This is a genomic window from Haloterrigena alkaliphila (genome assembly GCF_017352155.2).
Taxonomy (GTDB): Archaea; Halobacteriota; Halobacteria; order Halobacteriales; family Natrialbaceae; genus Haloterrigena; species Haloterrigena alkaliphila.
Genome location: NZ_CP071462.1, coordinates 3,140,881 through 3,197,030, shown reverse-complemented (window position 1 = coordinate 3,197,030; position 56,150 = coordinate 3,140,881). Strand labels below are relative to the sequence as shown.

General features: G+C 66.5%; 54 protein-coding genes and 4 pseudogenes (2 of these 58 only partly in view). 28 read left to right on the top strand and 30 right to left on the bottom strand.

All coding sequences use genetic code 11. The features are described from left to right. The 5 genes from J0X25_RS34445 to J0X25_RS34425 form a co-directional block, all read left to right on the top strand. Positions 1-1,139: the 3' portion of a 4Fe-4S ferredoxin N-terminal domain-containing protein gene (locus tag J0X25_RS34445; RefSeq protein ID WP_207288397.1), read on the top strand. It extends 682 nt beyond the left edge of the window; the window shows 1,139 of its 1,821 coding nt (coding positions 683-1,821); its start codon lies off the left edge, out of view; the stop codon is at positions 1,137-1,139. Continuing rightward, on the top strand, positions 1,136-2,494 hold the full coding sequence (nrfD, locus tag J0X25_RS34440; protein WP_207288396.1) for an NrfD/PsrC family molybdoenzyme membrane anchor subunit: 1,359 nt from the start codon (positions 1,136-1,138) through the stop codon (positions 2,492-2,494). The genes J0X25_RS34445 and nrfD overlap by 4 nt, the downstream gene beginning before the upstream one ends. Next, complete coding sequence (locus J0X25_RS34435) at positions 2,494-2,805, top strand: hypothetical protein (protein ID WP_207288395.1); 312 nt, start codon at positions 2,494-2,496, stop codon at positions 2,803-2,805. The genes nrfD and J0X25_RS34435 overlap by 1 nt, the downstream gene beginning before the upstream one ends. Positions 2,806-3,016: 211 nt before the next feature. Then, positions 3,017-3,316, top strand: a complete 300-nt coding sequence (locus tag J0X25_RS34430; protein ID WP_207288394.1) for a hypothetical protein — start codon at positions 3,017-3,019, stop codon at positions 3,314-3,316. Between the two features lie 117 nt (positions 3,317-3,433). Beyond that, entirely contained in the window at positions 3,434-4,525 is a 1,092-nt protein-coding gene (locus J0X25_RS34425; RefSeq protein WP_207288393.1) for an Mrp/NBP35 family ATP-binding protein, read from the top strand. A gap of 29 nt (positions 4,526-4,554) precedes the next feature. On the opposite strand, the gene J0X25_RS34420 is transcribed toward J0X25_RS34425, so the two are convergent. The 5 genes from J0X25_RS34420 to J0X25_RS34400 all read right to left on the bottom strand — a co-directional run bounded on the left by J0X25_RS34420 (position 4,555) and on the right by J0X25_RS34400 (position 8,325). Next, a complete protein-coding gene (locus J0X25_RS34420; protein WP_207288392.1) occupies positions 4,555-4,806 on the bottom strand; it encodes an amphi-Trp domain-containing protein in 252 nt (83 codons plus the stop codon). Positions 4,807-4,945: 139 nt separating this feature from the next. Then, on the bottom strand, positions 4,946-6,136 hold the full coding sequence (locus J0X25_RS34415; protein ID WP_207288391.1) for an asparagine synthase C-terminal domain-containing protein: 1,191 nt from the start codon (positions 6,134-6,136) through the stop codon (positions 4,946-4,948). Continuing rightward, entirely contained in the window at positions 6,133-6,819 is a 687-nt protein-coding gene (locus J0X25_RS34410) for a PHP domain-containing protein (RefSeq protein ID WP_207288390.1), read from the bottom strand. The genes J0X25_RS34415 and J0X25_RS34410 overlap by 4 nt, the downstream gene beginning before the upstream one ends. Before the next feature lie 574 nt (positions 6,820-7,393). Next, entirely contained in the window at positions 7,394-7,840 is a 447-nt protein-coding gene (locus J0X25_RS34405) for a UPF0179 family protein (protein WP_207288389.1), read from the bottom strand. Between the two features lie 32 nt (positions 7,841-7,872). Next, positions 7,873-8,325: a DUF5820 family protein gene (locus tag J0X25_RS34400; protein ID WP_207288388.1), complete on the bottom strand. Its 453-nt coding sequence runs from the start codon at positions 8,323-8,325 to the stop codon at positions 7,873-7,875. 637 nt (positions 8,326-8,962) lie between these two features. On the opposite strand from J0X25_RS34400, the gene J0X25_RS34395 reads away from it, so the two are divergent. The 6 genes and pseudogenes from J0X25_RS34395 to J0X25_RS34370 all read left to right on the top strand — a co-directional run bounded on the left by J0X25_RS34395 (position 8,963) and on the right by J0X25_RS34370 (position 18,003). After that, positions 8,963-11,035: a PrkA family serine protein kinase gene (locus J0X25_RS34395; protein WP_207288387.1), complete on the top strand. Its 2,073-nt coding sequence runs from the start codon at positions 8,963-8,965 to the stop codon at positions 11,033-11,035. Between the two features lies 1 nt (position 11,036). Then, positions 11,037-13,325, top strand: a complete 2,289-nt coding sequence (locus tag J0X25_RS34390; protein ID WP_207288386.1) for a PrkA family serine protein kinase — start codon at positions 11,037-11,039, stop codon at positions 13,323-13,325. Next, entirely contained in the window at positions 13,316-14,644 is a 1,329-nt protein-coding gene (locus J0X25_RS34385) for a YeaH/YhbH family protein (protein ID WP_207288385.1), read from the top strand. Before J0X25_RS34390 ends, J0X25_RS34385 begins: the two co-directional genes overlap by 10 nt. A 14-nt stretch (positions 14,645-14,658) precedes the next feature. After that, entirely contained in the window at positions 14,659-16,686 is a 2,028-nt protein-coding gene (locus tag J0X25_RS34380) for a SpoVR family protein (RefSeq protein ID WP_207288384.1), read from the top strand. Positions 16,687-16,761: 75 nt separating this feature from the next. Further along, positions 16,762-17,442 carry a HEAT repeat domain-containing protein gene (locus tag J0X25_RS34375; protein WP_207288383.1) on the top strand — a complete coding sequence of 227 codons (681 nt, stop codon included), beginning with the start codon at positions 16,762-16,764 and terminating at the stop codon, positions 17,440-17,442. Between the two features lie 69 nt (positions 17,443-17,511). Next, positions 17,512-18,003: pseudogene (locus J0X25_RS34370) on the top strand (secondary thiamine-phosphate synthase enzyme YjbQ). 8 nt (positions 18,004-18,011) lie between these two features. On the opposite strand, the pseudogene J0X25_RS34365 reads toward J0X25_RS34370, so the two are convergent. Continuing rightward, a pseudogene (locus J0X25_RS34365) lies at positions 18,012-18,671 on the bottom strand (glycerophosphodiester phosphodiesterase). A 267-nt stretch (positions 18,672-18,938) separates the two neighbouring features. Between J0X25_RS34365 and J0X25_RS34360 the strand changes: the two are divergent. After that, complete coding sequence (locus J0X25_RS34360; protein ID WP_207288382.1) at positions 18,939-19,385, top strand: response regulator; 447 nt, start codon at positions 18,939-18,941, stop codon at positions 19,383-19,385. Positions 19,386-19,464: 79 nt separating this feature from the next. Then, entirely contained in the window at positions 19,465-20,187 is a 723-nt protein-coding gene (locus tag J0X25_RS34355) for an SDR family oxidoreductase (protein WP_207288381.1), read from the top strand. A gap of 44 nt (positions 20,188-20,231) precedes the next feature. On the opposite strand, the gene J0X25_RS34350 is transcribed toward J0X25_RS34355, so the two are convergent. Continuing rightward, a complete protein-coding gene (locus J0X25_RS34350) occupies positions 20,232-21,584 on the bottom strand; it encodes a sodium-dependent transporter (RefSeq protein WP_207288380.1) in 1,353 nt (450 codons plus the stop codon). Positions 21,585-21,861: 277 nt separating this feature from the next. Between J0X25_RS34350 and J0X25_RS34345 the strand changes: the two genes are divergently transcribed. From J0X25_RS34345 to J0X25_RS34315, 7 genes are all read left to right on the top strand, one after another. Then, a complete protein-coding gene (locus J0X25_RS34345) occupies positions 21,862-23,406 on the top strand; it encodes an acyl-CoA carboxylase subunit beta (RefSeq protein WP_207290927.1) in 1,545 nt (514 codons plus the stop codon). A 3-nt stretch (positions 23,407-23,409) separates the two neighbouring features. After that, positions 23,410-23,787 carry a DUF8022 family protein gene (locus J0X25_RS34340; protein ID WP_284145158.1) on the top strand — a complete coding sequence of 126 codons (378 nt, stop codon included), beginning with the start codon at positions 23,410-23,412 and terminating at the stop codon, positions 23,785-23,787. 117 nt (positions 23,788-23,904) lie between these two features. Continuing rightward, positions 23,905-24,093, top strand: a complete 189-nt coding sequence (locus J0X25_RS34335; protein WP_207288379.1) for a DUF7525 family protein — start codon at positions 23,905-23,907, stop codon at positions 24,091-24,093. Positions 24,094-24,182: 89 nt separating this feature from the next. Beyond that, the gene (locus tag J0X25_RS34330; protein WP_207288378.1) at positions 24,183-24,407 is read left to right on the top strand and encodes a DUF7123 family protein; all 225 of its coding nucleotides are present in this window, start codon (positions 24,183-24,185) and stop codon (positions 24,405-24,407) included. A 78-nt stretch (positions 24,408-24,485) separates the two neighbouring features. After that, positions 24,486-24,932 (top strand): SRPBCC family protein, encoded by a 447-nt coding sequence (locus J0X25_RS34325; protein WP_207288377.1) that lies wholly within the window; start codon positions 24,486-24,488, stop codon positions 24,930-24,932. Further along, positions 24,929-25,762, top strand: coding sequence for a nitrilase-related carbon-nitrogen hydrolase (locus J0X25_RS34320; protein ID WP_207288376.1), 834 nt, complete (start codon positions 24,929-24,931; stop codon positions 25,760-25,762). Before J0X25_RS34325 ends, J0X25_RS34320 begins: the two co-directional genes overlap by 4 nt. 334 nt (positions 25,763-26,096) lie before the next feature. Further along, on the top strand, positions 26,097-27,929 hold the full coding sequence (locus J0X25_RS34315) for an acetyl-CoA carboxylase biotin carboxylase subunit (protein WP_207288375.1): 1,833 nt from the start codon (positions 26,097-26,099) through the stop codon (positions 27,927-27,929). A 377-nt stretch (positions 27,930-28,306) separates the two neighbouring features. Here the strand turns inward: J0X25_RS34315 and J0X25_RS34310 are convergent, their stop codons facing one another. From J0X25_RS34310 to J0X25_RS34300, 3 genes are all read right to left on the bottom strand, one after another. Further along, on the bottom strand, positions 28,307-29,443 hold the full coding sequence (locus J0X25_RS34310; protein ID WP_207288374.1) for a TIGR04053 family radical SAM/SPASM domain-containing protein: 1,137 nt from the start codon (positions 29,441-29,443) through the stop codon (positions 28,307-28,309). 216 nt (positions 29,444-29,659) lie between these two features. Next, positions 29,660-29,968, bottom strand: coding sequence for a CGCGG family putative rSAM-modified RiPP protein (locus J0X25_RS34305; protein WP_207288373.1), 309 nt, complete (start codon positions 29,966-29,968; stop codon positions 29,660-29,662). 172 nt (positions 29,969-30,140) lie between these two features. Then, the gene (locus tag J0X25_RS34300) at positions 30,141-30,560 is read right to left on the bottom strand and encodes a MoaD/ThiS family protein (protein WP_207288372.1); all 420 of its coding nucleotides are present in this window, start codon (positions 30,558-30,560) and stop codon (positions 30,141-30,143) included. A gap of 88 nt (positions 30,561-30,648) precedes the next feature. Between J0X25_RS34300 and J0X25_RS34295 the strand changes: the two genes are divergently transcribed. After that, positions 30,649-32,028, top strand: coding sequence for a hypothetical protein (locus J0X25_RS34295; protein ID WP_207288371.1), 1,380 nt, complete (start codon positions 30,649-30,651; stop codon positions 32,026-32,028). 31 nt (positions 32,029-32,059) lie between these two features. Here the strand turns inward: J0X25_RS34295 and J0X25_RS34290 are convergent, their stop codons facing one another. After that, positions 32,060-32,659 (bottom strand): DUF8159 domain-containing protein, encoded by a 600-nt coding sequence (locus J0X25_RS34290; RefSeq protein WP_207288370.1) that lies wholly within the window; start codon positions 32,657-32,659, stop codon positions 32,060-32,062. 100 nt (positions 32,660-32,759) lie between these two features. Here J0X25_RS34290 and J0X25_RS34285 point away from each other — a divergent pair, with 100 nt between their 5' ends. Continuing rightward, entirely contained in the window at positions 32,760-34,031 is a 1,272-nt protein-coding gene (locus tag J0X25_RS34285) for a cation:proton antiporter (RefSeq protein ID WP_207288369.1), read from the top strand. Positions 34,032-34,060: 29 nt separating this feature from the next. On the opposite strand, the gene J0X25_RS40025 is transcribed toward J0X25_RS34285, so the two are convergent. The 3 genes from J0X25_RS40025 to J0X25_RS34275 all read right to left on the bottom strand — a co-directional run bounded on the left by J0X25_RS40025 (position 34,061) and on the right by J0X25_RS34275 (position 35,765). Beyond that, the gene (locus J0X25_RS40025) at positions 34,061-34,210 is read right to left on the bottom strand and encodes a hypothetical protein (protein ID WP_425600920.1); all 150 of its coding nucleotides are present in this window, start codon (positions 34,208-34,210) and stop codon (positions 34,061-34,063) included. A gap of 86 nt (positions 34,211-34,296) precedes the next feature. Next, positions 34,297-35,181 (bottom strand): hypothetical protein, encoded by an 885-nt coding sequence (locus J0X25_RS34280; protein WP_425600919.1) that lies wholly within the window; start codon positions 35,179-35,181, stop codon positions 34,297-34,299. An 11-nt stretch (positions 35,182-35,192) separates the two neighbouring features. Beyond that, complete coding sequence (locus J0X25_RS34275; protein WP_207288368.1) at positions 35,193-35,765, bottom strand: DUF7998 family protein; 573 nt, start codon at positions 35,763-35,765, stop codon at positions 35,193-35,195. A 371-nt stretch (positions 35,766-36,136) separates the two neighbouring features. Between J0X25_RS34275 and ddfA the strand changes: the two genes are divergently transcribed. Further along, on the top strand, positions 36,137-36,430 hold the full coding sequence (ddfA, locus tag J0X25_RS34270; RefSeq protein WP_207288367.1) for a DdfA family disk-determining factor: 294 nt from the start codon (positions 36,137-36,139) through the stop codon (positions 36,428-36,430). Between the two features lie 51 nt (positions 36,431-36,481). On the opposite strand, the gene J0X25_RS34265 is transcribed toward ddfA, so the two are convergent. From J0X25_RS34265 to J0X25_RS34250, 4 genes are all read right to left on the bottom strand, one after another. After that, positions 36,482-36,886, bottom strand: coding sequence for an acyl-CoA thioesterase (locus J0X25_RS34265; RefSeq protein ID WP_225896678.1), 405 nt, complete (start codon positions 36,884-36,886; stop codon positions 36,482-36,484). A 60-nt stretch (positions 36,887-36,946) separates the two neighbouring features. Continuing rightward, complete coding sequence (locus J0X25_RS34260; protein ID WP_207288366.1) at positions 36,947-37,699, bottom strand: ribonuclease H-like domain-containing protein; 753 nt, start codon at positions 37,697-37,699, stop codon at positions 36,947-36,949. A 101-nt stretch (positions 37,700-37,800) separates the two neighbouring features. Beyond that, the gene (locus J0X25_RS34255; protein WP_225896677.1) at positions 37,801-39,516 is read right to left on the bottom strand and encodes a putative sodium/potassium/calcium exchanger; all 1,716 of its coding nucleotides are present in this window, start codon (positions 39,514-39,516) and stop codon (positions 37,801-37,803) included. A 281-nt stretch (positions 39,517-39,797) separates the two neighbouring features. Continuing rightward, positions 39,798-40,475, bottom strand: coding sequence for a DUF7504 family protein (locus J0X25_RS34250; RefSeq protein ID WP_207288364.1), 678 nt, complete (start codon positions 40,473-40,475; stop codon positions 39,798-39,800). A gap of 125 nt (positions 40,476-40,600) precedes the next feature. Between J0X25_RS34250 and J0X25_RS34245 the strand changes: the two genes are divergently transcribed. Further along, the gene (locus J0X25_RS34245) at positions 40,601-41,398 is read left to right on the top strand and encodes a DUF7547 family protein (protein ID WP_207288363.1); all 798 of its coding nucleotides are present in this window, start codon (positions 40,601-40,603) and stop codon (positions 41,396-41,398) included. On the opposite strand, the gene J0X25_RS34240 is transcribed toward J0X25_RS34245, so the two are convergent. The 4 genes from J0X25_RS34240 to hflX all read right to left on the bottom strand — a co-directional run bounded on the left by J0X25_RS34240 (position 41,395) and on the right by hflX (position 45,250). Next, entirely contained in the window at positions 41,395-41,754 is a 360-nt protein-coding gene (locus J0X25_RS34240; protein WP_207288362.1) for a PhlB family protein, read from the bottom strand. The two genes, J0X25_RS34245 and J0X25_RS34240, sit on opposite strands and share 4 nt — an antisense overlap. Continuing rightward, positions 41,751-42,911 (bottom strand): thiolase family protein, encoded by a 1,161-nt coding sequence (locus J0X25_RS34235; RefSeq protein WP_207288361.1) that lies wholly within the window; start codon positions 42,909-42,911, stop codon positions 41,751-41,753. Before J0X25_RS34235 ends, J0X25_RS34240 begins: the two co-directional genes overlap by 4 nt. A 92-nt stretch (positions 42,912-43,003) precedes the next feature. Beyond that, on the bottom strand, positions 43,004-43,852 hold the full coding sequence (locus tag J0X25_RS34230; RefSeq protein WP_207288360.1) for a class I SAM-dependent methyltransferase: 849 nt from the start codon (positions 43,850-43,852) through the stop codon (positions 43,004-43,006). 96 nt (positions 43,853-43,948) lie between these two features. Next, the gene (gene hflX, locus J0X25_RS34225; RefSeq protein WP_207288359.1) at positions 43,949-45,250 is read right to left on the bottom strand and encodes a GTPase HflX; all 1,302 of its coding nucleotides are present in this window, start codon (positions 45,248-45,250) and stop codon (positions 43,949-43,951) included. A gap of 509 nt (positions 45,251-45,759) precedes the next feature. On the opposite strand from hflX, the gene J0X25_RS34220 reads away from it, so the two are divergent. Further along, positions 45,760-46,071 carry an FUN14 domain-containing protein gene (locus J0X25_RS34220; RefSeq protein WP_207288358.1) on the top strand — a complete coding sequence of 104 codons (312 nt, stop codon included), beginning with the start codon at positions 45,760-45,762 and terminating at the stop codon, positions 46,069-46,071. A 27-nt stretch (positions 46,072-46,098) separates the two neighbouring features. On the opposite strand, the gene J0X25_RS34215 is transcribed toward J0X25_RS34220, so the two are convergent. The 8 genes and pseudogenes from J0X25_RS34215 to J0X25_RS34180 form a co-directional block, all read right to left on the bottom strand. Next, positions 46,099-46,824: a ribosome assembly factor SBDS gene (locus J0X25_RS34215; RefSeq protein WP_207288357.1), complete on the bottom strand. Its 726-nt coding sequence runs from the start codon at positions 46,822-46,824 to the stop codon at positions 46,099-46,101. A 147-nt stretch (positions 46,825-46,971) separates the two neighbouring features. After that, entirely contained in the window at positions 46,972-47,736 is a 765-nt protein-coding gene (gene psmA / locus J0X25_RS34210) for an archaeal proteasome endopeptidase complex subunit alpha (RefSeq protein ID WP_207288356.1), read from the bottom strand. 4 nt (positions 47,737-47,740) lie between these two features. Further along, positions 47,741-47,896 (bottom strand): annotated as a pseudogene (locus J0X25_RS34205) (Rpp14/Pop5 family protein); the annotation flags it as partial. A gap of 117 nt (positions 47,897-48,013) precedes the next feature. Continuing rightward, positions 48,014-48,343: pseudogene (locus tag J0X25_RS34200) on the bottom strand (Rpp14/Pop5 family protein); the annotation flags it as partial. A gap of 7 nt (positions 48,344-48,350) precedes the next feature. Further along, on the bottom strand, positions 48,351-49,094 hold the full coding sequence (locus tag J0X25_RS34195) for a class I SAM-dependent methyltransferase (RefSeq protein ID WP_207288354.1): 744 nt from the start codon (positions 49,092-49,094) through the stop codon (positions 48,351-48,353). Continuing rightward, positions 49,078-49,782, bottom strand: coding sequence for an RNase P subunit p30 family protein (locus J0X25_RS34190; protein WP_207288353.1), 705 nt, complete (start codon positions 49,780-49,782; stop codon positions 49,078-49,080). Before J0X25_RS34190 ends, J0X25_RS34195 begins: the two co-directional genes overlap by 17 nt. A gap of 300 nt (positions 49,783-50,082) precedes the next feature. Beyond that, on the bottom strand, positions 50,083-50,901 hold the full coding sequence (tbsP, locus tag J0X25_RS34185) for a transcriptional regulator TbsP (RefSeq protein WP_207288352.1): 819 nt from the start codon (positions 50,899-50,901) through the stop codon (positions 50,083-50,085). A 404-nt stretch (positions 50,902-51,305) separates the two neighbouring features. Then, positions 51,306-53,417 (bottom strand): hypothetical protein, encoded by a 2,112-nt coding sequence (locus J0X25_RS34180; RefSeq protein WP_207288351.1) that lies wholly within the window; start codon positions 53,415-53,417, stop codon positions 51,306-51,308. 207 nt (positions 53,418-53,624) lie between these two features. Between J0X25_RS34180 and glyA the strand changes: the two genes are divergently transcribed. The 3 genes from glyA to J0X25_RS34170 all read left to right on the top strand — a co-directional run. Continuing rightward, positions 53,625-54,872 carry a serine hydroxymethyltransferase gene (glyA, locus tag J0X25_RS34175; RefSeq protein WP_207288350.1) on the top strand — a complete coding sequence of 416 codons (1,248 nt, stop codon included), beginning with the start codon at positions 53,625-53,627 and terminating at the stop codon, positions 54,870-54,872. Between the two features lie 217 nt (positions 54,873-55,089). Continuing rightward, positions 55,090-55,218, top strand: coding sequence for a hypothetical protein (locus J0X25_RS39845; protein ID WP_284145157.1), 129 nt, complete (start codon positions 55,090-55,092; stop codon positions 55,216-55,218). Positions 55,219-55,339: 121 nt separating this feature from the next. Next, positions 55,340-56,150, top strand: partial view of a hypothetical protein gene (locus J0X25_RS34170; protein WP_207288349.1) — the 5' portion only. It continues 137 nt past the right edge of the window; 811 of the gene's 948 nt are visible here — the first part of the coding sequence; its start codon is at positions 55,340-55,342; its stop codon lies beyond the right edge, outside the window.

Here is a 56,150-nt window from a genome sequence, read left to right as displayed (position 1 = left end):
GTCTCGTCCTGACCGACTACGACGTCTGCATCGGCTGTCGCTACTGTCAGGTCGCCTGTCCGTACGGCGTCAACTACTTCCAGTGGGACGAACCGGACACGGACTTCAGCGAACTCGACGAGAGCCACACCTTCGCCGACTACGACCACGGCGAGCGGTGGGTCGACAGCCGCGCCCCGCGAGGCACCATGAGCAAGTGTACGATGTGTCCCTCGCGACAGGACGGCCACCGCGGCGAGGACAAGGTCGGCACGACCGCCTGCGAGGAGGCCTGTCCGCCGAACGCGATCAACTTCGGCGACATGAACGATCCCGAGAGCCGCCCGCAGCAGTACCTCACCAACGTCGTCTCCACTCGCGCCCAGAACCAGGTCGACGGGCGGAGCCCCAACCGCGATGAGGTCCGCCAGTCCTACGAGTTCGTCCAGGGCGACCGCGACCTCCTCGACGTCGGCTACATCGATTCCGACTGGGACAAAGACGAGATCGAGGCCGTCCGCTACCTCCGCGGGGAGGTCGAGACGACGGACCTGCAGTACCTGATCGACTACGAAGAGGACTTCGAGGACGAAGCGGCGGCCGAAGAAGCCGCCGCCGAGGAAGTCAGATCGATCGTCACGGAAATCGTCGAAGACGAGTTCTCCGACGACGACCGCTCCGACGAGGAAATTCAGGCGATCGTCGACGCCGTGCTCGGCGAAAGCGACGGCAGCAACGTCAGCGAAGACGACCAGCAGCGCGCCGAGAGCGCGCTCGACGCCGTCGTCACGGAGTCCGAGCAGGCCGTCCAGAACACCGTCGACCGCTACGAATCCCGCGAGATCACGCCGGCCGAAGTCGAGGAATCGCTGTTGATCCTCGAGGGCGAGGAAGAGGAGCCGTGGGTGACCGAAGAAGGGATCACCAACGAGGAGTCCGCCCAGCAGGTCCTCGAGGCCTACGCCGGCGGCGACGCGTCGACGTTCAAGCTGCTCGAGGACGTCGGCACCCACCCGAACGTCACGTACATCGGCAACGAGCCCGGTCCGGAGGCCGAACAGGTCGAGGGCCCCGTCGCCTACGAAGACGTCGGTCTGGTTGACAAGCGACAGGACGTCCTCGACGAGAGGACCGTCGGTGATGCGGGGATCTCACTATGAGCACGAAACTGCCCACGGAGGAGGACATCCTCCGACCGATCAACACGTTCACGAAGAAGTACATCATCCTATACGGCGTCTCCGCCCTGGCCCTCGTGGCCTTCCTCGTGGCCTGGGCCTACCAGCTCCAGCAGGGACTGATCGTCACCGGCCTCGGCGACTGGGGCTCCGGTGGCGGCTCCACCTGGGGACTGTACATCGGCGCGTTCATCTGGTGGGTCGGGATCGCTCACGGCGGGATCATCCTCTCGGCCGCAGTGCGCCTGCTGGGGATGGACCGCTACATGCCGGTCGCCCGACTCGCAGAGATGCTGACGATCGCCGGCCTCTCCGCGGCGGGCTTCTACATTCTGGTCCACATGGGCCGACCAGACCGAATGGTCACGAGCGTCATCGGTCACTACCACATTACGGTGAACAACTCGCCGCTGGTGTGGGACGTGACCGTCATCACGGCCTACTTCGTGATGACCGCGACCTACCTCGGCCTGACGCTGCGCTACGACGTCAGCCGACTGCGCGACGACATGCCGTCTCACTTCAGTCCGCTCTACGATCTGCTGACGATCGGCTACACGGAGAAGGAAGACGAGATCGTCGAGCGGATGGTCTGGTGGCTGGCCGCGGCGGTCATCATCATGGCCCCGCTCCTGCTCCACGGTGGCGTCATCCCGTGGCTGTTCTCGCTGCTGCCGGCGATGCCCGCCTGGACCGGTGCGATTCAGGGGCCGCAGTTCCTCTCGATCGCGCTCACCTCGGCGATCAGCGGCGTGATCCTCATCGCGGCTGCCTTCCGGCGCGCCTACGACTGGGATCACATCTTCACGGACGACATCTTCCGTGGACTGCTCCTGTGGCTCGGGTTCTTCTGCCTGCTGTTCCTGTGGTTCCAGCTCCAGCAGCTCATCAACGGGCTGTTCCTCGGCCCGCTCGACCAGGCCCACGCGGTGGAGGGCAAGGTCGGCCACCCGGTCTATCAGGTCTCGATGCTGATGGTCCTCGGGACGCTTATCTACATCTTCCTGCAGGGCATCCGTCCGGCGCTGTTCAGCCGCGCCCGCGCCATGGTCGCCGGCGTCGTCGTCCTCACCGCGACCTTCCTCGAGAAGTTGCTGTTCGTCGTGGAAGGGTTCCTGCACCCGACGTTCGACATCTACGCGGCCACGCCCGGGGAGTACTTCCCGAGCGTGATCGAGTGGCTCTCGCTCGCGGGAACGATCGGCATGGTCGTGCTGATCTTCCTCAACATCTCGAAGGTCGTACCCGTCGTCGAACTCCACGCCCTCCAACACATGCGCGGCGAGCACGAACACAAAGAAGATGAACACACCACGGAACCGGAGGTGAACGCGTAATGTCGCTCGCAACCCTGCCGATGCAACTCCTCTACCACGGCTACAGCGGTACCGAGGGCTTCACCGGCTTCGTCAACGAGGGGACCTGGATCATCTTCGCGGTCATCCTGGTCCCGATCTACGTCATGCTCATCTCGTGGTTCACCGGGACGCCCCGCGACACGAAGACCGGACTGCTCGGCGTCTCCTACCTCGTCGGGCTGACCACGATGATGTGGGTCGGGATGTTCGTTTTGACCGTCCTGATCGGCATCGTCTTCTACGGCGGCGCGCCGGAGCCGTTCACCAACCCCGGCCCGCCGGGATACTAGATCGCATCGCCGTCGAATCACCGGTTTATTTTTTGCGCGTTCCGTCCTCGAGCGACGGGCTCTCGGTCGGGTCGGATGATCGCGCGCGACGCTCGTCGACGCCGAACGGCAGACGGCCCGCGCGTGCAACTATGGTCCACGGTACCGCGTCACAAACGAACCATGCACAGGCAGGGGAAACCACGACCCTCTCCGACGGAAAACGTCCCGTATGATCTCCGACACGCTGGCGACGGTCCTCTACCACGGCTACGAGGGGACGCAGGGGTGGACCGGATTCCCCAACGAGGGGACCTGGATCATCTTCGCGGTCATTCTGGTCCCGATCTACGTGATGCTCGTCGCCTGGTTCGTCGGCACGCCCCGCAACACGACGACGGGCCTGCTCGGCGTCACCTATCTCGTCGGCATCGCGACGACCATGTGGGTCTCGATGCTCGTGCTGACTATCATCATCGGACTCGTCTTCTACGGCGGAATCCCCGAACCGTTCGGAGATCCCGGACTGTGACGACGGCGGAGAGTCCCGGATCGTCCCGATAGCGGGGGTTCCCGCCCGTGGTTCGACTGCAGAACCATCACACGTATCCCGTCCGACTGCCTAGGCCCAGTAACGTCCACACCGATTATGAGTATTACAGAACACGAACTCGAGATCAAACTCGAGGAGATCGAGGACCCGGACATCGGCGAGGACATCGTCTCGCTGGGACTGGTCAACGACGTTCGCATCGAGGACGGAACCGCCCGCATCGAACTGGCCCTGAACGCGCCGTACGCCCCCTCCGAGATGGAACTCGGCAATCGGATTCGCGAGGTCGTCGGCGAGGCCGGTCTCGAGGCGGACCTGCGAGCACACGTCGGCGAGGAACACGGCTTCGACGACGAGGTGCTCCCGCGAGTGCGCAACGTCATCGCCGTCTCCTCGGGGAAAGGCGGCGTCGGCAAGACGACCGTCGCCGCGAACATCGCGGCGGGACTCGAGAAGCGCGGGGCCATGGTCGGCCTGCTCGACGCCGACATTCACGGGCCGAACATCCCGCGCATCCTGCCGGTCGAGACCGAACCCGGCGTGACGCCCAACGAGGAGATCGTTCCGCCCCGCTCGGACGGCGTCCGGGTCATCAGTATGGGGATCATGATGGAGGAGGAAGACGATCCCGCCATTCTCCGGGGCCCGATGGTCAACAAGTTCATGCTGAAGTTCCTCGAGGGCGTCGAGTGGGGTCGGCTCGACTACCTCATCGTCGACCTCCCGCCGGGAACCGGCGACGCGACGCTGAACCTGCTGCAGTCGATGCCCGTCACGGGCGCCGTCGTCGTCACGACGCCCCAGGAGATGGCGCTGGACGACACCCGCAAGGGGATCCAGATGTTCAACAAGCACGACACGCCCGTGCTGGGCGTCGTCGAGAACATGAGTTCGTTCGTCTGTCCCTCCTGTGGCGACGAACACGGGCTGTTCGGCACCGGGGGCGCACAGACCATCGTCGACAAGTACGACGTCCCGCTGCTCGGCCGGATCCCGATCCACCCGGACTTCGGCGCGGAGGGCAGCGAGGGCGCGCTGGTCAAGGACGACTCGAGTCAGGTCCAGGAGACGGTCGAGGACCTCGTCGCGGAGGTCTCGGACCGCATCGGCGAGACGAACCGCCGGACGGTCGCCGAGAACGTCGACGGCGGCCCGGAGAACACGCTCCCGACCGAAACCGAAGACTAGCGCCGCCGGTCCGCGTCGGTACCGACTGCTTAGGTCGGTTCGTCGCTGACTTCCCAGTCGAGGGTCACCGTGATCTGCTGGCGTTCGCCGCCGAGCATCGGCGAGCGCTCCTGGACCTCGATTCCGTACTCTAATTCCGGCGCCGGCGTGAGCGTCAACACCTTGTTGCCGACCGTCACTTCGGCCTCTCCCTCGCTTCGAAGCTGGTGAGCGAGTTCCTGTATCAGGTCGGCCGCCTGTTCCCGTGACACCTCTTCCTCGTTGGCGGTCTTCTCTGCCATGGCCAAATAACCACCGAACGGACACTAATACGTTGGCCGCGAATCGGCAGGCAGGCCCACGGTATCGACCGCTCGAGCGAGGACCTCTCGAGACTCGTGGACGAGCACCTGCGCTCTCGAGGGTGGGTGGGCGCTGAGGTCACGCCCGCGGCGGATCCGGTTCGTCCGGAGACAGCGACCGGACGTACTTCGTCACGTGGTCGTCCAGTCGCCGTTTGTAGCCGTCCTGTCGGGCGAGGCGATCGAGTTCGCGGGCGACGAGGCTGCCGTACTGGACGGCCTTCTTCTCGCGGGTGACGATCTCGTCGGGGAGGTAGTCGGCGGCGACCCGCCGCAGCGCCCGCTTGCGCTCGTTTTCGTCGGCGAGCAGGTCGCCGGGCAGTCCGAGCGCCGCGTCGACGACGGCGTCGTGGAGCAGGGGGGCGACCGGCTCGAGACCGGTCGCCTCGATCGCGTGGACGTCCCGGGGAAGCTGGTCGGCCAGGGACGAAATCTGCTCGCGGACCGCCCCGCGGGTCGTCTCGGCGTCGACGCGGTGGTCGAGGCGGACGACCTTCTCGTAGCCGCCGAACAGTTCGTCGGCGCCCTGACCGACCGCCAGCGCGTCGAAGCCGTCGGCGGCGACGCGCTCGCCGACCAGGTACAGCGGCAGGGCGATCTGGACGTCCATCGCGTTCGTCCGGCCGGTCGCCTCGGCGACCCGGGGGACCGCTCGCTCGAGGTCCGCGGGCTCGAGCTCGACGACCGTGAGGTCGCGACCCATCGCCTCGGCGGCCGTCCGAGCGGCCTCGACGTCGTGGCTGTCGGGGAAGCCGACGACGTACAGCGGCGCGTCGAGCAGTTCGGCGACCAGCGCCGAGTCGACGCCGCCGGAGAAGGCGACGGCGACCTCCCGATCGGGGGCGAGCGCGTCGGCCGTTGCGGTCTCGACGGCGGCCGAGACGGCCTCGAGCGCGGCGTCGCGGTCGGACTCGGGTTCGGGGTCGGGGAGGGGCCAGCGGCGTTCCGGCTTTCCGGCGAGATCCGTCGGATCGAATACGGAGCCGGCCGGCAGGAGTTCGGGGGACTCGAGGGACGCGGGTTCGAACGCCCACTCGCGGCCCTCCTCGGGGTTGGTGGCGGCGGTGGCGTTGGTGGCGGCGTCGGCGTCGTCGGTAGCATTGTCGGCATCGCCGTCGGTCGCCGTCTCGAGGTACAGCGGCTGCCGGCCGAACGCGTCGCGGACGAGCAGGCCGTCCAGTGCCCCCGCAAATCCGGTCGTGCCGGGGAGCGGATCGCCCGTCTCGAGAGCCTCGCGGACGGTCTCGGGGGTGGCGCCGCGCAGCGTCATCGGAACAAGCCGAGCATGGAGTTCCTGACTCGGCGGGTGACGCCGCCGGCGGCCTGCCGGAAGCTGATCCGCCACGGCGTCCGCTTGCCCTCGACGGAGGTCCGGCCCTCGCGGATCGCCTCGAGGATGGCGTCGGCCGATCGCTCGTCGGCGTCGACGCGGGTGACCGCCTGGCCGACCATTTCGCTGATGTGGGCGTCGCTGCCGGCGGTCATCGGCAGGTCGCGGGCGCGGGCGAAGCGCTCGGCCTGTCGGTTGGCGCGGCCGGTCAGCAGCCGAGAGTTGTAGACCTCGATCGCGTCGCCACGGGCGAGTTGGTCGCGGGTGATGCGGGCCATCACGCCGTGGCGCGACTCCTGGAACGGGTGGGGGATCACGGCGAGGCCGCCCTGGTCCCAGATGGTCTCGAGGGTCGATTCGAAGGAGAGCCCGGGCGGCACGGCTTCCTCGAGGCCGAAGCCCAGCACGTGGCCGGCCTTGCTCGAGATTTCCATGGCCGGAATCCCGATCAGGCCGTAATCGGCGGCGAGTTCGGCGGCCTCGAGACTGGCGTCGATCTCGTCGTGGTCGGTCACGGCGATCGCGTCCAACCCGACGGCGTCGGCCTGTTCGAGGATGAGTTCGATCGGGTCGCGGCCGTCGTAGGACAGCGACGAGTGAGCGTGGAGTTCAACCGACAGCACGGGTATGTCTCACGCTTGGAGTGGCGCTATCAAAAACACCTCGGTCCGAGCGAAGCGAGGTGCGAACGGAGTGAGCACCTCGAGATGCGAACGGTGAACGAAGTGAACCGTGAGCGATCGCGAGGACAGTGGACGATAGCGCGCGTAGGGTGAGTAGCCTCCGGTAGCCAACCGGTTGGAGAAGGAATGGCAGTTCCTCGTCGTCAGAAGCGACAGCACCCTTCTTTCGTTTCGTCCGCTCAAGTGGACCCGTCGATACACAGCAGTACGCTCACGAATTGAAGGGCTACTCGACGATGATGGGCGTGAAAACGAGCGTTCTGCGACCGTGGCAACGGTGAGTTCCACGTCCTCCCCAGCCGATTCGCTCTCTCGTTACACTCGTTCACTCATCCACTGTCAGAGCAAGCTCTGACAAGCCTTCGCTCGTATAACTCGCGAAGACCTCGCGCAGCTTCGACCTGCGCCTCACTTTCGTTCGGCACAGGTCGGCGCGCGCCACCGCACGACGAACGGCTGGGAAGGGAACCGGCGCTTCGAGAGACACGAGAAAATCAGCGATACCAGCGCGTAATCAGTCGTCGGTGTCCAGTTCGACGAGCTCGAGCGAGCGATCGAGGTGACAGACCTCGTGGGGCGGCTCGCCGACGATTTCGCGGATGCGATACTCCGCGTCGAGGTCGGCGCCGTCGGGGTCGCAGTACTCGTGGCTCGGACACTCGACGTAGGGGCAGGGGCCGGCGAGGCTCGCCTTGCTGCCGGCGAAGGCGCCCTTGGACGGGATGTTCGCGCGGACGGCGGCCGGTTCGACCTCGACGGCGCGGACGCCGCCGTCGTGCATGGCGCACTCGAGCGTCTGGGCGTTCTCCCGGACGGACGTGATGCGGTACTTCGTGTCGGGCTCGAGATTGAGACACTGACTCCGGTAGGGACAGCCGGCGCAGGCGTCGGCCTCGCCCTGGTAGACGAACTCGGTCCCCGGATCGGCGAGCCGGGTGCCGACGAGCGTGACGGTAGACATACCGGTGCGTAGTCGCCGGCCCCGGTTAAGGCTCACGCGTGGCGATCGGACGACGCCGTCTCGTCCCGACCGGTCAGTTCGTCCAGTCGCTCGAAGTACGTCTCGCGAGGGACCTGGTAGAGCCCCCGGTAGTCGATCTCGCCGTCGTCGAACGCCCGCGCGAGGGCGGCGACCCGCTCGAGCGCCTCCACCCGCGTCGCGAACCGTTCGGTATCGGCCGAGACGTCCGGCTCGAGGTAGAGGGAGACGTACCAGTCGTCGTCATCGGTCCGATTGCCGGGATTAGTGCCGGGACGACGCGTCCGTTTGCCGTGCGTTAGGTAGAGGGTGGGCAGACAGGCCGCCGAGAACGCGTCGGCGTCGAAGACGTCCGGCCGGTAAGCGAGGACGAGTCGTCCGTCCTCGCCCCGGTTCCAGACGGTCCAGTCGTCGGGGAGCGCCGGAAGCGCCGGGTCTGGATCGCCGTCGGCCGCCGGGTCGGTCATGGGCGCCGATAGGGACGGGGCTCGTAAAGCCTCGTCGTCACCGCTCGAGTCGGCCCCGGAACGCCATCCGTCGCGTCGCCGGGTCGACACGTCACGATGTCGCTCGAGCGCGCATGCGGCGCGCGCGACCGTCGCAGGCCAATGCTGGCCGGTGATTTATGCCCGGAATCGGTCAAGATGCGGTATGGCATCGAGTATCAGTCTACGATGATGGTAGTATTCGCCTGTAATAAAGTTCTGATAAATACCTTTTGGGGCCAAGGCTAAGTAGCTGGATTACTCACTCATTAAATACTATCGGTATCCGTTCGCCGGACCGATCCACTCCGCGTCCGTCCCCGGCGCACCGTTGCCCGAGTCCCCGACGAGACCGTCGCGCAACGGCGAGTGGTACGAGATCACACATGGCACGACAGATCGCCGCCCGCCGCAGTTCGGCACGTTCCGAGAGCACTCGCTCGCGGAGCGGTTCGGACGCCGGGACGCGGTGGCTGTCGGGTGACGCGGTTCGACGGATTCCGACGGTTCGGCCACGACGCCACGGCTGGTCGAACGACGTCCGCTCCACAGACGGTCCGTGTACCCAACGGACGATGCAGACGGGGGAGACCGCACCTGGCCAACTGGCAATGATACCATGACCGGTGACATCGAGACACTCGAGACGCTCAGCACGGATTACAAGGAATCGATGCCCGCAGACCTGCGGGAGACCAAGTCCTTCGACTGGTACTTAGAAGAGTGCTACGAGGACCCGAAGATCACCCGCAACGCCCACCAGCGGGTCGCGGACATGTTCGACTACTACGGGACGACCTACGACGAGACCGAAGGGGTTGTCGAGTACCTCCTCGCGAGCGAGGATCCGCTGAACGACGGCGAGAACACCTTCTACGGACGGGTGATCCACCAGTCGATCCACGAGTTCGTGAACAAGGTGAAGTCGGGCGCCCGCCGCCTCGGCCCCGAGCGGCGCATCAAGCTGCTGCTCGGCCCCGTCGGCTCCGGGAAGTCCCACTTCGACAAGCAGGTCCGCAAGTACTTCGAGGACTACACGCTCCGCGAGGAGGGCCGGATGTACACGTTCCGGTGGACCAACCTCTGTGACGTCGTCCAGGATCAGGACCCGGCCGACGACAGCGTCCGGTCCCCGATGAACCAGGACCCGCTCGTGCTCCTGCCCGTCGAGCAGCGCCAGCGCGTGATCGACGACCTAAACGAGAACCTCGACGCGCCCTACACCATTCAGAACGAGCAGGCGCTGGACCCCGAGAGCGAGTTCTACATGGACAAACTGCTCGCTCACTACGACGACGACCTCCAGCAGGTCCTGGAGAACCACGTCGAGATCATCCGGCTGGTCGCCGACGAGAACAAGCGCCAGGCCCTGGAGACGTTCGAGCCCAAGGACAAGAAGAACCAGGACGAGACCGAACTGACCGGCGACGTCAACTACTCGAAGATCGCGATCTACGGCGAGTCCGACCCGCGCGCGTTCGACTACTCGGGGGCGTTCTGTAACGCCAACCGCGGCGTCTTCTCCGGCGAGGAGCTCCTGAAACTCCAGCGAGAGTTCCTCTACGACTTCCTCCACGCGACCCAGGAGCAGACGATCAAGCCCAAGAACAACCCGCGGATCGACATCGACCAGGTGATCGTCGGCCGGACGAACATGCCCGAGTACAAGGACAAGAAGGGCGACGAGAAGATGGAGGCGTTCAACGACCGCACCAAGCGGATCGACTTCCCCTACGTCCTCTCCTACGAGGACGAGGCCAGCATCTACGAGAAGATGCTGACCAACGCCGACGTCCCCGACATCAACGTCGAGCCCCACACGCTCGAGATGGCGGGGCTGTTCGGCGTCCTGACGCGCATCGAAGAGCCCGACACCGAGACCGTCGACCTCCTCTCGAAGGCAAAAGCGTACAACGGCGAGATCGACGAGGGCGACGACATCGACACGAAGAAGCTCCGCGAAGAGGCCGCCGAGAAGGCCGAGATCGGCGAGGGCATGGTCGGGGTCTCGCCGCGCTTCATCGGCGACGAGATCGCCGAGGCGATCATGGACTCCAAGCACCGCCAGCGCGGGTTCCTCTCGCCGCTGACGGTGTTCAACTTCTTCGAGGAGAACCTGGAGCACCACGGCTCTATCCCGGAGGAGAACTTCGAGAAGTACTACCGCTACCTCGAGACGGTCCGCGAGGAGTACAAGGAGCGAGCCATCGAGGACGTCCGCCACGCGCTGGCCTACGACATCGACGAGATACAGCGCCAGGGCGAGAAGTACATGGACCACGTGATGGCCTACATCGACGACGACACCATCGAAGACGACCTCACGGGCCGCGAACAGGAGCCCGACGAGACGTTCCTGCGGAGCGTCGAGGAGAAACTCGACATCCCCGAGGACCGCAAGGAGGACTTCCGTCAGGAGGTCTCCAACTGGGTCTCCCGGCGCGCACGCGAGGGCGAAGCGTTCAACCCGCAGGACAACGAGCGCCTGCGCCGCGCCTTAGAGCGCAAACTCTGGGAGGACAAGAAGCACAACATCAACTTCTCCGCGCTGGTCAGCGCCAACGAGTTCGACGACGACGAGCGGTCGGCGTGGATCGACGCGCTGATGGAACAGGGCTACTCCGAGGCGGGCGCCAAGGAAGTGCTCGAGTTCGCCGGTGCGGAGGTCGCCAAGGCAGAGATGGACGACTAACATGACCGGCAACGACTACGTCACCGAGGCCGACCGCACGCTGGAGGAGACCTACGAGGAGCCGATGGGCCTCGCGGCGTACGTCGATCGGATCTTCGAGAACCCGACGATCGCGTCCCACGCCTCGAAGTACCTGCTCGAGGCGATCGAGGCCGCGGGCACCCGCACCGTAGTCGAGGAGGGCGAGGAGAAGGAGCGCTACCGGTTCTTCGACGACCCGCACAACGACGGCGAACACGCGATTCTGGGCAACACCGAGGTGCTCAACGGGTTCGTCGACGACCTCCGGTCGATCGCCGCGGGCCGGGCGAAAGACGAGAAGATCATCTGGTTCGAGGGGCCGACCGCGACGGGCAAGTCGGAACTCAAGCGCTGTCTGGTCAACGGGCTGCGCGAGTACTCCAAGACGCCCGAGGGCCGCCGGTACACGGTCGAGTGGAACGTCACGACGGCCGACTCCGGCGACCGCGGGCTGAGCTACGGCAGCGGCGACCCGACGGCGACGGACGATCAACACTGGTACGAGAGCCCCGTGCAGGCCCACCCGCTGTCGGTCTTCCCGCAGGAGGTTCGCGACGAGCTACTCGCGGACCTGAACGCCGAACTCGACGATCACGTCCCCGTGCAGGTCGACGCGGAACTCGATCCGTTCTCCCGCGAGGCCTACGAGTACCTCGAGGAGCGATACCGTCGGGAGGGCGAGGAGGAACTGTTCTCGGCGATCACCAACGGCGACCACCTCCGGGTGAAGAACTACGTCGTCGACGTCGGCCAGGGCGTCGGCGTCCTCCACTCGGAGGACGACGGGCCGCCGAAGGAGCGACTCGTCGGCTCCTGGATGCACGGCATGCTCCAGGAACTGGACTCGCGGGGGCGCAAGAACCCGCAGGCCTTCAGCTACGACGGCGTCCTCTCGCAGGGCAACGGCGTCCTCACCATCGTCGAGGACGCGGCCCAGCACGCCGACCTGCTCCAGAAACTGCTGAACGTCCCCGACGAGCAGTCCGTCAAGCTGGACAAGGGGATCGGGATGGACGTCGACACCCAGATGCTGATCATCTCGAACCCCGACCTCGAGGCCCAGCTCAACCAGCACTCGGATCGCAACGGCATGGACCCCCTGAAAGCGCTCAAGCGACGGCTCGACAAGCACCAGTTCGGCTACCTGACGAACCTCTCGCTCGAGTGCGAGCTGATCCGACGCGAACTGACCAACGAGACGGCCGTCTGGGAGGCCGAGAGCTACGACGAACTCGAGGACCGGATCCGCGAGGCGGTGACGGTGCTGGTCAAGGATCAGGACGGGGAGACCCGCGAGCGGGAGTTCGCCCCCCACGCCATCGAGGCGGCCGGACTGTACGCGGTCGTCACGCGACTCGACGAGGAGAACCTGCCAAACGGGCTCGACCTCGTCGACAAGGCCCTGATCTACGACCAGGGCTACCTGCAGGAGGGCGACAGTCGCCGCGAGAAGGAGGAGTTCGACTTCGACGGCGAGGCTCACGACGGCGAACACGGCGTGCCGGTCACCTACACGCGGGACACGCTCGCGGAACTCCTCCAGACCGACCGGGACCGCCACCACCCCGACCTGCCGGTCGAGAACGTCGTCATGCCCCGGGACGTGCTGAACGCGATGGCCGAGGGGATGGCCGAGGCGCCCGTCTTCTCGACGGGCGAACGCTCGGAGTTCGAGAACCGGATCGTGCCCGTGAAGAACTACCTCTTCGACCGCCAGGAGAGCGACGTCATCGAGGCGATCATGCACGACAAGCGCGTCGACGAGGAGACCGTCGCCGAGTACGTCGAACACGTCTACGCGTGGGAGACCGAGGAGCCGCTGTACAACGACCGCGGCGAGCGCGTCGAACCGGATCCGCTGAAGATGAAGCTGTTCGAGATCGAACACCTCGGCCGCTTCTCCGAGGCCGAGTACGAGGACAACCTCCCCCGCGAGAGCGTCCGCAACTTCCGCCGCGAGAAGGTGATTACCTCGCTGAACCGCCACGCCTGGGAGCACCGCGACGAGGACTTCTCGGTCGAGGACGTCGACCTCACCGCGATTCCGGTGATCAAGACCGTCCTCGAGAGCCACGACTGGGACGACGTCCAGCGGACCTTCGAGGACTTCGACCCGCGCCAGTGGGACGACCCGCCGAGCGGCACGGAGACGGCGGCGGTCAAGGAAGACACGATCGATACCATGGTCGATCTCTTCGGCTACTCGGCGGCGTCGGCCGAACTGACCAGCCGACACGTCATGGGACAGGTGAGCTACAGATGGGACTGAGAGACGACCTCGAACGATTCCGAGAAGTGGGCGAACAACGCCGCGAGGATTTGGCCGACTTCATCCAGTACGGCGATCTGAGCGGCGGCGGGAACGGCGACATCCAGATCCCGGTCAAGATCGTCTCGCTCCCGGAGTTCGAGTACGATCAGCGGGACAAGGGCGGCGTCGGCCAGGGGGAGGACGGCACGCCCCAGCCCGGCCAGCCGGTCGGCCAGCCCCAGCCCCAACCGGGTGACGACGACGGCGACGACGGCGAACCCGGCGAGGAGGGCGGCGACCACGAGTACTACGAGATGGACCCCGACGAGTTCGCCGAGGAACTCGACGAGGAACTCGGACTCGACCTCGATCCGAAGGGGAAGAAGGTCGTCGAGGAGAAGGAGGGACCCTTCACCGACCTCACCCGAACCGGCCCCAACAGCACGCTCGACTTCGAGCGGATGTTCAAGGAGGGGCTCAAGCGCAAGCTGGCGATGGACTTCGACGAGGAGTTCCTCCGCGAGTTGTGCAAGGTCGAGGGGATCACGCCCCGCGAGGTCTTCGAGTGGGCCCGCGGCGAGAGCCTGCCGGTCTCGATGGCCTGGATTCAGGAGGCCTACGGCGACGTTCCCGACGACGAGCGCGGGACGTGGGCCTCCATCGAGGAGGTCGAGGAAAACGTCGAGCGCGAGAGCGTCCAGCAGAAGATCCGCCGGGAGGGGATCGACCACGTCCCCTTCCGCCGGGAGGACGAGCGCTATCGCCATCCCGAGATCATCGAGGAGAAGGAGAAGAACGTCGTGGTCGTCAACATCCGCGACGTCTCCGGCTCGATGCGCGAGAAGAAGCGCGAACTCGTCGAGCGCACGTTCACCCCGCTGGACTGGTACCTGCAGGGCAAGTACGACAACGCCGAGTTCGTCTACATCGCCCACGACGCCGACGCCTGGGCGGTCGAGCGCGACGAGTTCTTCGGCATCCGCAGCGGCGGCGGGACGAAGATCTCGAGCGCCTACGACCTCGCGAACGAACTGCTCGAGGAGTACCCCTGGAGCGACTGGAATCGCTACGTCTTCGCGGCGGGCGACTCCGAGAACTCGAGCAACGACACGGAAGAGCGCGTCATCCCCATGATGGAGGAGATCGACGCCAACCTCCACGCCTACGTGGAGACCCAGCCCAGCGGCAACGCGATCAACGCCACCCACGCCGAGGAACTCGAGCGCCACTTCGGCACCGATTCCGACGACGTGGCGGTGGCCTACGTCAACAGCAAAGAGGACGTGACCGACGCGATCTACGAGATCCTCTCGACGGAGGGCGACGAGGATGAGTAACCTCGGTGGTTTTCATGAGTAAACGAAACTCCAACGCGGACCGATTCCGCAAACAGGCGATCGCCGGCGACCTCGAGGAACCGGTTTCGGAGGCCAGAAACCTGGCCGAGAAACTCGGCCTCGAGCCCTACCCGGTGAAGTACTGGATCATCGACTACGACGAGATGAACGAACTCATCGCCTACGGCGGGTTTCAGAGCCGATACCCCCACTGGCGGTGGGGGATGCAGTACGACCGCCAGCAGAAGCAGGGCCAGTACGGCGGCGGGAAGGCCTTCGAGATCGTCAACAACGACAATCCGGCCCACGCCTTCCTCCAGGAGTCGAACACGATCGCCGACCAGAAGGCGGTCATCACCCACGTCGAGGCCCACTCGGACTTCTTCGCGAACAACGAGTGGTTCGGCCTGTTCACCGGCGGGCGCGCCGACGAGGAACAGGTCAACGCCGCCGCGATGCTCGAGCGCCACGCGCGGGCGATCGACGAGTACATGTCCGATCCCGAGATCGACCGCGCGGCGGTCGAGAAGTGGATCGACCACTGCCTGAGCCTCGAGGACAACATCGACCAGCACCGGGTGTTCGAGCGCCGTCTCGACGTCGACGGCCCGCGCGACGACCTCGACGACGACATCGCCGAAAAGCTGGACGAACTCGGCCTCTCCGACGAAGTGAAAGGGGAGGTCTTCGACGAGGAGTGGCTCGAGAAACTCGAGGCCGAGGGCGAGGCCGTCACCTTCCCCGAGGAGCCCCAGAAGGACCTGCTCGCGTTCGTCCGCGAACACGGCAAGCAGTACGACGACGAGGCCGGCCGCGCGGTCGAGATGGCGGAGTGGCAACGCGACGTCCTCGACATGATGCGCGCGGAGGCGTACTACTTCGCCGCCCAGAAGATGACGAAGGTGATGAACGAGGGGTGGGCCGCCTACTGGGAGTCGGCGATGATGACCGACGAGGGGTTCGCCGGCGACGACGAGTTCCTCAACTACGCCGACCACATGGCGAAGGTGCTCGCCTCCGGAGGGCTCAACCCCTACAGCCTCGGCATGGAGCTCTGGGAGTACGTCGAGAACCGGACCAACCGCCGCGAGGTCCTCGAGCAACTGCTGCGCGTCGAGGGAATCTCCTGGCGCAACCTGATGGACGTCGTCGACTTCGAGTCGGTGCTCGAGACGCTCGCGCCGCCGGACCCGATCGCGACGATCACGCCTGAGACGCTCGAGGCGCTCGAGGAGGTGCCCGAGGAGTACGTCGACCGCGAGGCGCTCGAAGCCGCCCGCGAGGGCGAAATCGACGTCGAGAAATATCCGTGGAAAGTGCTGACCACCGAGGGGCTGGCGCGCCGGCACTACTCGCTGGTCAAGCGCCAGCACCGCGGGTTCCTGACCCGGGTGAGTCAGAACGACCTCGAGCAGATCGGTCGCTACCTCTTCGACGACGCGCGCTACGAGAGCGTCGAGGAGGCGCTGGTGGACGTCGACTTCACGGCGGGCTGGGATCGGATGTACGACATCCGCGAGAGCCACAACGACGTGACCTTCCTCGACGAGTTCCTCACCCAGGAGTTCATCACCGAGAACAACTACTTCACCTACGAACACTCGCAGGCGACCGGACAGTTCCACGTCGCCAGCGACGCCGCCGAGGACGTCAAGAAGAAGTTGCTGTTGCAGTTCACCAACTTCGGGAAACCGACGATCGCGGTCTACGACGGCAACTACAACAACGCCAACGAACTCCTGCTGGGCCACCAGTACAACGGCGTCATGCTCGACCTCGGGCAAGCCCGGGAGACGCTCAAGCGGATCTTCGAACTCTGGGGCCGGCCGGTGAACCTGCTGACGATCGTCAAGGAGATCGACGACCACGACATCGAGGTCGCGAAGCGGCGCAACCGCGAGCCGGAACCCGAGGAGCGCGGAAAGCTGATCCGGTACGACGGCGACCAGGTAACCGTCGAGGACGTCCCCTGGGAGGAGGTCGACCACCTCGCGGCCGACGACGTCGACTACGACACGAAACCCGACGAGTGGCTCGCCTGATACCGTTTTTCACTTCCGTTCCGCTTGCCTCCCCACTCGCAACGCTTTTGGTCGATCGCGCGTGCTCGTGATACTATGAATAGGGAAGGGGGCGACGCGGTCGGACAGCAACGCCCGGACGCTGCGTTCGACCTGCCGTCCGTCCTCGCACGACTCGACACGCGCGAGCCGGCCGAACAGCGGGCCGCCGTGGCAGCGATTCACGACGCCCTGACTGACCGCCCCGAGGCCTGTCTGCCGGCCGTTCCGAAACTGCGGGACCTCCTCGCACAGCCCGAGATCGACTTCCGCGAGAGGGTCGGCTACTGTCTGGCCGAACTCGCGACCGTCTCGCCGTCCGACGTCGCGCCGTCGACCGACGGGATCGTCTCCGTTATCGTCGACGACCCGGCGGCACCGGCGACGGACGAACTGCTCCGCTGTCTCGAGACGATCGCCGCCGAGCGACCGAGCGCGGTCGCCGACCACGTCGGTGCGATCGCGACCGTACTCGACAGCCGGCCGAGCCACGACCGGCGTGGCGTTCGCGTGCTCCGTGACATCGCGACGGACCGACCGGAGGCGATCGAACCGGCGGCGTCGGTACTCGTCGCGGCGCTCGAGTCCGACGATCCGGCGATTCGGGCCGACGCCTGCACCGCGCTCGGCCACGCGCGTCTCGAGGCGGCCGCCGATCGACTAGAGGGGCTGGCCCACCGAGATCCGGAGCCGACCGTCCGCGAACGGGCCGACTGGGCGCTCGGGCGCCTGCAGTGAGCGAGCGCACGGGGTCCCGCTGTCCTCGTGACCGTAACGTAGTGGTAGCTGGTCGGCGTCTGGTCGGGTATGAGCCAGTCGGCGTTCACGATCGAGACGGACGCCCGGCTGACGACCGTCGACGTAACCGACCGAATCGCCGCTGCGGTTCCCGACGACCTCGAGTCGGGGACGGCGACGGCGTCCTGCTGAGCCTGCGAAGCAGGGCTCGTCGAGCCGTTCTCGACGGTGTTCGTCGAACACACGACGGCCGGTCTGATCGTCCAGGAGAACGAATCCCGGTTGCGCGGCGATCTCGAGTCGTTCCTGCGCGATCTTGTCCCCGACGAGGGCCACGTCCACGACCAGTTAGATGACAATGCGGACTCGCACCTCCGGGCGACGCTGCTCGGGCCGGACGTGACGGTTCCCGTCGCCGACGGCGAACTCGCGCTCGGGACGTGGCAGTCGGTGTTTTGCGGTTACACCGCAAAGCGCGTTGAGCTTCGCTCAACGCTGCTGTTCGTCGAGTGCGACGGCCCGCGCACGCGGACGGTGAGCGTCACGACCGTCGGCGAGTGAGGAACGGCTCAGATCCGGATCGGCCGATCGGCCGAGACCGCGTCGACGCCTCGCAACTCGAGGAGCTCCGCCGTCGCGCGTCGCTCGAGCGGCTACGCGTGGACCTCGAGGCCGACGGATTTCGCCCGAGGGACCAGCCGCGTCGTCAGGCAGCGCGCGTAGTTCCCGCCGACGACGTCGCAGCCGAGTTCGACGGCGGTCGTCACCGGCGTCTCGAGGTGGCGGCTGATCAGCAGCCCCGTCGGCTGATCGGGGTCGAGCTCACGGATCGCTCGCAGTTCGGACACCAGAAAAGAAGTCGTGACCACACGGTTCGGAACGCCCGCGAGCGCGTCGAGGACGTCCGCCGCGATTCCGCGGGTTTTCAGTTCGAGGTTCACCTCGACCGTCGGCGGGAGCGCCTCGAGTGCTGCCTCGAGCGTCGGGATCCGTTCGCCGGAGTCGAGGACGGTGTAGCGCTGGAGTTCCGCGAGCATCCTGTCGGCGACGGCACCCGTACCGCCGGTCACCCGGTCGAGCGTCTCGTCGTGGACGGCGACGAGTTCGCCCGACCCGCAGCGCCGGACGTCGAACTCGACGGCGTCGGCGACCGCCGCGGCCGATCGGATCGCCGCGATCGTGTTCTCGGGGGCCGTAGCGGCGAATCCGCGGTGGGCGATCAGGCGCATTCGACGATACCGAGGGCCTCGACCGGCTTGAGTGGACCGCACGCGGGCACCGTCGGCCGCTCCATCGAGACGTTCGCGGAACAGTATCGAATTCCGGACCCTCCAATGTCCCGCCGCAGGCGGCCGGTTTTCGCTCGGCGATGTCCGCCACTCCCAAATATTTTAGTAAGTATCGTTATGCGGTTCGCTTAGCTATACGTTATCGATCACAGTTTCGAATGCATTCCAGAGATGGCCGGTCGGTCGACGGCTGGTGGTGACCGATTCGTGACCGAACGCGCCGAGGGTCCGGTGGAGATACTCCTGGTCGAAGACAACCCGGGTGACGTGCGACTCACCCAGGAGGCGTTCAAGGAACTCCCGACCGAGACGCGGATCAGCGTCGCCACCGACGGCGACGAGGCGCTGGAGGCGCTCTCGGAGCGCCGAGAGCGCGGCGAGCGCCTGCCGGATCTCGTCCTCCTCGATCTGAACCTGCCGCGGTTAAGCGGCCTCGAGTTCCTCGAGGCGATCAAGGAGCGACCGGCGCTCGCACGGACCCCCGTGCTCATCCTCACGAGTTCGGAGGCCACCGAGGACGTCCTCGAGAGCTACGAACTCGCCGCCAACGCCTACCTCACCAAGCCGACCGACCCCGACGAGTACGCGGCGATGGTCGAATCGGTCGCGGACTTCTGGTTCCAGCGAGTCGCCTTGCCCCCGATGCCGTCGTGACGGCACCGATCGCGCCCGATTCGAACCGTTCTCCGGGAAACACCTAGCTATTACTGTCAGGACAGCCACACGGTAGCGTATGTCACCGACGACCGAGTACGCGGTCGACTTCGACGGTACCGTCGCCGTGATCACCGGCGCCAGCGGGGCGCTCGGCAGCGCCGCCGTCGAGCGATTCAGGGACGCGGGCGCGACGGTCTGTGCCGTCGACGTCGTCGCGCCGGACGACGAGGACAGTCTGCTCGAACCCGACTCCGAGACTCACTTCTACGAGGCCGATCTGACCGACGAGGGCGACGTGGAGCGGCTGGTTTCGGCTATCGTCGACGATCACGGGCGGCTCGACCACCTGCTGAATATCGCCGGGACGTGGCGCGGCGGCGATCCGATCCAAGAGACCGACCTTGAGGAGTTCGAGATGCTCGTCGACGTCAACCTCAGGACGGCGTTTCTGGCCTCGAAACACGCGTTACCCCACTTGCAGGAGAGCGAGGGCTCGATCGTGAGCGTGAGCGCGCGCTCGTCGCTCGAGGGCGGCGAGGGCGACGGCCCCTACCGGATCGCGAAGGCCGGCATTCGGCTACTGACCGAGACGGTGGCCGAGGAGAACCTGGGAACCGTGCGGGCCAACTGCGTGATGCCGAGCGTGATCGACACGCCGATGAACCGCGAGCTGATGCCCGACGCGGATCACGAGACGTGGGTCGATCCGGCCGAGATCGCCGACGTGATGGCCGTCCTCTGTAGCGACGCCACGGCGGTGACCAGCGGCGCGGCCGTGCCAGTCTACGGCGAGGCCTGACAGTTACTCGTCGAACGTCGAAAAATAGGAACGGCGTTCGAATCCTAGAGGTTCGCGTTCAGCCAGTCGGCGAAGCCGCCGGTCAGGAATCCGAAGTAGTCCCACGCGTTCAGCGCGACCAGAACGATCAGTGCGAGGACGACCGGAATCCGGATGAACCAGAGCCACGCGACGCCCAGCGATCCGACGTCCTTGATCCCCTTGCTGACCTCCTCGATCGCGAGATCCGGGATGATCCACCCGACGAAGATCGACAGCAGTAGGCCACCGAGCATGAGCAAGATGCTGTTCGCGAAGCCGTCGTAGAGATCGATGAAGATGAGGTCGAGGGCGGCCGGAACCCCGACGACGAACATGGCGACGCCCAGCGCGACCGTCGCGGGAACGCGGCCGACGCCGCGCTCATCGATCATGTAGGAGACGACGACTTCCATGATACTGATCGCGCTCGAGAGCGCTGCGATGGCGACGGTACCGAAGAAGATCGCGCCGAGGATACCGCCGAGCGGTAGTTCGGCGAACGCCGCGGCGAGACTCACGAAGATCAGCGCCGGACCGGACGCACCGGGCTCGATCCCCGCAGCGAACAGGATCGGGAACGCGATGAGCCCGGCGAGGAAGGCGATGAAGGTGTCGAGACCGGCGATGATGCCTGCGTCCTCCGCGAGGTTCCGATCCTCACCGAGGTAGGAGGCGTACGTGATCATCACGCCCATCCCGAGCGACAGCGTGAAGAACGCCTGTGCGGCGGCCGCCGGAAGGATCGTCGTCCACTGAGACGTAATCGTACTGAGTTCCGGCGAGAGGTAGTACGCGTAGGCGTCACCGGCGCCCTCGAGCGTGAACGCGTAGACGGCGAGTCCGATCGAGATGGCGATGATGGCCGGAACCATCACCTTGACCGAGAGTTCGATCCCCCGCTCGATGCCGAGGGCGACGATCGCGATGACCGCCGCCATGAAGATCGCGTGCAGGAGGACGGCGTCGAGACCGGTCGCGACCTCGCCGAACTGTGCGGGCGCGCCGTCGGCGGTGTATTGACCCTGCAATCCAAGGAGAACGTAGCGGAGCGTCCAGCCTGCGACGACGCTGTAGTAGGAGAGGATGACGAAGCCGGCGGTGACGAAGACCCAGCCGATTTTCGTCCACGCGCCGCTGCCGAGTCGTTTCAGTGCACCCACGGGATTCCGTTCCGTGTTTCGACCGACGACGAACTCGACGAGAATGACCGGGAAACCGATCATGACGATCAACAGGAGATAGATGAAGAGGAACGCCGCTCCCCCTTGCTCCCCAACTTGATACGGAAACCGCCAGATGTTTCCTAATCCGACTGCGCTCCCGACTGCAGCCAGAATGAAGCCTGCTCTCGTTGCCCATGTTTCGCGTTGTACCATGCCGATTGGATTGATAGAGCCACCACATATAACTTTTCGTGATTTCTCTAGATGATGCCTGTGGCCCGAGACCGGTCGAGACTCCCGTTTTAGATCGAATATGATGTGGATAAATCACTCAGGTGATATTACGGTTGGAAACTCCGTCGACGGCGGTTGACCGAGGACGCGTATCTCTTTCGACCGGTGATAAACCGTGAAGGAATTACGGAATCCTTTTCCTGTTGGTCATCACAGAACGTCGTATGATACCGACAGGGGTGTTCCCAGCATGACGATGGAGGATCGCATCGACGAACTGCAGGAACTCCGCACGGAAGCCGAGAAGGGCGGCGGCGAGGAGCGCATCGAGAAGCAACACGACAAGGGGAAGATGACCGCCCGCGAGCGGATCGACTACTTCCTCGACGAGGGAACCTTCACGGAGTTCGATCAGCTTCGAACCCACCAGACGAGCCAGTTCGGGATGGAGGAGAAGAAGATCCCTGGCGACGGCGTCGTCACGGGGTACGGCGAGGTCAACGGGCGGACCACCTTCGTCTTCGCCCACGATTTCACCGTCTTCGGCGGTTCGCTCGGCGAGGTCTTCGCCGAGAAGATCTGCAAGGTCATGGATATGGCGATGGAGGTGGGGGCCCCGGTCGTCGGACTCAACGACTCCGCGGGCGCCCGCATTCAGGAGGGGGTCAAGAGCCTCGCCGGCTTCACCGAAATTTTCCGCCGGAATCAGGAGGCCAGCGGCGTGATCCCCCAGATCTCCTCGATCATGGGTCCCTGCGCCGGCGGCGCGGTCTACTCGCCGTCGATCACGGACTTCATCTTCATGGTCAAGGACACGAGCCACATGTACATCACCGGCCCCGGCGTCACCAAGACCGTCACCGGTGAGGAGGTCACTCACGAGGAACTCGGCGGCGCGATGACCCACGCTGGCAAGACCGGCGTCGCCCAGTTCGCCTGCGAGAGCGAAGAACAGGCCCTCGACGACATCAAACGCCTGCTCTCGTACCTCCCGCAGAACAACGTGGAGGACCCGCCGCGCGTCGAGCCCTGGGACGACCCCGACCGGCGCGACGAGGAACTCAAGTCGATCGTGCCGCCGAGTCCGCAGAAGCCCTACGACATGACCGACGTCATCGACAGCGTCGTCGACGAGGGCTCGTTCTTCGAGGTGGCGGACAACTTCGCCAAGGAGATCGTCGTCGGGTTCGGCCGTCTCGACGGCCGCTCGGTCGGCCTCGTCGCCAACCAGCCGCGGGTCAACGCCGGCACGCTCACCGTCGACTCCTCGATGAAGGGGTCCCGATTCATCCGGTTCTGTGACTCCTTCAACATCCCCATCGTCACGTTCGTCGACGTTCCCGGCTACATGCCCGGAACCGATCAGGAACACCGCGGCATCATCCGCCACGGCGCGAAACTCCTCTACGCGTACTCGGAGGCGACCGTTCCCCTGCTCACCGTCATCACTCGGAAGGCCTACGGCGGAGCCTACTGCGTCATGGCCTCGAAGAACCTCGGCGCCGACGTCAACTACGCGTGGCCGACCGCCGAGATCGCCGTCATGGGCCCGCAGGGCGCGGTCAACATCCTCTACCGCGAGGAACTCGCGGAGGCCGACGACCCCGACGAACTCCGCGACGAACTCATCGAGGAGTACCGCGAGGAGTTCGCCAACCCGTACACTGCAACGGACAAGGGCTTCCTCGACGACGTCATCGTTCCGACGGAGACGCGCCCGCGGCTGATCGACGACCTCGAGATGCTCCAGACGAAACGCGAGCAAAACCCCGACAAGAAACACGGCAACATCCCGCTGTAAGCGATGACCACCCACCAACAGTCGAACGTCGAACTCGACGGTGCTCGCGAGGACCCCGTCGGCGCCGAACCGGGGGACGCGAGCGACGGCGAGGCGGGAGCGGCGCTCGAGGCCGGGTTGCCGGCGGACGTCGAACTCGAGTTACCCGACGACGCGACCGAGGACGAAGCCGCGGCGATCGCGGCAGCTATCGGCGCGCACCTCCACGATCAGGCGCTCGCGGCGGCAGCGGCCGCCGCGGCCGGGGAGGAGGAGACGTGGGACGAGAAGCGCTGGTCGTTCGCGGGCCGGATCCGCGCCCAGCAACACCGGACCGTCCGCGTCCCCCGATCGGCACCGATCAACCCGTGGTCGGCCGCAGGGCGAACGGATCGGTTCTGACGACGGCCGGTACGTCATGTCCCGATACGGTCTCGTTTTCGGCTGAATCGCTTCGATACGGCGTGTCCGCTCGCCTGAATGAATGCGCTTAAGAGACCCCACACACAACCCCCGGACATGACCACGGAAACCGAGTCGACGACGGATATGGGTGTTGGACTGGCGCTCGCGCTCGGCGCGGTCGCGACGATCGGCGCGCTGGCGATGTTCGTCGGCGCGCCGGAGATAACGGCCGCCTGGGGCTTCGCCGCGGCGATGCTGTTTGCGTCGCTGGCGGTCGTCGGGATCCACCTCTACTGGCATTGACTCCTTCGAGACCGTCGTCGCGCCCGCGATCGGCCCGGGGCGGCGGTTAAAAGTTAAGAGCGACGCGACCCAACGATCACCTACGGACGATGACCGACTACTCCGACGAAGAGCAGCGAATTCTCTCGTACCTCCGTGAGAGCGCCGCCCGCGGCGAGCAGTACTTCCGATCGAAGAACATCGCGGACGCGATCGGACTGTCGTCGAAACAGGTCGGTGCTCGACTGCCCCATCTGGCGGAAAAATCGGACGACGTCGACATCGAGAAGTGGGGCCGCGCCCGCTCGACCACCTGGAAAGTCACCCTGAGTTGAGGCCCGCTTTCGGTCGGCGGAAAGCCGGTCCCGGGCCGGTCCACGGTCTTTTTATTACAGACTCTCGGAAGTAGGGGTATGACCGTACGCGTCGACAGGTCGTTCGAACTGTCGGCACCCGCAGAACGCGTCTGGGAGTTCATCGCCGATCCGGAGAACCGCGCCCGGGCGATCAGCGTCGTCGAAGAGTACACCGTCGACGACCCGGAGGGCCGGCACGTGACCTGGCACGTCTCGCTCCCGATCCCGCTCGTGCGCCGTACTATCGCGGTGAAAACGGAAGACGTTACGCGTAGGGCGCCGGAGTACGTCAAGTTCGTCGGAAAATCGAAGGTGCTGGACGTCACCGGGGAACACGAGATCGTCGAGACCGAGGACGGGACCCGCCTCGAGAACCACTTCGTCGTCGACGGCAAACTGCCGGGCGTCGAGAAGTTCTTCAAACGCAACCTCGATGGCGAACTCGAGAACCTTCGGCGCGCCCTCGAGCGCGATCTCCGCTCGACCCAATCGGAGGAGCGATGAGCGCGACGACGGACGACACGCTTCGCGTCGCACTCGCCCAAATCGAGGTCGAATCCGGCGAGGTCGACGCGAACGTCGAACGAGCGCTCGAGGCCGTCTCGCGGGCCGCCGCGCGCGGTGCGGCGCTGGTCGCGCTGCCGGAACTGTTCAACGTGGGCTACTTCGCGTTCGACAGCTACGGCCGACTGGCCGAACCGTTCGAGGGGGAGACGTTCACCCGGCTCCGGGAGGCGGCGGCGGATCACGGTATCGCCGTCCTCGCGGGGACCATCGTCGAGGATCTGGGGGCCACCGAGAGCGTCGAGACGCCGGCCGAGGAGGGGCTGGCCAACACCGCCGCGCTGTTCGACGCGAACGGCGAGTTGCAACTGTTCTATCGGAAACACCACCTCTTCGGCTACCAGTCCGCCGAGTCGGAACTGCTCGTCCCCGGCGAGCGGATCGAGACGGCTACCGTCGCCGGCGTCACCGTCGGGACGACGACCTGCTACGACCTTCGCTTCCCCGAACTGTACCGGCGGCTGATCGACGCGGGCGCGGAGTTGCTCCTCGTCCCGAGCGCGTGGCCCTACCCGCGCATCGAACACTGGAAGACCATTTCTCGCGCCCGCGCTATCGAAAACCAGTGTTTCGTCGCGACGATCAACGGTTCCGGCCACTTCCCGGCGGAGGACGCGACGCTCCTGGGACGGTCGACCGTCTACGATCCGTGGGGGACGACGCTGGCCTCGAGCGGCGACGAGCCGACGCTGGTCGTCGCGGACCTCGATCTCGGCGCGGTCGGCCGCGTTCGCGAGGAGTTCCCGGCGCTGCGGGATCGCCGACTCTGAGGGTCGGCAACCGCTGACTTTTTACCCCGTCACATCTTTCGTTGGGATGCCGGTTTACGACGCTTTTCACGTCACGACCGGCAACTGCGCGTCGCTCCGGCCCGTCGCACCGCTCGTTTCCCGGGAACGAGCACCTCGCGCCCACGTCCTCGTCTCCACCTTTCGTCCACGTCCCTTTCGGAATCGAACGTACGTCCCCCGAAGCGTCGGCTGTCGGCTTCACGCGTTCCGTCTGTCGCCTCCCCGTACTCCGTCCCCGGGCTCCGTACTCTCGTCAGGAGGCGACCCGTTGCGAAAAAGTAAGGTAGTGGGTTCTCGTCTGTGTTAATCAGGAATGTTCAGGAAGGTTCTCGTGGCGAACCGAGGAGAGATCGCCGTTCGAGTAATGCGCGCGTGCGAGGAGTTGAACATCGGAACCGTCGCCATCTATTCGGAGGCCGACAAGGATTCGGGACACGTCCGCTACGCCGACGAGGCGTACAACGTGGGGCCCGCCCGCGCGGCGGACTCCTACCTCGATCACGAGGCCGTCATCGAGGCCGCCCGCAAGGCCGACGCCGACGCCATCCACCCCGGCTACGGCTTCCTCGCGGAGAACGCGGAGTTCGCGGGCAAGGTCGAGGACGCCGACGGGATCACGTGGATCGGCCCCTCGGCCCAGGCCATGGAATCGCTCGGCGAGAAGACCAAAGCCCGGAAGATCATGAGCGAAGCCGACGTGCCGATCGTCCCCGGGACCACCGACCCCGTCACCGACCCCGAGGAGGTCAAGGAGTTCGGCGAGGAACACGGCTACCCGATCGCCATCAAGGCCGAGGGTGGCGGCGGCGGCCGCGGGATGAAGGTCGTCCGCTCGGAAGACGAGGTCGAGGACCAACTCGAGAGCGCGAAGCGCGAAGGCGAGGCCTACTTCGACAACGACTCGGTCTACCTCGAGCGCTACCTCCAGAAACCGCGCCACATCGAGGTGCAGATCGTGGCCGACCAGCACGGCAACGTGCGTCACCTCGGCGAGCGCGACTGCTCGCTCCAGCGCCGCCACCAGAAGGTCATCGAGGAGGGCCCCTCCGCGGCCCTGACGGACGAACTCCGGGAGAAGATCGGCGAGTCCGCCCGTCGGGGCGTCGCCGCCGCCGACTACACCAACGCCGGCACCGTCGAGTTCCTCGTCGAAGAGGAGGACCGCGAGGCGGGCGAACTGCTCGGTCCCGACGCGAACTTCTACTTCCTCGAGGTCAACACGCGGATCCAGGTCGAGCACACCGTCACCGAGGAGATTACTGGGTACGACATCGTCAAACGCCAGATCCGGATCGCCGCAGGCGAGGAACTGGACTTCGAGCAGGACGAGGTCACCTTCGACGGCCACGCGATGGAGTTCCGTATCAACGCCGAGAACGCGGCCAACGACTTCGCGCCGGCGACCGGCGGCCAGTTAGAGACCTACGACCCGCCGGGCGGGATCGGCGTTCGGATGGACGACGCGCTCCGGCAGGGCGACGACCTCGTCACCGACTACGACTCGATGATCGCCAAACTGGTCGTCTGGGGCGAGGACCGCGACGAGTGCATCGAGCGCTCGCTGCGGGCCCTGCGGGAGTACCAGATCGAGGGCATTCCGACGATCATCCCGTTCCACCGGCTGATGCTCACCGACGAGACGTTCGTCGAGAGCACGCACACGACGAAGTACCTCGACGAGGAGATGGAACAGAGTCGCATCGAGGACGCCCAGGAGCAGTGGGGCGGCGACACCGGCGACGGCGGGAGCGACGACGAGGAGAGCGTCGAGCGCGAGTTCACCGTCGAGGTCAACGGGAAGCGCTTCGAGGTCGAACTCGAGGAACACGGCGCGCCCGCGATTCCGGCCGGCGACGTCGACGTCGGCGGCGGACAGGCCGAACGGCCCCAGCCCGCCGGCGGAGAGAGCGGCGGGAGCGATCTCGAGGGCAGCGGCGAGACCGTCGACGCCGAGATGCAGGGGACTATCCTCGACATCGAGGTCGAAGTCGGCGACGAGGTCGCCGCCGGCGACGTGCTGGTCGTCCTCGAGGCGATGAAGATGGAGAACGATATCGTCGCCTCGAAGGGCGGCACCGTCACCGAGATCCCCATCGAGGAAGACCAGAGCGTCGACATGGGCGACACGCTGGTCGTCCTCGAGTAACCGGGACGATCGCCGCGTCGGTTTTTTCGGGTGACGACATCGTCGAGCCGTAGGTCTCGAGTCCTCGACCGACCCCATCGACGACGACCGACGGCGTCGCTGAACATGTGCTGGCGAACCGTCAAGTGGTGGCCCTCGAAACGGCCACTGCACGCGGCCCGAGCGATTCCGGCTCCGGCTCCTGCGACGGGTCCGCGTGACCGAATCGGCGACTGGACGGTCAGTGCGTCGGTGCAGTTTCGCCGGGTGACGCCGGGTGCGGAGCCACGCGGGTTCGGGGTGGTGCCCGAACCCGTTGGACTTTGGTCAGTCATTGGGGCTCCGCACCCGCGCGATCCGGTTCGATTCTCGAGTCCGTTACAGACGAACGCAGCCGATCAGTCGGCCGACGCGAACTCGTTGCCGTCCCACGGCAGCGGACCGTCGTATCCCTCGGGCACGTACGGACAGAGCGGGTCGCTCGCGAAGGGATCGCCCGTCGTCGCGAACGCGCGCGAGCGACTGCCGCCACAGAGGTTCCGGTACTCGCAGGCGCCACACTTCCCGGTGAGTTCGTCGCGGTCGCGCAGCGACCGGAACAGTTCCGAATCGCGGTAAATCTCGTGGATCGGCCGGTCGCGGACGTTCCCGGCGGACTCCGGCAGGAATCCGGAGGGGAAGACCTCGCCGGTGTGACTCACGAAGGCGAAGCCGTCGCCGGCGACGATGCCGCCGCGGCGCTTGATTCCCGGGTTCTCCTCGCCGCCGCTGGCATCGCGGGTGCCGTCCGCACTCTCTTCCTGCTCTCGCCGCCGACGCTGCATCGAGACCCGCCGGTAGTGGGGCGCCTCGGTCGTCTTGACGCCGAACGGCTCCTCGTCGCTGACCTCGTCGAGCCAGGCCATCACGGCGTCGGCCTCGTCCGGTTCGATCGGCTCGAGGATGCGCCCGCGGCCGACGGGCACGAGGAAGAAGACGCTCCACATGACGGCGCCGATCTCCCGGAGGAGGTCCCGAATTTCGGGCAGTTCGTCCACCGTCTCCCGACAGACGGTGGTGTTGACCTGCACGGGGAGGCCGGCCGCCCTCGCGTCGTCGACCGCGCGGATCGTCTCCTCGAAGCTCCCCGTCTCGCCGCGAAAGTCGTCGTGACGTTCCGGCGAGGCGCCGTCGATGCTGACGGCCATCCGTTTGAGGCCGGCGTCGGCCATCGCTTGAATCCGATCCGCGGTCAGCGACCCCGTCCCGCTGGGAGTGATCGTCATCCGCAGCCCCAGATCGTCGCCGTAGGCGATCAGCTCCTCCACGTCGTCGCGGACGAGGGGGTCGCCCCCCGAGAGGACGACCAGCTGGCCGTCGCCGAATTCGGCGGCGTCCTCGAGCAGTTGTTTCCCCGCCGCGGTCGAGAGCTCGTCGGGGTGGCGATTCGGCTGGGCGTCGGCCCGACAGTGATCGCAGGCGAGCCCGCAGGCCTGCGTGAGTTCCCAGATGAGGACCAGCGGCCGATCTGACGTATCGAGAGTACCGGGACGCATTGTCGGCAGTCGGTCGCCAGCGGTCGAAAACCTCCCCGTCGTTCCCGCACGGCGGGAACACCGGGCGAACCAGTTCGGACGGTCGCGGCGGTCGTTCCGAGAGATGTACATTGAAACCGTCGACCGCCGCCTAGTTGCGGAGACCGACCGCTCACAGAAACGAACGGGATCGAGTACTCGCGAACCGAGCTCACTCAGAACCGTGTGCGGGACCGATCACTCGCGGACGTGAACGCGCGTCACGTGGCCGCCACAGCCACACTGATCGACGTACTCGAGGTCGACCCCCTCGAACGTCGCCTCGAGGTGCTCCCAGAGGTACGTCTCCGGGTGGTCGTGGTCGCGGTGGGTGACGAGGTTGACGTGCGTGCCGTCGGCGGTCGCCTCGACCGCGTCCATCGCCTGCGAGACGACCAGCTCCCGGTCGGCGGCGTGGTGGGGCTTCTCGAGGTTCGCCGACCACGAGACGTCGTGATCGCGGCGAGTGACGGGCTCGACACCGGGGTCGGAACGGCTGTTACTCATACGCGATAGTCGGGCTCGAGCGGCCATAAGGGGTGGGACGAATCCGTTCGGCCGGCCGGTCGGTCTGCTCCGTCGTCGCCGCGTTCGTCGTCGCGGTGATCAGGGGGCGAACAGGAACGGATACAGCAGCGCGATCGGCGGCGTCGCCAGTGGGACGAGTACCGATCCGTGATCAACAACAGAACATGAACGGGTAGATGAGGGCGACGCGGTCGCCGTCCTCGAGTTCCGTCTCGAATCCGTCGAAGTGCCCGTTGAACCGGCCGTTGATGCAGACGCGGGCGTACGGCCGCGTCTGGTTGCCCTCGGGGTTCTTCCGCCAGGTGCCGGGGAGGTCGTCCGGGACGGGCGCCCAGCCGCGGGCGGTCGCGTCCGCTTCGGTCTCCGCGATCAGCATCTCCTCGACGTCGTACTCCTCGAAGAACGCCTCGAGGAAGTCCCTGAGTCGGTTCCCCTCGAAGGCGTACTCGAGTTCGTAGGTCTCGACGGCGTCGCGGACGTGGCCCGTACAGCGCACCGTGACGGTCGTCTCCGTCTCCGTTCGTCGTCCGTCGGTTTCTCCTCGGCTTCGCCCAGTCGTTTCGGCGGTCATACTCGAGTCGACGTCCTCGAGCGGCGAACGTCCGACCCCGAACCTGTTCGGCCACAGCGAGACGGCGCTGGCGGTCCCAGCTAGCGACATGAACCGGATACCGGGCGCTATTCGAACGGACCAGCAACCGCCGATGGCGATTCCGCTGGGCCACTTCGTGGTGGGCCTGGCCTTCCTCGTCGTCGGCGCCGTCGGCGGGACCGCGATGACCGCGACGACGCTGCCGGGGCTGGCGAGCCTCGCGCACGTCCACGTGCTCCTCGTCGGCTGGATCGCGATCACGATCATGGGGGCGATGACGCAGTTCGTCCCGGTCTGGTCGGGCGTGTCGATTCACTCGCGGCGGCTCGCGGTCGCCCAGCTCCTGCTCGTCGCGGCGGGATTGGCCGGGTTCGCGACCGCGTTGCTCGCCGGCGCGATGTCGGTGCTCCCCCTCGCCGGCGCGGCGATTCTGCTTGGGATCTGGACGTTCGTCTACAACGTCGGCCGAACGCTGGTCCGGGCCCGGCCGCTGGACCTGACGGAACGACACTTCGCGTTCGCGCTCGCCGCGTTCGCGCTCCTCGTGCCGCTGGGCTTCCTGCTGGCCCTCGACTTCTCGACGGACGTCTTCGGCGCGATCGACGCGACGCGAGGCGACGTCCTGCTCGTCCACGCCACGGTGGCGCTCTACGGCGGCGTCCTCGCGACGGTCGTCGGCGCGCTCGCCCAACTCGTATTGATGTTCACCCAGACGGATCGCACGGCGCTCGACGAGCGACTCCTCGTTCTCGAGCAACTGTGCTTTCCGGCCGGTGTAGCCGTCCTCGTCGCGGGCCGGGGGCTGGGCTCGACGCCGGTTACCCGTGTCGGCGGCCTCGCCGTCCTCCTCGGTCTCGCCGCGTTCACCGTCGTCCTGGCCCGGCAACTCGCCCGCGCGACGGTCGACCGGTCGCCGATGACCGACCGCTACTGGGTCGTCGCCGCGTCGCTGTGGGCCTGGCTCGCGCTGACCGCCTCGGCCTGGTGGCTCGAGCCGGCCGGCTACGCGACGCTGTTCGGTCACCCCGACGCGAACGCGGTGTTGCTCTACGGCGTCTTCGGGTTCGTCGTCGTCGGCTCGCTGTACCACATCGTCCCCTTCATCGTCTGGCACGAGCGCTACAGCGATCGGCTCGGCTTCGAACGGGTGCCGATGATCGACGACCTCTACGACGACCGCCTCGAGCGCGCCGATTTCGCCCTGATGCTCGTCGGCTACCTCGGGCTGGCCGCCGGCCCGCTGTTCGACCTGCCGGCGGTCGTAACGACCGTCAGCACCGCGGTCCTGGCGCTCGGGCTCTGTCTGTTCGTCCTGAACGTGCTCCTGACGATCCGCCGGCACGGCTCGAACGGAATCGCTGGGGTCCTGACGGGGCTCCTCGAGTCGGACGACGATGCATCGGCGGACGCCGCGGAGCCCGACGTCGGCGTCTTGCCGGATCGGTAACGGACGACATCCGTTCCTCACGGCCGTGTCGCTACTCGTCGGGGCCGACCTCGACCTCCGGTTCGTAGCGCTGTGATTCGATCGTCCCCGCGACGTGCTCGCCGTACTCGGCGGCCGTCAGCTCACCGTGGTTGTACTCCACGGCCCACGGCGTCTCGACCGCCGCCGAGCCGTACGATGCCGGCGCGTCGTCGAGGATCGTTGCGCTCAGTGCGGCGGCCTCGTATCCGCCGTCGATCAGCGCCGCGTAGCCGCCCGCGAGCAGGCCGACGTCGTGGAGGTCTCCCTCGTCGTCACGGTCCGTGTTGACGTACGCGATGGTCAGCACGTCTCGCTCGCGTTCGGCCGATTCGACCGCCAGTTCGTACTCCTCGAGCCGCGAGACGAGTTCCTCGAGGTCGGCGATGTCGGCGTCCGTCAGTTCGTGAATCCGCTCCTCGAGGATCTCGATCCGCTCCCGAACGGGGAGCGCGGGTACCAGTTCCGACACCGGCCACTTCGTGTTCTTCGGGAACTCCGCCCCCATCTCCTCGATACAGCCGGCGAGACCGACGGTGGCGGCGACCGCGCCCGCCTGCAGGAGGCGCCGCCGGGTCGTCCGATCAGACGTCTCCGACGCTGACCGCTTCATACGCGTCCCTCGTCGCCCCGCGCCAAAGGGATTCGTTCGGCAAACGCCGGCACCGGGCTAAAGGACCAATTTGTCGTAGCAACCACCACGACCGCCCCCAATGGCACTCGAGCTGTACAACGTCGGCCTGGTCGTCGTCGGAATCGCGCTGTTCGGCATCGCGGTACTCCCCCGGTTCGTCTCCGATCGCGCGATCTCGATGCCGATCTTCTTCGTCGGGTTCGGCATGCTCGCCTTCGGGCTGCCGATCGGACTCCCGCCGCCGGATCCCCTCGAGCAGGGGACGACGACCGAACACCTCGCGGAACTGGGCGTGATCATCGCCCTGATGGGGGTCGGGCTGAAGATCGACCGCGTTCCCGGACTGCGCGAGTGGGCGTCGACGTGGCGGTTGCTCGCGATCACGATGCCGCTGTCGATCGCCGGCGCGGCGCTGCTGGGCTGGTGGCTCGGTCTCGTGATCCCGACCGCGGTTTTGCTGGGTGCCTGTATCGCCCCGACGGACCCGGTGCTCGCGTCGGAGGTGCAGGTCGCCGGTCCCGGGATGGGGACCGAGGCGGAATCCGCCGAGGAGACGGCCGGGATGGAAGACGAGGTCCGGTTCGCGCTCACCTCCGAGGCGGGGTTGAACGACGGGCTGGCCTTCCCCTTCACCAACCTGGCGATCGCGCTCGCACTCGTCGGTCTGGCTCCCGGCAACTGGCTCGGCGAGTGGCTCCTGATCGAGGTCGGCTACCGAATCGTCGTCGGCGTGATCGTCGGCGTCGTCCTCGGGTACCTGACCGCGCGCCTCGTCTTCGCCACGGAGCCCGACACTCCCGTCGCGGAGTCGGTGCAGGGCCTCGAGGCGATCGCCGGCACCCTGCTGGTCTACGGAGCGACCGAACTCGTCGGCGGCTACGGCTTCATCGCGGTCTTCGTCGCGGCGCTGATGGTCCGTCACTACGAGCGCAGCCACGACTACAACCGGTCGCTCCACGAGGTCAGCGAGTTCGCCGAACAGGTGATGATGGGACTGATCATGCTCTTCTTCGGCGGCGCCATCGTCGGCGGCCTGCTGGAACCGCTGACTCTCGAGGCGATCGTCGCGGCGGTCGCGATCGTCTTCCTCGTCCGGCCCCTGGCCGGCGTCGTCGGGTTCCTCGGCTTCGACCGCGACCCCGCGGAGCGGGCCACCATCGCGTTCTTCGGGGTCCGCGGAATCGGCTCGTTCTACTACCTCGCGCACGGTCTCAACGAGGCCGCGTTCCCCGACGCAGACGTACTGTGGGCCGTCGTCGGCGCCGTCGTCCTCATCTCGATCGTCGTCCACGGGATCACCGCGACCCCGGCCGTCCGCTGGCTCGAGAAGCGAGCCGAAGAGCGAACGTGACTCTCGGTGCCCCCGCACCTTCGGTTCGCTCACCCTCGTCGCTCGAGGAAGACGGTCCACAGGACGACGACGTACAGGAGCGCCCCGAGGACGGAGAGCCAGCGGCCGACGTCGACGAGCGGCGGAATCGACCCGAGAAGGCCGATCGCTTCGACTCCCAGCCCGACGAGGAGGGCCACTACTGACGCGCTCGCGGTCCGGTCACCGACGCCGGGTGCCGCGGCGATCGCGGGCGGGTAGAAGTGGTACGTGACGCCGACGATCGTCAGTCCGAGGAAGCCGCCGACGGCCAGCCGGTAGCGGGCGTCGAACGCGGTCGGCGGCAGGCTCGAGGCGGGAACGAACGCGAACGCGATACCGAGCAGGGCGACGAGCGCGGCGCTGCCGGCGGCGCCGACGAGCGCCGGCCCGCCGACCCGTCGCCGCGGAAGTCGAGGGCGAGGAGCGCGGGGCCGACGGCGCCGGCGACCAGCACGACGGCGACGAGTCCGCGCCGGGGCGTCGCGACCAGCAGCCGCGGGAGGAGTCGGAATCCGACCGCGAACACGAGCAGGGCCGCCGATCCGGCCGCGACGAAGTGGGACGCGCCCGGTCCGGTCGCGGCGACCGTGGAGGGCCCGAGGCCGAGTTCGGCCGCGAGCGGGAGCGACGAGCCGACGAGCAGGTAGGCGAAGACGACGGGAACGGCGGCGTTAGCGAGGCGATCGACTCCCTGCCGATGGTCGTCGGTCGCACCGGTGCCGGTCTCGGCGCCCGTCGGGTTACCACGGACGGTCCAGCCGAGCGCGGCGACGAAGACGAGACAGCCGAGCAGCCAGCTCGCCGCGGCGATCGGGGCGAGGACCGGGAGGCCGATTCCCGTGCCCGCCGCGAACGCGCCGACGGCGCCGAGGAGCGCGAGCGGGAGGTGGACCGCCGGGGCGCGCGGAACGGCCAGTTGTCGGGCGAAGTACGACGGGATCAGCGCGTAGGCCTTCCCGAAGACGACGTGGAAGACGAAGCCGAGCACGCCAAGCGGGACGGTCGCCGCCCGCGAGAGGCCGAGCGCGACCGCGACCTGCCACGCGAGGAAGAAGCCGACCCCGACCGCGACGAACGCGCGCGACCAGCGCGTGACGGTCGCGCTCGCGTTCCCACCACTCGACACCATTCTCGGCTGCCTCAGAAGGGCGATTCAGCGGTCGTTTCGTCCGGCGACGGGGATGCGCCGGTCTCGTGACCGTCGGCGTCGGGCACCTCGCCGGTCTCCAGGTATCGCTCCTCCAGGTCCGCGAGGGATTCGTTGAGCGCCACGGACTGGTGGTGGCTCGGACTGACCCGGACGCGGACCAGGTCGTACTCGTGGCGGTGCTCGAGGCCGTTCCACGCCCGGAACGAGCCCGTGATGAGCGCGTCGGCCTGCGGACAGAACTCGGTCGTCGGGGTGAACTCGGCCCGGAGCACGGACGGATCGTCGGCTTCGACGGCGTATCGGAACCCAGACTCCGGATGTCGCCGGTCGAGATTGAGCCGTGCGAGATTGTAGCCGAACGTCGCGTCGTAGACCCCCCGTTCCTCGAACACCTCGCGGGTGAGTCGGTGGAAGGCGAGGTGGTCGTCTCCCGTGAGCACCTCGTGGTCCTCGAGGAAGGGGCCGGGTTCGGGCACGTGGTCGAGGGAGTAGGCGTCCCACGCGTCGAACCCGTCGCCGCGGCTGCCGGTTCCGGGCGTCGCGGACCGCGTAAATGGATTCATCACACGTACTGGAACGCACGCGCCGGTTCAGTAGCCTCTCCCGAACATATTCCCCTCCGGTCGCGCGGATCACGTGGATCTCACTGCGACCGGCTCGAGAGGCGCCGATCGGTGGTTGACCGTCCCCTCACCCAGTTTTCCGTCAGGAATCGGAAACGTAAACGGTTCACCGACGGTTCACAATGGGTGACTGTAGCGCGAATATTCCCGCTTGAACAGTTCTCTATATGTAGTAACTCACAATATTAAACTGAAAACTAACACAAATATATACATCAGAAGACAGGTATGGGTATTAGAGTATAGTAGTGTTCAGCAAGAGCTCGTTGCGGCCAGAGGATTTATACCCGATCACTGTAACGGTCCGGGCAATGCTACTCTCAATCGATCGTTCGGATGCCACCGCAGCCAGTTCGCTCAGCTTCGAGGTTATCACGGCCGTCGCCGAGAAGGAAGGCGTCGAACCGATGGAGATCGAACCGCCGGAGTACGAGGCGCTGTACGACGTCGTCAACCCCGAGGCTCTCGACGCGCTCTTCGCGCCGCGGGAGAACGGCGCGAATCGTGGCACCGGACGCATCGAGTTCACCTACTGCGACTACCGCGTCGTCGTCACGAGCGACGGCGAGGTCGAGGTCCTCGAGACGGACGAGCAGGCGATCTGAGCATTCCCCGCTCGGCGCAGGCACAACCTCTCAGTCGGCAGTCGACGGCCCTCAGTCGCGGGCGGCGTCGATCCGTGCGCGCCACTCGTCCGGAATCGGCCGCGACTCGCCGGTCTCGCGATCGACGAGCACCTGGACGGTTCGTGCCGTCGCGGCTCGCTCCCCGTCCGCGCGGACGACGTACTCGAGGTGCAGACTCGAGGTCCCGAGTTCCGACACCGTTAGCGCGACGGTGACGGTCTCGTCGGCCTCGATCGGCCGCGCGTAGTCGATCTCCAGGGTCGCGAGCACGGTTCCCACGTCGGTCATCGAAACGCCGACGACATCTTGGAAGTAGGCCTCGCGGGCTTCCTCGAGGTACGTTGCGTAGACCGCGTTGTTGACGTGTCCCATGAAGTCGACGTCCCGGAGTCGGACGTCGATCTCGACGTCGTACGCGTCGCTGTCGTCGTTCACGATCCTCGCTGACGAACTCGACGCTCCTATAGCTACGGGTGGGGTCCCGAGACGGCGGCCTCAGTCGCCGGCACACGCCGCTTCGAAGACCGTCTCGTGGAGTCGATCGGTGACGATCTCCAGCAGCGGTTCCATGTTCCGGGTGTCCGCCCGGTTGTACTCGACGAGCGTCTCGAGGGCACCCTCGTCGCCGCGCTCGTACTCGCGCCAGAGACGGACCGCGTCGCGGCCGCTGATGTCCGGCATGTCCCGGTCGATCCCGAGGTCGCGTTCGATCGCCTTCAGCCCGCCGTCGAGGCCGAGCTTCTTGCAGGGGTACATGAGATCGACGTGGGGCGTCGTCACGTCGATATCGTAGCAGGTCTCGAGGAAGGGGACGTCGAACCGCTGGCCGTTGAACGTGACCAGCAGCGACGACGCCTCGAGTTCGGTCTCGAGGCGCTCGGGCGTCAGGTCCCGATCCTTGACGAAAGTCTTCGTCTCGCCGCCGCGGTGGACGCTGACGGTCGTGACGTCGTTACACGAGGCGTCGAGCCCGGTCGTCTCGATGTCCAGAAAGCAGGTCTCCTCGCGGACGTTCTCGTAGCACCGCCAGCGGCTCGCGGCCGGCAGTCGCTCGGCGAAGACGGAGACGTCGCCGCGCTCGAGGTGGGTCCGCCCGTCCTCGATGAACGATTCGATGCGGTCGGCCAGCGTCTCGCCGACGACGCTGCCGTCGAACTCGTCCCAGTGCGTGATGCCGCGCCGCCAGAGTTTCCGTTCGGTGGTTTCCCCGACGCCGCGGACGGGGATGAAACTGTTCTCGATTCGCACACCTGTCCGAGGGGGCCGAGCGAACTAAAAGCGATTGGATCGCCCCGACCGGTGGTCGGAAAATTCGAGCGGGAGAAGCGAGCGGATCGTCGGAACCCGGATCAGCTATCGTCGGAGCTGTTGTCGGAGAGGTACAGCGTTCGATCGATGATGCTGACGGCGGCGTCGCCCCAGCGTTTGACGGCGTTGCCGTCCGTGTCGTGGACTTCGATGACGATGCGGTTCCGTCCGATCGTCACGTCGGCCTCCGGCGTCGAGTCGCGGTCGGCGAAGCTTCGCATCTGGTACTGGAGGAGTCGCTTCGTCGACCCGCTGATGTCGACGGTGTCCGTGTCGAACTCGAAGACCAGAACGGCGCTCTCGCCGTCCGTCTCGCCGTCGCCCTCGTCGGCGCCGTAGACCTCCGCCGTCACGTCGAACTGGTGGCTCGAGAGTTCCGGGGCCGGTGCGTCCTCGTTGATCGTGTTGACGGCCTCTTCGACCGTCACGTCCTCGTCCGCCTCGTCGTCGTCGAACTCGAAGGCCGTCACGTCCTCCTCGAGCGTTCGACCGATCGCGGCGTCGTCGTCCACATCGTCAGTGGTTTCAACCGCGTCGTCGGTGGCTTCGGCCGCGTCGTCGTCGTGAATAGCGGCGTCGTCCGCGTCGTCAGTGGTGGTGTCGACTGCGGTTGTTTCAGCACCGGCTCGCTCGAGTGAGTCGCCCCGGTCATCTGCGTCTTCCTCGACCGTTTCGACGTCGGTCTCGCCGACCGGCTCGAGATCCGTTTCCGCCGGCGCTTCCTCGCTCGAGGAATCGGGGGAGTCGTCGACGGCGTCTCCGACGAGCGTCGTCTCCTCGTCGTGGTCGTCCGTCTCCGCATCGCTGTCAGGCGTCTGTTCACCGTTGCCGGCGACGTCTTCGGCCTCGTCGCTCTCGGTCGACGTCGACTCGGTGGGCTCCGTCTCGACGGCCGTTCCGTCTTCGTCGAACGCGAAGACGTCGGCTCCGGCGGCGTCCGAGTCGTCCGTCTCGTCGGCTGAAACCGCCGTGTCGGCCGAGTCGACCGGTCCCGCGGCGATGATCTCGGACTCGTCGACGCCGGCGTCCGATCCGTCGGTTAGCTCGCCGGCGATCGCCGGCTGTGCCGCACGGATTCCGTTCGGATCGATCGAGACTTCGTACCACGCCGTTCGATCGGGTGAAGAGATGAATCGACCGCGGTTGCGTTCCGCTCGCGGGTCCGCCGAGTCGGACACCGATTCGTCGGCGTCAGCCTCGGTCTCGACCTCGCCTTCCGGTTCCGCTGTTTGTGAATCCGTCTCCCCGACGTCCATCGCCTCGTCCGGTTCCTCGGCGGACGTCGGGTCGGCGTCGGTCGGATCCGAATCGGCCGCGTCGACGTGGGTTCGCGCCTCGGCAGCGGCTTCAGCCTGTGCTTGACCGCCGGTACTGGCGGGTTCCGTCTCCCCGGGATCATCGGGGGCGGCGCCGGCGCTGGCGTCACCGCGCTGTGACGGCTGTCGAACCGGCCCCTGCTGCTGGGCGTGCTGTTGTGGCTGGGGCTGGTGGGGCTGTTGAGGCTGCTGGCCGCCGGTCGCCTGCGATCCTGCTCCCTGCGCGGCCTGCTCCTGTGGCTGAGCTCCTCCCGGCCCGGAACTGATCGTGCCACCGCTCAGGTGCAACTGCGTGCCGCCACCGCCGCCGCCGCCGGGCGCGTTCGCCATGTTGTCCAGTGAGTGGCCGATATCCGTCAGATCGTCGTCGATATTGTCCTCCAGTTTGTCGATCTTGTCCCCGACGCTGCGAAGCGCCAGTGCAACGTCCCAGAGAACCACGACGCCGAAGAAGAGGAGCGCGAGGAAAACGGTTACGGCAGCTCCGACAAGGAGCTGAACATTCGCTTCAACCATATATTGTACTCTGTGGATCGATAGGTCGTTCGATATATAGACCTTGTGCCGTAACACCGATATCACTGGAGCGTTATCGTCCGAGGACGGCCAGCAGAGGCGTTTTCACCGCAGCCGTTGCAACCTCGTTCGGCCCTTGATGTCACTAACATTACACTGAAGCAGGTCGAAATTGGGACGTATTCCCGGTGACGACTGCCGACCGATCAAAACGGAAGCCAGTCGGTCGTCGTCTCCTCGTCGCGGAGTTGCCACCGCTGTTCGAACCTCCCGTCGCGGACGCGAATCTCGACGACCGCATCGAACAGCGGTTCGAACAGGCGGACGGCGTCGTGATCGCGCCCGAGCGGGAGGTGGTAGTGGCCCATCCCCTGCCCGTGGGCCACGCGCGACGTGACCATGTGCAGGAGGCGGAACACCTTCTCGACCGAGTGCTCCTCGAGCAGCGGCGTGAGCGAATCGGCGCACAGTCGGAGCTGTGCGGGCTCGAGGCCGCCGGCGTCGTCCTCGAAGTCGTCGATCGTCTCGATTATTTCGATGCCGAGGGTCCCGAGCGGCGTCCGGTCGCTCAGTTCTTCGGACCCCGATGCGGTGATCTCGAGGCCGGTGTAATCGATCGTTCGGACCGACGGTGCGTCCGGGTCGTGGCCCGGCCCCGAGCGTCCGTGGTCCGCATTTGAGCGGTACGCGCCGCCGTCGGTGACGAACAGGCGATAGCGCGACTCGTCCGCCGAGTCCCCCAGGAGTCGGTGACAGAGTCCCCCGTGCGCATCGACCGTCTCCGCACCGACGAGCAAGACGTTGCTCCCTTCCTGCTTGAGCGTCGCGAGCGTCTGTGCAAAGCCCGCTTGCTCCAGCATCGCTCCCCCGTGGTTATCTGCCATCTTTATACCGACACGCTGGTATAATAATAAATATTCTGGCCGGCTTCCACCTACAGCGGCTCCGAGCGGATAATAGCGGTCAGTTCAATCGGCCGACTTTTCATCCCGGCGGCCGTAGAGGGAATATGGCCGATCACGACGACGAACTCGCCGATGCCGTCCGCGAACTCACGCGGACGATCGACGACCTCCGGACCGAACTCGAGTCGACCCGGCCGCGGTCGCGACGCCGCCCGCCGTTCCCCCGACCGCCGACGCCTCGGGAACTCCTTCGGGTCACCGACGAGGTCGCGATCCCCGCCGCGATCGCGGTCCTCGAGACCAGCGTCCGCGCCCTGAAGGGGTTCCAGCGGGCCCTGGAACTCGCCCGGACCGAACGGGAGGTGCGCGATCGGACGACCGACGCGACGGCCGCGACGAGCGAGCGCGCCCGGGACCTCCGGCAGTCGACCCTCGACCGACTCGACACCGTCCTGTCGGAACTCCAGCGGGCCGCGTCGGACGGCACGCTCCCCGCCGACGAGAGCGCTCGCGAGTTGCTCTCCGAAGCCCGGGCGTTGCGCGAAGACGTCGATCGTCGCCTCCGGGGCGCCGGTGACGATCTCGAGCGGCGCGAGCGCGAGTCGTCGGCGGCAGCCGACGCGATCCGAATCGACATCGAAGACGGAGACGTCCGCGACGAGACGGCCGACGACGACCCGGATCCGGGCGTCGACGTCGACGCCGAACTCGAGACGTTGAAGGATCAGTTCGGAGCCGACGACGACGGTGATGGAACGAGCGACGGCGGTGATCCCAGTAGCTCGAGCGCTGACGACGACGGTAACGAGAGCGGCGAAAACGGGGCGCCGCAGAACTCCGGCAGTCGTGATGACAGCGATGATGACCGTCCCGACGGAGCCGGCGGCGAGAACGGCCTCTAGACCGGTTCGAACCGGTAGCCGTCCCAGTCCTGACTCTCGGGTTCGCGGATGCCGGCGCCGGGTTCGCGGAGTTCCTCGACGGAGACGGGTTCGACCTCGTCGCCGGTTTCGATCTCGTCGGTCGTCGCCTGCCCGATGGCGCGCACGGACTCGCCATCGACGTCGAACTCGACGATCGCGAGGGTGTTCGGTTCGCGGACGCCGGGGGGCGTCGCCGTGCTCGTCGTCCACGTCACTACTTCGGCGGTGTACTCGCTGAGATCGATCGTCTCCGCCGGCTCCGCGCCGTCCGGACCGCGCGGGTGGCCGGGGTAGCTGATCGAACCGTCCTCGTACCGGTAGGCTTCCATGGTCATTGTGCTGCCTCCATGATCGTCGTGATGATGCAGTTGCCGAAGCCGCCCACGTTACAGCAGAGGCCGACGTCCGCGTCGACCTGTCGCAGGCCCGCCTCGCCCATCAGTTGTTCGTAGATCTCGACGCCCTGGGCGACCCCGCTGGCGCCCAACGGGTGTCCCTTCGACTTGAGACCACCCGACGTGTTGATCGGGAGTTCGCCCGTGTCGCGCTCCGTGTAGCCCTCCTCGACGAGTTTCCACGCTTCGCCCTGTTCGGCGAAGCCCAGCCCCTCCATCTGCAGGAACTCGAGGATGGTGAACATGTCGTGGAGCTCGGCAACGTCGATGTCCTCGGGGCCGTAACCGCTCCTCTCGTAGGCGCCCGTCCCGCTCTCGACGACGCCGCCCATGATCGTGGGATCCTCGCGCTCGTGGACGACGTGCGTGTCGGTGGCGCCGTCGATACCCGAGATGACGACGTAATCGTCTGTGTACTCCTGTGCGACCTCCTCGGGGCAGAGCATCAGCGCCGCGGAGCCGTCCGTGATCGGACAGAAATCGTACAGCCGAAGCGGATCGGCGACGATCGGGGACTCGAGGGCGGTCTCCTCGTCGATCTCCTTCTGGAATTGCGCCTTGGGGTTGTCGACGCCGTTCTTGTGATTCTTGACGGCCACCTTCGCGAGGCTCTCCCGGGGTGCGTCGAAGCGCTCGAGGTAGTGGCGCGCCGTCAGCCCGGCGAAGGAGGGCAGCGTGACGCCGGTCTTGTACTCGACGGGGTGGGTCAGCGACGCGATGACGTCGGTCGCCTCGCCGGTCGTTCGGTGGGTCATCTTCTCGCCGCCGACGAGCAGGGTCATGTCGCTGGCCCCGCTGGCGACGGATTGCCAGGCGGCGAAGATCCCCGCGCCGCCGCTGGAACTCGTCTGGTCGACGCGCTGGGTGTACGCCGGCATCGCGTCGATGTCGTGGGCCAGCGCGTTCGGAACCCCGGTCTGTCCTTCGAACTCCCCGCTCGCCATGTTCGAGACGTAGAGGTGGTCGACGTCGCCGCCGTCGGCACCCGCGTCCTCGAGACACTCGAGTCCGGCCTCGGCGAGGAGGTCGAGGATCCACTCCCCCTCGCGTTGCCCGAACTGGGTCATCGAGGCGCCGATGATTGCAACACGTTCCATATCCTACCGGACTCGAGTCGGGAAGTTATAAGGTGGGGATCCCGACAGCGTTTGAGAGTCGAACTCGAGCGCTGGAGGCGACTGCGACCGGGCTACGCCTCGGCGACGGCGAGCATGTGAATCGAAAGGTCCGCGACGACCGGGTCGTCGGCGGTTCGTCGAACGGTTCGCTCGAGCGCCGACAGTTCCGCCTCGGTGACGGTCTCGAGGTCGGTCCTGAGCCGTTCGTCGTGAAGCGGCGACGCGAGTCCTTCCAGCCCGGCCGTCGTCACGACCTCGAGTCCGTTCCGGGACAGGAGCGATTCCAGTTCCGCCCGCCGGAAGAAGTGCGTCGCGGTGAACTCGTTCTCGTAACCGTACCGCTCGAGCAGCGCCGAGGTATAGTCGCCGTGCTCGAGCAGGTCGGGGAGGGCCTCGAGATTGTGACCGGTAACGAGATAGAGCTGGACGGCCCCGAGCAGTCCCATGACCGAGACGATCACCGGCGAATCGGGACGACTCACCCGCCGCAGTTCGCGGACGGCCCGCTCTCGATCCGGTTCCGAGAGGACGTGGGAGAGCGGCCCGCCGAGACAGCACGTCGCGTCGAAGGCGTCCGCGGAGAGCCCGATATCCGTGATCGATCCCTGTACCAACGTCACTCGCGACTCGACGCCACGTTCGCGAAGTCGGTCTCGAGCGACGGCCAGTTGGCCGCGACTGAGGTCCACCATCGTCACGTCGTACCCCTGCTCGGCCAGCCAGATGCTGTACCGCCCCGCGCCCCCACCGGCGTCGAGCACCCGGCCCGACGACGGGAGGTGGTCCTCGAGAACGTCGACCGTTCCCGACAACTCGAGTTCCCCGTCGATTCGACCCTCGAGGCGGTCCCACTCGCGTTCGGCGTACTCGTCGTAGAACGACTGCGGGTCGTCGGTGTCCTGCGTTGGCTCCCCTGTCATACGGTCGACCTACTGGTGACTAAGACACCCGTCCGATATGAGAGAACCGATAGAAGGGGACTGTGCGATCGACGGCGAGAGATCGGCGGGAGACCGCTACGCCGACTCCGCTGCCGCCGTCCGCAACTCGCTGGCCCGCGAGCGCGCCTGCGAGACGACCGCGGGGCGGGCCTCGAAGGAGACGACGACGTCCTCGTCGCCGTAGGTGACGTCCTCGACGTTCGCGTTGTCGTGGAGCCACGAGACGACGCTCATCGTGTCGTCGGTCATCGGCAGGAGGAGGCGTTCTTCCTCCCAGTCGGGCAGTTCGCGATCGATGCGCTCGAGCAGCGCGTCGACGTTCGTCCCCTCGTGGGCGCTGACGGCGACGGGGTTCGGGGCGAGCGCCGAGAGCGCCTCGCGCTTCTCGGCGAGTTCCTCGTCGTCGACCCTGTCGATCTTGTTCAGCACGGTCACGATTGGGGCCTCGTTGCGCTCGTAGAGCGTGTCGTGGCTGGTGACGAGTTTCTCGTGGATCTCGTCGATCGGTTCGCTGACGTCGACGACGAGCAGGACGAGGTCGGCCCGGTAGACCGAGTCCAGCGTCGACTTGAACGACTCGACCAGCCAGTGGGGCAGGTCGCTGATGAATCCGACGGTGTCGGTCACCAGCACGTCGCGGGGCTCGATGGCCGCGCGGCGGGTCGTCGTCCCGAGCGTCGTGAACAGTTTGTCCTGAGACTCGGCCGTCGCGTCGAGGTCGGGGTGGAGATCCTCGTTCTCCTCGACGGTCAGGTCGTCCGCGAGCTGTCGCAGCAGGGTCGACTTGCCGGCGTTCGTGTAGCCCGCCAGCGCGACCAGATCGAAGCCGGAGTCGCGCCGGCGCTCCCGGCGGTGCTCCTCGGTCTGCTCGATTTGCTCGAGTTCGTCCTTGATCCGGCTGATCTGGTCCTTGATGTCCCGCTCGCGGCTCTCGTCGTACTCGCCCAGCCCCATGAAGCCGGGGTGCTCGTCGCGCTTGGCGAGGCTGGTCTTGGCCTCGGCGCGGGGCAGTTCGTACCGGAGTTCGGCCAGTTCGACCTGCAGCTGGGCCTTGCGGGTCCGGGCGCGCTGGCCGAAGATCTCGAGGATCAGCGTGAACCGGTCGATCACCTCGGCGCCCTCGGGGAGCAGTTGCCCGAGGTTGTACGTCTGGTAGGGGCCGAGCCGGTTGTCGAAGATGACGGTCGTCGCGTCGGCCGCGGCGACCTCGTCGGCGAGTTCCTCGGCTTTCCCTTCGCCGAGTTGCAACGCGGGGTCGGCCGTCCGCGACTGGGTTATCTCGCTGACGACGGTGTACCCCGCGGCTTCGGCGAGGTCGCGGATCTCACTCGTGTCGGGCACTCCCGAATCGACGCGCTTGGCGATGATTGCTCTCATGCGGATAACAAGGCGTGATGGTGGTCACTCGGACGCGTGCGTACGCGGCGACGCGAGACGCGTCGCTGACCGGTCCAGCGATTCGCCACTCCGAGCCGTTGCTCGCGACGGCACCGCGCGCGACGGAACGGGTGCCCGACCACGCTAGGGATGCCGGCCGAACACCTCCGTTGGCTGGAGACGCGTGCGAGTCATACGCGACCGTACGCGCCGGATCGTCTTGAATCCCTTGCCACCGCCTCACAACGTGGTCGAGGCCGCAACCGAACGCGGCCCGTCCCGCGGTCACGTCTCGTCACCCGGCGCCGGCGAACGGCCATCCCGGAGTCGATCTCCTCGAGACCTCGATCAGACGCGGCCCGCGGACCAGCATCACGGCCCACTGATCACCAGCACGCAGATATTCACTCCGAGAAACAGGTTCCCGGCGTACGAGGTAGCCCGTTCTCGATTAGAGACTGTAAAGAAGCCACAACAGTCATTGTATCAGACGACAATACGAATCCGTGATGCTAGACGTCGATCCGACGACGACCGGTCTCGAGTTCGGCGGCGGGGCGGTCATCGGCGGCGTACTCGGATTCGCGACGAAACAGGTCGCGAAACTCCTCGCGATCGTCATCGGCGCGCAGTTGATGGCCTTTCGCTACCTCGAGTCCCAGGAGATTCTCATCGTCGACTGGAACCGACTCACCGCGGGCCTCGTCGGCGCGCAGGAACATGCACAGGAAGAGATCCACTGGCTCGAATCGATGCTGTCGATGGTGTCGGTCGGCGCCGGATTCACCAGCGGCTTTCTAATCGGCTACCACCGTGGATAGTCGGTGTCGATCCGGCCTCGGTGGCGTTCACCGGGTCTGCAGGTCGTCTTTGTCCTTAATAATCTCCGTCTCCGCCTCGCCGCTCGAGTGTTCGTTGACGACGTCGTAGAAGTCGTTTTGCATGCCCGCGGGGAAGGTGAGGACGCCGATCCACGAGCCGTCGTTCTGCCATTCCTCGCGCTCGAGGTCCCCGAACTGCCGCACCTGCGCTTGCGCGCTGCCGGCGTAATCGGCGGGGATCTGAACGGCGACAGTTACCTCCTCGAACCGGATCGGAATGACCGGTCGCAGGGCGTCGAGCGCGTCGTCGACCTGCTGCTGGACGGGTTCCATCGGGTCGACGGTGAAGCCGGCCTCCTCGAGGGCGTTCTCGATGCGCTCGGGCGGATGGGGGGCGTTGTCCATCTGGGGGTTGACCGCGTTGCGCGTGATCGTGTCGATCAACTGCTTGCGCTTTTGCTCCTGCATCTCGCGGCGCTGGTCGGCCGTGATCTGGATCTCCCCTCGCTTGATCACCTCGGGGATGATCTCGAGCGGATCGGTCGTGTCGAACACCGTCTCCAGATCCTCCTCGGCGGGGCGGTCGCCGCGAGAGGCGTCCTCGAAGACGTCTTCGGCGGCGATCACGTCCTCTAACTCGCCGTCGAACTCGTCGCGTTTGATCGCCAGCGCCGCGTCCGGGTCGACTAACACTTCGAAGCGCGCCCCGTGTGACTCGAGTCGCGCCGTCACCGCCTCGTCGAGTGATATCATACCGGGGAGTACCCCCGGCCGACTAAAAGAGCTTTTCCTGACGGGCGTCGGTCACGACCGGCTGAGCCAGCGTCGGCCGGTGCCCGGTGGCCTGTGGCTGGTGGCCGGTTGTCGGTACCGGTCGGATCGAAGCCGTCGGTAACTCGATTACTCCTCGGGCTCTTCCTCGTCGTCGTCACCCTCGTCGAGGATGTCGTTCTCCTCGAGGTGGGACTGGATCCGGTCGTAGTCGAACTGCTCGAAGGACTCGCTCTCGACGTCGATCGTCGCGAGGCCGACCTCCGTCGGGAGGAGCGAGCCGTCGTTGACGGAGGCGAGGGCGTCGAGCGCGAGCGCGATGCCGCCGTCCAGATCGGCTTCCTCGTCGTAGTTCTCCTCGAGGTAGTCCTGGAGTTCGCCGCGGTCGGCGCCGACGGCCAGGGCCTTCCACTCGTAGGGCGTGCCGGAGGGATCGGTCTCGAACAGGCGCGGTTCGCCGTTCTGAATCCCGCCGACGATCAGCGCGACGCCGAACGGACGGGCGCCGCCGACCTGCGTGTACTGCTGGATGTGGTCGGTGACCTCCTTGGTCAGCGTCTCGACGCCGATCGGCTCGCCGTAGCGGAGCTGGTTGACCTGCGTCTGGCGGCGTGCGAAGTCGATCAGCTGGCGAGCGTCGGCGACGTGGCCGGCGCTGGCGATGCCGATGTGGTCGTCGGCCTTGTGAATCTTCTCGACGCTCGAGTCCTCGAGCAGCGGGGAGGGGACTCGTTTGTCGACGGCGAGAACGACGCCGTCGCTCGTTCGGACGCCGATGCTGGCTGTTCCTCGCTTGACCGCCTCGCGAGCGTACTCGACCTGGTAGAGTCGGCCGTCGGGCGAGAAGATCGTGATGCCGCGGTCGTACGCCTGCTGTTGGGCTTGTCCCTGCATAGTATCACGCTAAATCGTAATCGAGGTCTGTCGCACCCGCGAACGCCTCATCGAGTCGCCGGTCTGCACGCCATTCCCGCAGGACGGCGACCCGCTCCTCGTTCCCGAACACGACGTTTCTCTCGTCGGAAACTTGCCGGCCGCGTCCTAAATAGTTTTCTTACCGCGATGGCGGTTCCCGTAGGCGAAGACTCAAGGTATTCGGAATGCCGTCGATGCAAGAAACGCCGCATCCGACAGTCCAACTCACCGTCCGTCAGTTTCTGACGAACTTCTCGTCGGCGGCCCGGATCGTCCCGCTGATCCCGCGGACTCGGAGGCCGACGGCGTCGCCGTCGATCTCGTCGATGCAGGCGAGGGCCGCTCGAGCCGGGTCCGTCTCGCCCCGGCGAACGCGAACGATCGCGTCACCCGACCCGTCGTCGAATGCGAACCTGACAACGGTCATATCGGCGCGGGCGCTACCCGGATCGCCCAGCAGGTTCTGGGCCGCGTACCAGCACTCGCGCTGGAACGCCCGGCGGTCGATCGCGGCGCCTGGCCGCGTCTCGAGACTAACGGCGAGGTAGCGCCAGCGCGGCTGGAGGTGCTTCGGGAGGTGTTTCATCGGTGGGTTATGCGTCCGTCGCTGGGTCGTCGTCGGTGACCTCCTCGGCTACGGGCTCCTTCTCGTCGCTCTCCATCCCGCCAGCCGCGGAGGTCGACGATCGCTCTGCGACCAGTACCCCGACCTGGTCGTGGACGCGCTCGACGGCGGTCAGCGAGAAGCCCGCGTCGGTGAACGCGTCCGCGAGCACGCCGACCGTCGCGGGGTCGTCGACCTCGGGCGAGTAGAAGGGATCGTCGGGATCGGGCTCGCCGAAGAACATCACGTCCCCGAGGACGAACTTCCGGGGCTCGAGGTCGGCGATGACCGCGATCGCTTCGCGCTTCTCTTCGTCCGAGAGGTGGTGGAGCGCGAAGTTCGAGGTGACGACGTCGACGGGACCGTCGTAGTCGGGTTCCCGGAACGTACCGCGTCCGAACTCGAGGTTCACGGACTCGTGAGTCCGTGAGCCAGCTGAATCGCTCTGCGATTCAGCGCTGTTCGTGAGTCCCACCTCCTCGGCCTTCGCTCTCGCCTCGTCCATCATCCCCTCGCTGATGTCCCGGCCGACGACGCGCTCGGCGTCGGACGCGAGCGCGAGCGCGATGGCGCCGGTGCCCGTCCCGAGGTCGAGGACGACGTCGTCCTCGTCGGGTGCGGCGTGCTCGACGACGAGGCTCGCGCAGGCGCGGTACTCGTCGGACTTCGACTCGTCGTACTCGCCGGCCTTCTCGTCGAATCGGGCGGCGTGGTCCTCAAGGCTCTTCTTCATACCTCCCCCGTTGGACCCCCGGCTCAATGAACGACTCGGAGTCGATCCGTCGGTTTCGGTCGGCGAGGCGGCCCCATTCCGTCAGCCCCTCCTCGACGAACTCGCTCGAGAGGCCGATCTCCTCGCCCAGCGCTTTCAGTTCCCGGGGTGCACGCACCTCGAGGTGCGAGCGCGGGTCCGCGCTCACCACGTAGGGCGCGTCGTAGTAGGTGACGATCTCTTCGAGTTTGCCCAGCGACTGGAGGGTCCTGACCCGGCGGCCGCCGCTGGATCGGAGCACTCCCGAGAGGGTGAACTCGAGGCGGACGCCGTTTTCGGCGGCGGCCTTCACCAGCACGTGGTTGACGTCGCCGCCGTCGGCCATCGGGTGGGCGAGCACGTCGACTTTCTCGTTCTCGACGGCGAACCGGTTCAGCGCGTTCGAGCCGCCGTGGACCCCCAGAACCGTCTCGGTGGTCCGGTAGTTGCCCACGGAGCCGCTGGCCTCCTGCGGATCGTCGGCGCGGATCTCGAGGCCCTCGACGACGTCGATGCCGTACTCCTCGCGGATCGCCGCGGCGTCGTAGTCGGCTCGAGCGTCGTGGTGGTTGCGCACGACCACGCCCTCGAAGCCGTAGTCGGCCGCCGTCTCCGCCAGTCGGGCGACCGTGCTCTCTCCGTCGGGACGGGCGTGGACGGCCTCGTACATACTCGAGTCGTCTCACGGCGGCGACTTGGGGTTTGCGCCACGGATCGAACAAATCCTACGGCCGGGAGCACGCTCGCCGAAACTCGGCGAGCGTGCGACTCGGGGAAGGGCAGGCGGTCACCCGATATGGCCGCGAGCGACCGGAGGGAGCGAGCGGGCCGACGACTGATGTGAGTGAGGACCGGAGGGACGAACGAACGGAAGGAGGAGTGCTTTTGATCAACCTTTTACCGAGTGCCGGCGCGCCGTGCGGCAGCGTAGCTGCCGTCGGCGCGAAACAAACGCAGCGTAAAAGGTTGGCTAGTTGAGTATGCTCTGCGCCACCGTCGCGAGCTGCCCGTTGTCGGCTTCCTGCAGGCGGTCGTCGCCGACCTTGAGGCGCAGGCGCGGGCGGCCGACGTCGATGGGGACCTTCTCGGTGTCGATCAGGCCCATATCCTCGAGTTTGGTCTTCGTGCGGCTGAACGTCGCCTTCGAGGCGATGCCGACGTCCTCGCCCCACTTGCTGATGTCGTAGAGCAGGGCTTCGTTCTTGGCGGCCACGAGCAGCGAAATCGTCACTTCGTCGAGTCCGTCGCCGTCGCCGCGGGCGGTCTCGAGCGAGTTGAGGATCGCCGTGAAGTCGTCCTCGGCGTCGGGACCGATCTCCTCGGCGAGGGTCTCGCGGACGGCCGTGATCGGCGGGGTCCGGAGGTTGAACTCGGCGGCGTCCTCCCAGCGGGCCGTGTACGTGTCGTAGGTGTCCTCGACGAAGCTCTCGTCGTCGGTGACCAGGCCGCCGACGCGGTCGCCGGCGTGGACGACCGCGATGACGCGGCCCTCGGTGATCAGCAGCGAGTTCTCGGGGGCCTCCTCGAGCGTTCGCAGTGCCAGCACGTCGTCGCTGATGAGGTCCGCGGCGTTCGAGGCGACGATGAAGTCGTCCATGACGTCTTTCAGCGTGCGCTCGTCGGCCAGCATGTGTACCGACGGGCGCTCGCCGTCGAAGTCGGTTGCGACGGCGACGAACTCCTCGATGGCGTCCGCCGACGGGTTGACCATGTAGACGTCCCCGGCCGCGTCCTCGAGCACGGAGTCGAGGATATCGTCAATCTGATGGTTGAGTAAATTCGAGGTCATGTCTATACAGAAGTAAACGTACGGATATTACTTAATTTTGGTGGCCGTTTGCACAGCAGAACAACTCGTTCGACGGCAACGACGGTAACTTTCGACCAGGCAGTCGTCAGTTTTCCAACCTATCCGCGCGAAATCTGATGCGCGTTCGACCCGTAACTCGTGACTGTCGTGACTGCGGACGGATCGTCTCTCGGCGGGTGCGACGGGTACCGTCAGACACTGGTCGCCCCGCTGACGATAAATATATACCGTAGATATGTTATTGTAGTATCGTATGGGTGGCAGACACACGCGACTGTGGTGGGTCACGCGAGAGTTACTCGTCCGTGCACGAACAGCCGAGGCGACGGATCGACCGGCGATGCGTACCAAGCGTGTCAGTACCTACGGCGGGCCGTAGGTCGTCAGTTCGCGAAACGCGGCGCCAACTCCGTCGACCAGTAGACGTCGCCGTTGTAGATCACCGACGCTTCCGTTTCTTTCAGTAACGTCGCCAGTTCCGGTTCGGTGACGGTGAAGTTCGACTGGGACCCACAGAGGTAGGCGTACTCGTTGTCCTCGACGTGGGGGAAGTAGTACGACCCGGTGACCCGCGTCGAGTAACAGTCGAACGTGACGAGATACTCGGCCCGCTGGTCCCCGAGTTCCTCGAGCGTGATCGTGATGGGGACGCGGTGTTCGCCCTGCGTCAGCGAGTGGGTCCCGTCGCCGACGACCGCGTAGTCTTTCCCCATCATGATCCGTCGCCGGGCCAGTCCCAGCGCGCGCTCGATGCTAAAGCCGTGGACGAGGAGTTTGGCGAAGGTCGATCCGACCTTGACGGCGTGGTCGTTGAGCACCTTGCTGAAGGTGACCGCGCCGGCGACGCTGCCCTTCTCGACCAGCCCCATCCCCTCGTAGTAGGAGCCACAGGCGTTGAGGAAGAACGTCTGGGCGTTACAGCGATCGAGGCTGGTCGTCGAGAGGAAGCCGTCCGGGCAGCGCAGCCCGTCGGTCTCGCAGTGCCCGATGTAGTGGACGAAGTCGTGTTCGTCCTCGAACACCCGCGCCAGTTCGGCCGTCGACAGCGACTCGTCGACGGTCACGTCCATCGCCAGTTCCTCGGAGCGCTGGCGGTATATTTCGGCGACGTCGTCGTGTTCGCCCGCCATATCGGGGTCGTTCAGGACGATGCAGATCGACGTCGAGCCGCTCGAGCGCTCGAGGTAGTCGAGCCGGTTGTGGTAGGCCTCGGGCGTCGTCTTGAAGACGTCGATCGGGACGCCGTCCGCGAGCCAGCCGTGAACCCGCCCGTTGCGGAGTTCGGGCTTGACGATGTCGACGGAGGCGACCTGGCCAGTACTGGCCCTGATCGCGCGGCCGGCGCGGGTCGGATCGCCGCTCCCCCGGTAAAAGTCCTCGAGGGAGCGCTCGACCAGCTCCTTCCCCTCGAGTTCCGACGTTCGCGGGGTGTAGATCATGCTCATCCGGTCGAGGAGGAAGGGCAGCGACTCGACGCTGTCGAAGCTCGGGCAGACGTACGTCGAGAGGTGCCAGTCGGGAAGCCGGTGTTCGATCGCGGCGTGGGGGACGTCGAGATACGTCGCGAGGCGCCGCTGTGGGCTCGCGTCGTAGAGGGCGTCGGCGTCGAGGTCGAGCACGTCGAGGACGTTCACCTCCGAGAGGTTCGTCCCGTAGGGGCCCGCGTTGCGGACGAGACAGTCGAAGAAGAACGCCTTTCGAAGCAGGCGCTCGACGTCGCGCTCGAGGGCGGGCATCGGGGAGAGCCGTTTCTCGATCCCGAACTCCGGCAGCCGAAGGACGGCGTGTTCGGGGCTCGTTTCGGGCGGCGCCCGCGGTTCGACCGCCGCCTGGAGGTAGTAGGCCAGCGGTGCGGTCACGAGCAGCGACTCGTAATCGGGCGGGACGACCAGTTCGATGCCCGAGGTCGAGAACTCCTCTCGAATGCACTCGGGTATCTCGAGGCTGTCGCCGGCCTCGAGCAGGGACGGGTGGCCGCGGAGGGTCGGATAGGTTCGGTCCGGGCCGTCGGTCTTGTGCGAGGAAGCGAGGTGGGTGATCGCCGCCGCGATTCCCTCGGGCGCGTCGGGGACGGTGATCGTCCCCGCGGGGAGTTCGTGGTGGCTCCGGAAGCCGACGATGACGCGGACGCGATCGGGGAACGAGACGACGGTCTCCTCGAAGTCGTCGGTCTTCTCGATCGTCGCCGCGCCGGAAAACCGGAGGTACGTCTTGATCTCCGTGTCGATATCGACGACGTACTCGCCGGGCGTCAACGAGAGCGGCGACCCGTCGGGATCGAGTTCGTACTGCTCGTCGGAGCCCAGCGAGAACGCGTAGGCGACCGCGTGGGGAAATCGGAGTTCGTCCGTCGTGACCACGACCGTCTCGTCGATCGGCCGTGGGATGTCGGGCGCGGAGCCGTCGACGACGAGATCGGCACCCTCCACTGCCAACTCGGTGTTGTCGGCGTCGGTGACCCGGAGGGTATCGTCGTCCACCGCCCACTCTATCATTCGGTACGCTGAATGTTCCTCGAGAAAGTTAGTTGTATCGGGTGGCCAACAAACGGACAGTCACGGAAACGAACGGCTTTCGACGGCACCCCACCGGATCCGGGCGATTCCCGCGGATTACCGCGGGTGGAATCGGGCGGCGACCGGAAGTGGCTCGACTTGCCGAAGACGGGTACACTTATACAGTCGCCAGCCGGCACATCGCACATGGAACACGAGCACGTCCGGGACGTCGATCCCGCCGTCGCCGACGCACTCGAGGGAGAGGTAGATCGCCAGCGAGAGACGTTGCAGATGATCGCCAGCGAGAACCACGCCAGCGAGGCGGTCATCGACGCACAGGGCAGCGCCCTGACCAACAAGTACGCCGAGGGCTACCCCGGATCGCGCTACTACGGCGGCTGCGAGTACGCCGACGAGGTCGAAGAACTCGCCATCGACCGCGCGACGGAGCTGTTCGGCGCCGAGCACGTCAACGTCCAGCCCCACTCGGGCACGCAGGCCAATCAGGCCGTCTACTTCGCGATGCTCGAGCCCGGCGACAAGATCCTCTCGCTGGACCTCAATCACGGCGGTCACCTCAGCCACGGCCACCCGGCGAACTTCGTCGGCCAACTGTACGAGGTCGAGCAGTACGAGGTCGATCCCGACACGGGCTACCTCGACTACGAGGGGCTGGCCGAGCACGCCGAGGAATTCGAACCGGACGTCATCGTCTCGGGGTACTCCGCGTACCCCCGCGAGATCGAGTGGGAGCGCATTCAGGAGGCCGCCGACAGCGTCGGCGCCTACCACCTCGCGGACATCGCCCACATCACGGGCCTCGTCGCCGCCGGCGTCCACCCCTCGCCGGTCGGCATCGCGGACTTCGTCACCGGCTCGACCCACAAGACGATCCGCTCGGGTCGGGGCGGCATCGTCATGTGCGACGAGGAGTACGCCGACGACATCGACGCGGCGGTCTTCCCCGGCGGACAGGGCGGCCCGCTCATGCACAACATCGCCGGCAAGGCCGTCGGCTTCAAGGAGGCCCTCGAGCCCGAGTTCGAGGACTACGCCGAACAGACCGTCGCCAACGCGAAAGCCCTCGGCGAGAGCCTCACCGAGAACGGCCTCTCGCTGGTCTCGGAGGGCACGGACAACCACCTCGTGCTCGTCGACCTCCGCGAGAGCCACCCCGACACCTCCGGCGGCGACGCCGAGGAGGCCCTCGAGGAGGCCGGCATCGTCCTCAACGGGAACACGGTACCCGGCGAGACGCGTTCGCCGTTCGACCCCTCGGGTATCCGCGCCGGCACGCCCGCGCTGACGACGCGAGGCTTCGACGAGGACGACTGCCGGAAGGTGGGCGACCTGATCGCCCGCGTCGTCGACGCGCCCGAGGACGAGGCCGTGCTCGAGGAAGTCCGCGCCGAGGTCGCGGACCTCTGCGAAGCGAACCCGCTGTACGAGTAATCGACTACGGGGCGTCTCGCCGATCCGATCCCCTCGCCCGCAAACGGACGCGGTCGGCGTTCTATATCCCGTTCTCTGCCACGTCTGAATTGGCAAGCAGCACCGTCAACTGTGCCACGCGGTGCCGTCCGACACGGACTCGCGCCCGGTCGTGCTCGGGCGAGGAGTCCGCAACCGAACCGGACCGTTCGCGACTCTCATCACGATACACACCACCATGAGCGACGAATCGAGGTTCGACGTCAGCGCGGACCGAGAACCGCTCGAGGAACTGACCGTCACCGAAGACGAACCGCCATCGATAGTCGAACTCGCCACCGACGGCGGCTCGACGGACGACGAGTAGCGCCCTCTCGGCGCCTCGAGTCCGACCGACGGGACTCGAGGTCACCGGTCGCACCGTCGACCGACCGACCCTGTCACTCGCCGGCACGCGCCTTTTCCACCGGCTGGCCGTACCGCCGCGCATGGCTACGAACCCGACCGGAACCCTCACGGACGACGATCGGCTGCTCGAGCTCCGCGAGACCGAGGCCACGACGGCCTCGGAACTGGCCCTCGAGTTGACCCCGGTCGCCGAGTTCATGGACGCCGCGGCCGGCGACCACGTCGACTGGGCCGTCGACGAGCACGAGGGCGAGCCGATGCTCGTTCTCAGCGGAATTCCGGACGCACAGACCGGCGACGCGCCCTACCCGCGACAGCTCCGCGAGGAGGACGGCGAGATCGTCGCACCCGTCCCCGACCCGCTGGTTCGCGCGGCGCCGCCCGAGGGGTTGGGACTGGACCTCGAGTCGTACGACGCCGATCGACCGCTCCTGTTCGACGCGATGACGGCCGCCGAGACGATCGGGGTCGTTCCGGTCCGGTTCGACGACGGCCAGCCGTTCCGACCCGAACCGTCGCCGGAGACGCCCGACGACAGCGATCCCGTCGCGGAGGAGACCATCGCGCACGAGCGCGACGCCGACCCGGCGCCGCGCCCCGAGCAGATGGACGCGCCGATCGACTCCATCGTCTTCGACGAGGTGATGGCCGACGCCCCGACCGACGTCCCCGCGGCCGACGTGATCGGGCTCCTCGAGGCCATCGAGACCCACGACGTCGTCGGTGCGGGCGATCACGTCGCCGGGAAGCCACCGCTGACGGTCGACGACCGGGCGGTCGTCCTGCTGGCGGACGACGCCTGGACCGAACGAATCGAGCCCGAACTCGAGGCCACCGGCGTCGACGTCGACGGGGACGCGCTCGAGGCCGCGCGGGAGGCCCACGAGCGAC

Bases quoted from the DNA above. Each gene is read 5' to 3' on its own strand.
- J0X25_RS34430 (WP_207288394.1), top strand. From the start codon at position 3,017: ATGATCTCCGACACGCTGGCGACGGTCCTCTACCACGGCTACGAGGGG.
- J0X25_RS34340 (WP_284145158.1), top strand. From the start codon at position 23,410: ATGACCACCCACCAACAGTCGAACGTCGAACTCGACGGTGCTCGCGAG.
- J0X25_RS34190 (WP_207288353.1), bottom strand. From the start codon at position 49,782: ATGTACGAGGCCGTCCACGCCCGTCCCGACGGAGAGAGCACGGTCGCC.
- J0X25_RS34390 (WP_207288386.1), top strand. From the start codon at position 11,037: ATGACCGGCAACGACTACGTCACCGAGGCCGACCGCACGCTGGAGGAG.
- J0X25_RS34250 (WP_207288364.1), bottom strand. From the start codon at position 40,475: ATGGCAGATAACCACGGGGGAGCGATGCTGGAGCAAGCGGGCTTTGCA.
- J0X25_RS34240 (WP_207288362.1), bottom strand. From the start codon at position 41,754: ATGACCATGGAAGCCTACCGGTACGAGGACGGTTCGATCAGCTACCCC.
- hflX (WP_207288359.1), bottom strand. From the start codon at position 45,250: ATGAGAGCAATCATCGCCAAGCGCGTCGATTCGGGAGTGCCCGACACG.
- J0X25_RS34195 (WP_207288354.1), bottom strand. From the start codon at position 49,094: ATGAAGAAGAGCCTTGAGGACCACGCCGCCCGATTCGACGAGAAGGCC.
- psmA (WP_207288356.1), bottom strand. From the start codon at position 47,736: ATGCAGGGACAAGCCCAACAGCAGGCGTACGACCGCGGCATCACGATC.
- J0X25_RS34305 (WP_207288373.1), bottom strand. From the start codon at position 29,968: ATGAGTAACAGCCGTTCCGACCCCGGTGTCGAGCCCGTCACTCGCCGC.
- J0X25_RS34330 (WP_207288378.1), top strand. From the start codon at position 24,183: ATGACCGACTACTCCGACGAAGAGCAGCGAATTCTCTCGTACCTCCGT.
- ddfA (WP_207288367.1), top strand. From the start codon at position 36,137: ATGCTACTCTCAATCGATCGTTCGGATGCCACCGCAGCCAGTTCGCTC.
- J0X25_RS34375 (WP_207288383.1), top strand. From the start codon at position 16,762: ATGAATAGGGAAGGGGGCGACGCGGTCGGACAGCAACGCCCGGACGCT.
- J0X25_RS34215 (WP_207288357.1), bottom strand. From the start codon at position 46,824: ATGATATCACTCGACGAGGCGGTGACGGCGCGACTCGAGTCACACGGG.
- J0X25_RS34385 (WP_207288385.1), top strand. From the start codon at position 13,316: ATGGGACTGAGAGACGACCTCGAACGATTCCGAGAAGTGGGCGAACAA.
- J0X25_RS34355 (WP_207288381.1), top strand. From the start codon at position 19,465: ATGTCACCGACGACCGAGTACGCGGTCGACTTCGACGGTACCGTCGCC.
- J0X25_RS34180 (WP_207288351.1), bottom strand. From the start codon at position 53,417: ATGATAGAGTGGGCGGTGGACGACGATACCCTCCGGGTCACCGACGCC.
- J0X25_RS34435 (WP_207288395.1), top strand. From the start codon at position 2,494: ATGTCGCTCGCAACCCTGCCGATGCAACTCCTCTACCACGGCTACAGC.
- J0X25_RS34295 (WP_207288371.1), top strand. From the start codon at position 30,649: ATGAACCGGATACCGGGCGCTATTCGAACGGACCAGCAACCGCCGATG.
- J0X25_RS34230 (WP_207288360.1), bottom strand. From the start codon at position 43,852: ATGACAGGGGAGCCAACGCAGGACACCGACGACCCGCAGTCGTTCTAC.
- J0X25_RS34280 (WP_425600919.1), bottom strand. From the start codon at position 35,181: ATGGTGTCGAGTGGTGGGAACGCGAGCGCGACCGTCACGCGCTGGTCG.
- nrfD (WP_207288396.1), top strand. From the start codon at position 1,136: ATGAGCACGAAACTGCCCACGGAGGAGGACATCCTCCGACCGATCAAC.
- J0X25_RS34325 (WP_207288377.1), top strand. From the start codon at position 24,486: ATGACCGTACGCGTCGACAGGTCGTTCGAACTGTCGGCACCCGCAGAA.
- J0X25_RS34425 (WP_207288393.1), top strand. From the start codon at position 3,434: ATGAGTATTACAGAACACGAACTCGAGATCAAACTCGAGGAGATCGAG.
- J0X25_RS34315 (WP_207288375.1), top strand. From the start codon at position 26,097: ATGTTCAGGAAGGTTCTCGTGGCGAACCGAGGAGAGATCGCCGTTCGA.
- glyA (WP_207288350.1), top strand. From the start codon at position 53,625: ATGGAACACGAGCACGTCCGGGACGTCGATCCCGCCGTCGCCGACGCA.
- J0X25_RS34290 (WP_207288370.1), bottom strand. From the start codon at position 32,659: ATGAAGCGGTCAGCGTCGGAGACGTCTGATCGGACGACCCGGCGGCGC.
- J0X25_RS34380 (WP_207288384.1), top strand. From the start codon at position 14,659: ATGAGTAAACGAAACTCCAACGCGGACCGATTCCGCAAACAGGCGATC.
- J0X25_RS34300 (WP_207288372.1), bottom strand. From the start codon at position 30,560: ATGACCGCCGAAACGACTGGGCGAAGCCGAGGAGAAACCGACGGACGA.
- J0X25_RS34285 (WP_207288369.1), top strand. From the start codon at position 32,760: ATGGCACTCGAGCTGTACAACGTCGGCCTGGTCGTCGTCGGAATCGCG.
- J0X25_RS34245 (WP_207288363.1), top strand. From the start codon at position 40,601: ATGGCCGATCACGACGACGAACTCGCCGATGCCGTCCGCGAACTCACG.
- J0X25_RS34395 (WP_207288387.1), top strand. From the start codon at position 8,963: ATGACCGGTGACATCGAGACACTCGAGACGCTCAGCACGGATTACAAG.
- tbsP (WP_207288352.1), bottom strand. From the start codon at position 50,901: ATGACCTCGAATTTACTCAACCATCAGATTGACGATATCCTCGACTCC.
- J0X25_RS34275 (WP_207288368.1), bottom strand. From the start codon at position 35,765: ATGAATCCATTTACGCGGTCCGCGACGCCCGGAACCGGCAGCCGCGGC.
- J0X25_RS34310 (WP_207288374.1), bottom strand. From the start codon at position 29,443: ATGCGTCCCGGTACTCTCGATACGTCAGATCGGCCGCTGGTCCTCATC.
- J0X25_RS34400 (WP_207288388.1), bottom strand. From the start codon at position 8,325: ATGACCGACCCGGCGGCCGACGGCGATCCAGACCCGGCGCTTCCGGCG.
- J0X25_RS34335 (WP_207288379.1), top strand. From the start codon at position 23,905: ATGACCACGGAAACCGAGTCGACGACGGATATGGGTGTTGGACTGGCG.
- J0X25_RS34345 (WP_207290927.1), top strand. From the start codon at position 21,862: ATGGAGGATCGCATCGACGAACTGCAGGAACTCCGCACGGAAGCCGAG.
- J0X25_RS34320 (WP_207288376.1), top strand. From the start codon at position 24,929: ATGAGCGCGACGACGGACGACACGCTTCGCGTCGCACTCGCCCAAATC.
- J0X25_RS34415 (WP_207288391.1), bottom strand. From the start codon at position 6,136: ATGACGCTGCGCGGCGCCACCCCCGAGACCGTCCGCGAGGCTCTCGAG.
- J0X25_RS34350 (WP_207288380.1), bottom strand. From the start codon at position 21,584: ATGGTACAACGCGAAACATGGGCAACGAGAGCAGGCTTCATTCTGGCT.
- J0X25_RS34405 (WP_207288389.1), bottom strand. From the start codon at position 7,840: ATGTCTACCGTCACGCTCGTCGGCACCCGGCTCGCCGATCCGGGGACC.
- J0X25_RS34420 (WP_207288392.1), bottom strand. From the start codon at position 4,806: ATGGCAGAGAAGACCGCCAACGAGGAAGAGGTGTCACGGGAACAGGCG.
- J0X25_RS39845 (WP_284145157.1), top strand. From the start codon at position 55,090: ATGAGCGACGAATCGAGGTTCGACGTCAGCGCGGACCGAGAACCGCTC.
- J0X25_RS34235 (WP_207288361.1), bottom strand. From the start codon at position 42,911: ATGGAACGTGTTGCAATCATCGGCGCCTCGATGACCCAGTTCGGGCAA.
- J0X25_RS34220 (WP_207288358.1), top strand. From the start codon at position 45,760: ATGCTAGACGTCGATCCGACGACGACCGGTCTCGAGTTCGGCGGCGGG.